This is a genomic window from Streptomyces sp. NPDC024555, from assembly GCF_055559335.1.
The window spans coordinates 123,306-180,355 of sequence record NZ_JBVHKV010000008.1; the positions used below are offsets into that span (position 1 = coordinate 123,306).

The 57,050-nt window shown below is 72.2% G+C and carries 46 protein-coding genes, 1 tRNA gene and 1 pseudogene (2 of these 48 cut by a window edge); 25 read left to right on the plus strand and 23 right to left on the minus strand.

The window, feature by feature from the left end:
* Positions 1-293: the 5' portion of a GntR family transcriptional regulator gene (locus ACZ4FH_RS15595; RefSeq protein WP_467305057.1), read on the minus strand. Its footprint begins 250 nt before the window's first position; the window shows 293 of its 543 coding nt (coding positions 1-293); it begins with the start codon at positions 291-293; the stop codon falls past the left edge of the window.
* A gap of 146 nt (positions 294-439) precedes the next feature.
* Between ACZ4FH_RS15595 and ACZ4FH_RS15600 the strand changes: the two genes are divergently transcribed.
* The gene (locus ACZ4FH_RS15600) at positions 440-820 is read left to right on the plus strand and encodes an ATP-binding protein (RefSeq protein WP_467305058.1); all 381 of its coding nucleotides are present in this window, start codon (positions 440-442) and stop codon (positions 818-820) included.
* Between the two features lie 4 nt (positions 821-824).
* Here the strand turns inward: ACZ4FH_RS15600 and ACZ4FH_RS15605 are convergent, their stop codons facing one another.
* Both ACZ4FH_RS15605 and ACZ4FH_RS15610 read right to left on the minus strand, forming a co-directional pair.
* Positions 825-2,141 (minus strand): MFS transporter, encoded by a 1,317-nt coding sequence (locus ACZ4FH_RS15605; protein ID WP_467305060.1) that lies wholly within the window; start codon positions 2,139-2,141, stop codon positions 825-827.
* Complete coding sequence (locus ACZ4FH_RS15610) at positions 2,138-2,893, minus strand: ArsR/SmtB family transcription factor (RefSeq protein ID WP_467305062.1); 756 nt, start codon at positions 2,891-2,893, stop codon at positions 2,138-2,140. Before ACZ4FH_RS15610 ends, ACZ4FH_RS15605 begins: the two co-directional genes overlap by 4 nt.
* A gap of 180 nt (positions 2,894-3,073) precedes the next feature.
* Here ACZ4FH_RS15610 and ACZ4FH_RS15615 point away from each other — a divergent pair, with 180 nt between their 5' ends.
* A complete protein-coding gene (locus tag ACZ4FH_RS15615; protein WP_467305063.1) occupies positions 3,074-4,252 on the plus strand; it encodes a GDSL-type esterase/lipase family protein in 1,179 nt (392 codons plus the stop codon).
* A gap of 52 nt (positions 4,253-4,304) precedes the next feature.
* On the opposite strand, the gene ACZ4FH_RS15620 is transcribed toward ACZ4FH_RS15615, so the two are convergent.
* Positions 4,305-5,549 (minus strand): PucR family transcriptional regulator, encoded by a 1,245-nt coding sequence (locus ACZ4FH_RS15620; RefSeq protein WP_467305064.1) that lies wholly within the window; start codon positions 5,547-5,549, stop codon positions 4,305-4,307.
* A gap of 171 nt (positions 5,550-5,720) precedes the next feature.
* On the opposite strand from ACZ4FH_RS15620, the gene ACZ4FH_RS15625 reads away from it, so the two are divergent.
* Positions 5,721-6,338 carry an AMP-binding protein gene (locus tag ACZ4FH_RS15625; protein ID WP_467305065.1) on the plus strand — a complete coding sequence of 206 codons (618 nt, stop codon included), beginning with the start codon at positions 5,721-5,723 and terminating at the stop codon, positions 6,336-6,338.
* A gap of 35 nt (positions 6,339-6,373) precedes the next feature.
* Here ACZ4FH_RS15625 and mfd read toward each other — a convergent pair whose 3' ends face one another.
* From mfd to ACZ4FH_RS15640, 3 genes are all read right to left on the minus strand, one after another.
* Complete coding sequence (gene mfd, locus ACZ4FH_RS15630; protein ID WP_467305066.1) at positions 6,374-9,904, minus strand: transcription-repair coupling factor; 3,531 nt, start codon at positions 9,902-9,904, stop codon at positions 6,374-6,376.
* Between the two features lie 284 nt (positions 9,905-10,188).
* Positions 10,189-12,768, minus strand: a complete 2,580-nt coding sequence (locus ACZ4FH_RS15635; RefSeq protein ID WP_467305067.1) for an ABC transporter permease — start codon at positions 12,766-12,768, stop codon at positions 10,189-10,191.
* The gene (locus ACZ4FH_RS15640; protein ID WP_383649112.1) at positions 12,765-13,553 is read right to left on the minus strand and encodes an ABC transporter ATP-binding protein; all 789 of its coding nucleotides are present in this window, start codon (positions 13,551-13,553) and stop codon (positions 12,765-12,767) included. Before ACZ4FH_RS15640 ends, ACZ4FH_RS15635 begins: the two co-directional genes overlap by 4 nt.
* Positions 13,554-13,932: 379 nt before the next feature.
* Here ACZ4FH_RS15640 and ACZ4FH_RS15645 point away from each other — a divergent pair, with 379 nt between their 5' ends.
* The 3 genes from ACZ4FH_RS15645 (at position 13,933) to ACZ4FH_RS15655 (ending at position 17,669) form a co-directional block, all read left to right on the plus strand.
* Positions 13,933-15,546, plus strand: coding sequence for an MDR family MFS transporter (locus tag ACZ4FH_RS15645; RefSeq protein ID WP_467305069.1), 1,614 nt, complete (start codon positions 13,933-13,935; stop codon positions 15,544-15,546).
* 126 nt (positions 15,547-15,672) lie between these two features.
* The gene (locus ACZ4FH_RS15650) at positions 15,673-16,062 is read left to right on the plus strand and encodes a DUF485 domain-containing protein (RefSeq protein ID WP_467305070.1); all 390 of its coding nucleotides are present in this window, start codon (positions 15,673-15,675) and stop codon (positions 16,060-16,062) included.
* Positions 16,059-17,669: a sodium/solute symporter gene (locus ACZ4FH_RS15655; RefSeq protein WP_467305072.1), complete on the plus strand. Its 1,611-nt coding sequence runs from the start codon at positions 16,059-16,061 to the stop codon at positions 17,667-17,669. The genes ACZ4FH_RS15650 and ACZ4FH_RS15655 overlap by 4 nt, the downstream gene beginning before the upstream one ends.
* 69 nt (positions 17,670-17,738) lie before the next feature.
* On the opposite strand, the gene ACZ4FH_RS15660 is transcribed toward ACZ4FH_RS15655, so the two are convergent.
* Positions 17,739-19,196, minus strand: coding sequence for an MFS transporter (locus ACZ4FH_RS15660; protein WP_467305074.1), 1,458 nt, complete (start codon positions 19,194-19,196; stop codon positions 17,739-17,741).
* Between the two features lie 142 nt (positions 19,197-19,338).
* Here ACZ4FH_RS15660 and ACZ4FH_RS15665 point away from each other — a divergent pair, with 142 nt between their 5' ends.
* Positions 19,339-19,791, plus strand: a complete 453-nt coding sequence (locus ACZ4FH_RS15665) for a MarR family winged helix-turn-helix transcriptional regulator (protein ID WP_467305076.1) — start codon at positions 19,339-19,341, stop codon at positions 19,789-19,791.
* Between the two features lie 41 nt (positions 19,792-19,832).
* Here ACZ4FH_RS15665 and ACZ4FH_RS15670 read toward each other — a convergent pair whose 3' ends face one another.
* The 3 genes from ACZ4FH_RS15670 to ACZ4FH_RS15680 form a co-directional block, all read right to left on the minus strand.
* Positions 19,833-20,726, minus strand: coding sequence for a cellulose-binding protein (locus ACZ4FH_RS15670; protein ID WP_467305078.1), 894 nt, complete (start codon positions 20,724-20,726; stop codon positions 19,833-19,835).
* Positions 20,727-20,953: 227 nt separating this feature from the next.
* Positions 20,954-23,473: an SUKH-4 family immunity protein gene (locus ACZ4FH_RS15675; RefSeq protein WP_467305080.1), complete on the minus strand. Its 2,520-nt coding sequence runs from the start codon at positions 23,471-23,473 to the stop codon at positions 20,954-20,956.
* A 5-nt stretch (positions 23,474-23,478) separates the two neighbouring features.
* Positions 23,479-24,456 (minus strand): SMI1/KNR4 family protein, encoded by a 978-nt coding sequence (locus ACZ4FH_RS15680; RefSeq protein WP_383649126.1) that lies wholly within the window; start codon positions 24,454-24,456, stop codon positions 23,479-23,481.
* A 302-nt stretch (positions 24,457-24,758) separates the two neighbouring features.
* On the opposite strand from ACZ4FH_RS15680, the gene ACZ4FH_RS15685 reads away from it, so the two are divergent.
* Positions 24,759-25,292, plus strand: a complete 534-nt coding sequence (locus ACZ4FH_RS15685; protein WP_383649128.1) for a YwqJ-related putative deaminase — start codon at positions 24,759-24,761, stop codon at positions 25,290-25,292.
* A 10-nt stretch (positions 25,293-25,302) separates the two neighbouring features.
* Positions 25,303-25,836 (plus strand): SUKH-3 domain-containing protein, encoded by a 534-nt coding sequence (locus tag ACZ4FH_RS15690; protein WP_467305084.1) that lies wholly within the window; start codon positions 25,303-25,305, stop codon positions 25,834-25,836.
* A 70-nt stretch (positions 25,837-25,906) separates the two neighbouring features.
* On the opposite strand, the gene ACZ4FH_RS15695 is transcribed toward ACZ4FH_RS15690, so the two are convergent.
* Positions 25,907-27,217 (minus strand): sensor histidine kinase, encoded by a 1,311-nt coding sequence (locus ACZ4FH_RS15695; RefSeq protein ID WP_467305085.1) that lies wholly within the window; start codon positions 27,215-27,217, stop codon positions 25,907-25,909.
* Positions 27,218-27,395: 178 nt separating this feature from the next.
* On the opposite strand from ACZ4FH_RS15695, the gene ACZ4FH_RS15700 reads away from it, so the two are divergent.
* The 6 genes from ACZ4FH_RS15700 (at position 27,396) to ACZ4FH_RS15725 (ending at position 32,171) form a co-directional block, all read left to right on the plus strand.
* Positions 27,396-27,466 (plus strand) — tRNA-Gln (locus tag ACZ4FH_RS15700).
* Positions 27,467-27,573: 107 nt separating this feature from the next.
* Positions 27,574-29,022, plus strand: coding sequence for a bifunctional UDP-N-acetylglucosamine diphosphorylase/glucosamine-1-phosphate N-acetyltransferase GlmU (glmU, locus tag ACZ4FH_RS15705; RefSeq protein ID WP_467305087.1), 1,449 nt, complete (start codon positions 27,574-27,576; stop codon positions 29,020-29,022).
* 120 nt (positions 29,023-29,142) lie between these two features.
* Complete coding sequence (locus ACZ4FH_RS15710; protein ID WP_467305089.1) at positions 29,143-30,117, plus strand: ribose-phosphate diphosphokinase; 975 nt, start codon at positions 29,143-29,145, stop codon at positions 30,115-30,117.
* Positions 30,118-30,317: 200 nt separating this feature from the next.
* Positions 30,318-30,902 carry a 50S ribosomal protein L25/general stress protein Ctc gene (locus tag ACZ4FH_RS15715; RefSeq protein WP_467305091.1) on the plus strand — a complete coding sequence of 195 codons (585 nt, stop codon included), beginning with the start codon at positions 30,318-30,320 and terminating at the stop codon, positions 30,900-30,902.
* 129 nt (positions 30,903-31,031) lie between these two features.
* Positions 31,032-31,625, plus strand: a complete 594-nt coding sequence (gene pth / locus ACZ4FH_RS15720) for an aminoacyl-tRNA hydrolase (RefSeq protein WP_383649141.1) — start codon at positions 31,032-31,034, stop codon at positions 31,623-31,625.
* Positions 31,626-31,700: 75 nt separating this feature from the next.
* The gene (locus ACZ4FH_RS15725; protein WP_467305092.1) at positions 31,701-32,171 is read left to right on the plus strand and encodes a hypothetical protein; all 471 of its coding nucleotides are present in this window, start codon (positions 31,701-31,703) and stop codon (positions 32,169-32,171) included.
* A gap of 76 nt (positions 32,172-32,247) precedes the next feature.
* On the opposite strand, the gene ppc is transcribed toward ACZ4FH_RS15725, so the two are convergent.
* On the minus strand, positions 32,248-34,977 hold the full coding sequence (ppc, locus tag ACZ4FH_RS15730) for a phosphoenolpyruvate carboxylase (RefSeq protein ID WP_467305094.1): 2,730 nt from the start codon (positions 34,975-34,977) through the stop codon (positions 32,248-32,250).
* 339 nt (positions 34,978-35,316) lie between these two features.
* On the opposite strand from ppc, the gene ACZ4FH_RS15735 reads away from it, so the two are divergent.
* The 4 genes from ACZ4FH_RS15735 to ACZ4FH_RS15750 all read left to right on the plus strand — a co-directional run bounded on the left by ACZ4FH_RS15735 (position 35,317) and on the right by ACZ4FH_RS15750 (position 40,789).
* Positions 35,317-36,297 carry an acyl-CoA desaturase gene (locus ACZ4FH_RS15735; RefSeq protein ID WP_467305096.1) on the plus strand — a complete coding sequence of 327 codons (981 nt, stop codon included), beginning with the start codon at positions 35,317-35,319 and terminating at the stop codon, positions 36,295-36,297.
* A complete protein-coding gene (locus ACZ4FH_RS15740; RefSeq protein WP_383649153.1) occupies positions 36,294-36,980 on the plus strand; it encodes a TetR/AcrR family transcriptional regulator in 687 nt (228 codons plus the stop codon). The genes ACZ4FH_RS15735 and ACZ4FH_RS15740 overlap by 4 nt, the downstream gene beginning before the upstream one ends.
* Positions 36,981-37,264: 284 nt before the next feature.
* Entirely contained in the window at positions 37,265-38,929 is a 1,665-nt protein-coding gene (locus ACZ4FH_RS15745) for an FG-GAP repeat domain-containing protein (protein WP_467305379.1), read from the plus strand.
* Between the two features lie 78 nt (positions 38,930-39,007).
* Entirely contained in the window at positions 39,008-40,789 is a 1,782-nt protein-coding gene (locus ACZ4FH_RS15750) for an FG-GAP repeat domain-containing protein (RefSeq protein WP_467305097.1), read from the plus strand.
* 37 nt (positions 40,790-40,826) lie between these two features.
* Here the strand turns inward: ACZ4FH_RS15750 and ACZ4FH_RS15755 are convergent, their stop codons facing one another.
* Both ACZ4FH_RS15755 and ACZ4FH_RS15760 read right to left on the minus strand, forming a co-directional pair.
* The gene (locus tag ACZ4FH_RS15755; protein WP_467305098.1) at positions 40,827-41,210 is read right to left on the minus strand and encodes a VOC family protein; all 384 of its coding nucleotides are present in this window, start codon (positions 41,208-41,210) and stop codon (positions 40,827-40,829) included.
* Positions 41,211-42,005 carry a trans-aconitate 2-methyltransferase gene (locus ACZ4FH_RS15760; protein ID WP_467305099.1) on the minus strand — a complete coding sequence of 265 codons (795 nt, stop codon included), beginning with the start codon at positions 42,003-42,005 and terminating at the stop codon, positions 41,211-41,213.
* Between the two features lie 147 nt (positions 42,006-42,152).
* Between ACZ4FH_RS15760 and ACZ4FH_RS15765 the strand changes: the two genes are divergently transcribed.
* Positions 42,153-42,650, plus strand: coding sequence for a MarR family winged helix-turn-helix transcriptional regulator (locus ACZ4FH_RS15765; protein ID WP_467305101.1), 498 nt, complete (start codon positions 42,153-42,155; stop codon positions 42,648-42,650).
* On the opposite strand, the gene ACZ4FH_RS15770 is transcribed toward ACZ4FH_RS15765, so the two are convergent.
* Entirely contained in the window at positions 42,609-43,400 is a 792-nt protein-coding gene (locus ACZ4FH_RS15770; RefSeq protein ID WP_467305380.1) for a LuxR C-terminal-related transcriptional regulator, read from the minus strand. The genes ACZ4FH_RS15765 and ACZ4FH_RS15770 overlap by 42 nt on opposite strands.
* 280 nt (positions 43,401-43,680) lie before the next feature.
* On the opposite strand from ACZ4FH_RS15770, the pseudogene ACZ4FH_RS15775 reads away from it, so the two are divergent.
* Positions 43,681-44,118 (plus strand): annotated as a pseudogene (locus tag ACZ4FH_RS15775) (GNAT family N-acetyltransferase); the annotation flags it as partial.
* 23 nt (positions 44,119-44,141) lie between these two features.
* Here the strand turns inward: ACZ4FH_RS15775 and galK are convergent.
* The 4 genes from galK to ACZ4FH_RS15795 all read right to left on the minus strand — a co-directional run bounded on the left by galK (position 44,142) and on the right by ACZ4FH_RS15795 (position 48,154).
* Positions 44,142-45,308, minus strand: a complete 1,167-nt coding sequence (gene galK, locus ACZ4FH_RS15780) for a galactokinase (protein WP_467305102.1) — start codon at positions 45,306-45,308, stop codon at positions 44,142-44,144.
* Positions 45,305-46,285 carry a UDP-glucose 4-epimerase GalE gene (gene galE / locus ACZ4FH_RS15785; protein WP_467305103.1) on the minus strand — a complete coding sequence of 327 codons (981 nt, stop codon included), beginning with the start codon at positions 46,283-46,285 and terminating at the stop codon, positions 45,305-45,307. Before galE ends, galK begins: the two co-directional genes overlap by 4 nt.
* Positions 46,282-47,325: a galactose-1-phosphate uridylyltransferase gene (gene galT, locus ACZ4FH_RS15790; RefSeq protein ID WP_467305104.1), complete on the minus strand. Its 1,044-nt coding sequence runs from the start codon at positions 47,323-47,325 to the stop codon at positions 46,282-46,284. Before galT ends, galE begins: the two co-directional genes overlap by 4 nt.
* A gap of 133 nt (positions 47,326-47,458) precedes the next feature.
* Positions 47,459-48,154 (minus strand): helix-turn-helix transcriptional regulator, encoded by a 696-nt coding sequence (locus tag ACZ4FH_RS15795; RefSeq protein WP_385111276.1) that lies wholly within the window; start codon positions 48,152-48,154, stop codon positions 47,459-47,461.
* 212 nt (positions 48,155-48,366) lie between these two features.
* On the opposite strand from ACZ4FH_RS15795, the gene ACZ4FH_RS15800 reads away from it, so the two are divergent.
* Entirely contained in the window at positions 48,367-48,813 is a 447-nt protein-coding gene (locus tag ACZ4FH_RS15800; protein WP_383646705.1) for a hypothetical protein, read from the plus strand.
* 71 nt (positions 48,814-48,884) lie between these two features.
* Here the strand turns inward: ACZ4FH_RS15800 and ACZ4FH_RS15805 are convergent, their stop codons facing one another.
* From ACZ4FH_RS15805 to ACZ4FH_RS15815, 3 genes are all read right to left on the minus strand, one after another.
* Complete coding sequence (locus ACZ4FH_RS15805) at positions 48,885-50,813, minus strand: outer membrane protein assembly factor BamB family protein (protein WP_467305107.1); 1,929 nt, start codon at positions 50,811-50,813, stop codon at positions 48,885-48,887.
* Positions 50,814-50,880: 67 nt separating this feature from the next.
* Positions 50,881-52,743 (minus strand): outer membrane protein assembly factor BamB family protein, encoded by a 1,863-nt coding sequence (locus tag ACZ4FH_RS15810; RefSeq protein WP_467305108.1) that lies wholly within the window; start codon positions 52,741-52,743, stop codon positions 50,881-50,883.
* Between the two features lie 278 nt (positions 52,744-53,021).
* Positions 53,022-53,687, minus strand: coding sequence for a TetR/AcrR family transcriptional regulator (locus ACZ4FH_RS15815; RefSeq protein WP_467305110.1), 666 nt, complete (start codon positions 53,685-53,687; stop codon positions 53,022-53,024).
* 264 nt (positions 53,688-53,951) lie between these two features.
* Here ACZ4FH_RS15815 and ACZ4FH_RS15820 point away from each other — a divergent pair, with 264 nt between their 5' ends.
* The 3 genes from ACZ4FH_RS15820 to ACZ4FH_RS15830 all read left to right on the plus strand — a co-directional run.
* On the plus strand, positions 53,952-54,893 hold the full coding sequence (locus ACZ4FH_RS15820; RefSeq protein ID WP_467305111.1) for a VOC family protein: 942 nt from the start codon (positions 53,952-53,954) through the stop codon (positions 54,891-54,893).
* The gene (locus ACZ4FH_RS15825) at positions 54,893-55,735 is read left to right on the plus strand and encodes an alpha/beta fold hydrolase (RefSeq protein WP_467305113.1); all 843 of its coding nucleotides are present in this window, start codon (positions 54,893-54,895) and stop codon (positions 55,733-55,735) included. Before ACZ4FH_RS15820 ends, ACZ4FH_RS15825 begins: the two co-directional genes overlap by 1 nt.
* A gap of 74 nt (positions 55,736-55,809) precedes the next feature.
* Positions 55,810-57,050, plus strand: the 5' portion of a protein-coding gene (locus ACZ4FH_RS15830) for an FAD-dependent oxidoreductase (protein ID WP_467305115.1). The gene runs 514 nt beyond the window's last position; only the first 1,241 of its 1,755 coding nucleotides appear in the window; it begins with the start codon at positions 55,810-55,812; its stop codon lies beyond the right edge, outside the window.

Consider the following 57,050-nt stretch of genomic DNA (forward strand, 5'->3'; position numbering starts at 1 on the left):
GTCCCGGCGAGACGGGTGCCGCGCGCGATGTCCACCGGGTAGTAGGTGTCCGTCAACTCGCACGGCTCACCGTCGAGATACATGATCCGGCACCGCGCGACGACCGCCTCCCCGACAGCCACACCCAGCAGTTCCGCCACCTCCTGCGGGGCGGCGACCTCGCCCGCCCGGACGATCCGCTGGCTCCCCTTCCGCCCCTCCGCCGCGGCCTCGGCCGCCCAGGCGTCACCCGCCACGCCGGAGGACGCGGCGAGATACGGCACCGAGGTGCTGGTCCATTCATTGCCACCCATGCCCGTCTCCTCCACAACCGACGCCCCTGCCGCCCCACACGGTAAGCGAGTCCCGCGCACCACCCCAGGGTAAACCTTGCCGCTTTTCGCGAATAGCAGTATGGTTCTGCCCACGCTACGATCCGCGAGCAAGGCGGTGAACCTCTGTGTCCCTGTCCCAACAGCAACGCTTCCCCCGCAGGCGCACTTCTGTCCGCGCCTCACGCCACTTCGTCACCGGCGCTCTCGCCGAATGGGAGCTCGACTCCCTGATCGAGGACATAGAGCTCTGCGTATCGGAACTCGCCACCAACGCCGTACTCCACGGCGTGCCGCCCGGCCGCGAGTTCAGCGTCACCCTCAGTCGCGCCCGGGACCTGGTGCGGCTGGAGGTCCGGGACAGCGGACCCGGACGGCCCGTGGTTCAGCGGCCGGACGACGCAGCCTGTTCGGAGCGCGGCTTACTCCTCGCGCGCGCACTGGCGGACGACTTCGGTGTGGACGACCACGTGGTCGGCAAGACCGTGTGGCTGGTGTTCAAGACCTGACCGCTCACGGCCGCACCCCCTCCCCCTCCCCCGCCACCGCGTCCGCGTCCGCGTCCGCGTCCGCCCGTTTCAGCGTCCGCAAGGACGGCACCGGGGACGGGAGGAGCCACAGGGCGGAGAGGGTGCCGCCCAGTGCTGCGGTGATCAGGGTGGGGCGGAGGCCGAAGGTGGTGGCGAGGGCGCCGCCGGTGAGGGCGCCGAGGGGGCGGATGCCGTAGTTGAGGGTGCTGTAGGCGCCGGCGACGCGGCTGCGCAGGGCGTCGGGGATGACGCTCGCCTGGAGCGAGTTGAGGTTGACGTCGAAGAGCATGACGCCGAAGCCGGAGAGGAACTCCGCCCCGGCCAGGGTGCCGGCGCGCAGCCAGAGGGGGCCGCCCGCCAGGGCGGCGAGGGCGAGCGGGGCGGGGAAGAGGACGGCGCCGACGACGATCGTGCGGCCCATGCCGATGCGGCGGGAGACGGCGGGCGCGCAGACCGCGCCGAGGAGGGCGCCGGTCGCCCCGACCCCCAGGGCGAGCCCGATCGTGCCGGGCGGGAGGGCGAGATCCCGGCGGGCGTACAGCACGATCAGGCCGGTCCCGGCCACGAACGTGAAGAAATTGACCGTGGCCGCGCAGCCCAGCGTGGCCCGCAGCACCGGATGCCGCACCACGAACGCCAGCCCCTCACGGGCCCGCCGCAGCAACGGCACCCCCGGCCCGTCCGGGGCGCCGCCCTTCGGCCCCTCGTCGACCGGGACCCGCCCGATCAGGAACGCCGACGCCACGAACGTCAGCGCGTCCACCACCACCGCCACCGGCGCGGTGAGCGCCTGCACGAGGACGCCGCCGAGCGCCGGGCCCGCCACCTGGGAGACCGAACGGCTCGCGGCGAGCCTGCTGTTGGCGTCCACGTACGCCTCGCGCGGCACCAGCCGTACGAAGAACGGCGGGTACGCCGTGTTGAACAGCACCCCCGCCGCACCCGCCAGCACCGCCACCGCGTACAGCTGGATCAGCGTCACCGCGTCCAGCAGCCATGCCAGCGGCAGGCTCAGCAGGAACGCCGCCCGCAGCACGTCCGCGACGATCATCAGGCGCCGTTTGTCCGGGCGTTGGTCCACCCAGGCGCCCAGGACGATCGCCAGCAGGTTCGGCGTCCAGATCAGCGCCGTCAGCCACGCGATCTGGCCGGCCGTGGCGTCCAGGGACTCGACCGCGATCAGCGGCAGCGCGAGTTCGGTGATCCGGTCGCCGAACTGGGAGACCGTGTGCCCCGCCCAGAAGCGCCGGAACCCCCGGTCCCGCCCGAGCCCCCGCGATATCTCCCCCGCCCCGGTCACGGCGTCCGCCCCGGTGCTCCCGGCTCGCCCGCCCCGGACGGCTCGTCCGCCCCGGACGGCTCGTCCGCCCCGGACGGCTCGTCCGCCCCGGACGGCTCGTCGACCCCGGACGGCGCGCCCGCCGCCTCCGGTCCCGCCGCCCCCGGTCCCTCCGCGCCCGCGCCCTCGCCCGGTCCCTCCGGCAGCACGTACCGCAGCAGTCGTACGCCCCTGCTGTCCGCCGGGCGGTCGGCCGGGGAGCGGGTGGCGTACGGGGCGAGGACGCGCTCGATCGCGTCCTGGATGCCGGCCAGCTCCCCGGCCGTCACCTCGATCCGGGTGTACGCCAGTCCGGCCGGGGCCCGCCAGGCCGGGTCGAGCGCGGGTTCGGTCTCCTCCGCCCAGCGGGCGGGGAGGTCCGCGTAGCGGCGGAACATCTGGCGGGACAGCTCGCGCGCCGCCGCCCGGCCCTCCACGTCCGCAGGGTCGTCCGGCTCCTCGAAGCGGAAGCCGCGCGCCACCGCCTCCCAGCGGCGGCTGCGGCGGTCGGGGCCCGGCTCACTGTCGCGGACGAGCCCGAAGGACGCCAGATGGCGCAGGTGCCAGCTGGTCACCGAGGGCGTCGCGCCCACGTGCGGGGCCAGTGCGGTCGCGGTCGACGGGCCCTCGCGGCGCAGCCGGTCGAGGATCGCGAGGCGCACGGGGTGCGCCAGGGCGCGCATCGCCTGCGGGTCGGTGATCTCGATGTCACCCATGCGGTTACTGGAGTCCATGACGTGAGAGGATCCTCTCATATTTTATGAGAGTCAACTCTCACGTTTTGTCGCGGGCGTGACCGGACCTGACCGCTTCTGACGCCCGGGGTCAACAACTCCCGCCCCCTGCTGGTCCATTCGACTGCAAACCCGGCACCGCGCTTCACCGCCCACCACCCGGCTGCCGACAACCACCGCATGATCATTTCTCTTTCACGGCGCTCGAAGGCGCTGGCCGCCGCGTCCGCCGCGGTGTGCGCGGTGACCGTGTCGGGCGCGCTCCCCGCCTCCGCGTCCGGCTCCGCCCCGGCCGCCGCCGCCGAGGCCCCGCTGCTGGTCTCCCTGGGCGACAGCTTCATCTCCGGCGAGGCCGGCCGCTGGGCCGGCAACAGCAACGACAGCGCGAACGGCTACTCCGGCACCGACCGGGCGTGGGACCCGGCGACCGGTGAGAGCGACCCGTACCGGGTCTACGGCTCGTCCTACGACAGCGGCTGCAACCGCTCCGACGTGGCCGAGGTCCAGTCCGTCACCCTCGACGTCAGCCGCCTCAACCTGGCCTGTTCGGGGGCCACGTCGAAGGCGGTGCTCCTGCCCGGGAGCGGCGGCGAGCCGTTCAAGGGGCAGCGCTCGCAGGCCGCGGAGCTGGAGGACGTGGCGGCGGGCCGGTCGCTGCGGGCCGTCGTCGTCTCGATCGGCGGCAACGACCTCGGCTTCTCCGACATCATCACCGGCTGCGCGAGCGCGTTCGTCAAGCCCTTCGGCGGCTCCCCGTGCGCCCCGGAGGCGGCCCAGCAGGTGGCCGAACGGCTGCCCGCCGTGCGGCAGGCGGCCGTGAACACCCTCGCCGACGTGCGGACCGCACTCGACCGGGCCGGCCATCCGGCCGGTTCGTACCGCCTCGTCCTCCAGTCGTACCCGTCCCCGCTCCCCGACGCCGGCCGCATCCGCTACCCCGGCGAGAAGTACGACCGGCTGACCTCCGGCGGCTGCCCCTTCTTCGACAAGGACCTCACCTGGGCCCACGACGAACTGGTCCCCGAGATCAGCTCCGTCCTGGCCGAGGCCGCCGACGAGGGCGGAGCGGAGTTCCTGGACCTGTCCCGGTCCTTCGACGGGCGCGAGGTCTGCTCCACCACCACCCGGCAGGCCGGCCCCTCCGATCCGCCCTCGGGCGCGACCAGCGAATGGGTCCGCTTCGTGACCTCCGGCGCCGGGCAGGGCCAGCTCCAGGAGTCCCTGCACCCCAACAGCTTCGGGCAGCAGGCACTCGGCAGCTGTCTGACCCTCCAGCTGGAACAGCCGGCCGGCGACCACCGCTGCACCAACACCGCGGGCGAGGGACCGGCCGGGATGCGGCTGCGCACCCTCGGCTGACGGCTCCCGGGGCCGGACCGGAACCGTCCGGTCCGGCCCCGGGCCGCCGGGCTCAGGCCCGCAGGTCGTGGAGGCGGGCCACCGCCGGCTGCGCCGAGTCCAGCAGCATCGGGAACGTGCCCACCGCGTCGAGCGCCATGGACAGTTCGGCGACGATCTTCGGGTCGTCCAGCGGTCCGCGCAGGAACTCCTCCAGCCGGTGCATGCGGTAGCGGACCGTGTTCTGGTGGCAGTACAGCCGCCGCCCCGCCTCCGCGGCCGAACCATGGGCCTCCAGCCAGGCGCGGGCGGTGGCCAGGAGCGTGGTGCGGTCGTCCTCGGAGAGCGACAGGACACCGCCCAGGATGCGCTGCACCGCGCGCTGGGTCGTCTCCAGGTTGTTCATCACCAGTTCGGTCAGCGGGGTGTCGTCGAGCTGGCGCACCCCCGTGCTGCCGGCCGCGAGGGACTCCTCGGCGACCTGCGCGTACCGCAGGGCCCGGCTGGTCTGGTCGAGGCGTTCGTACAGCGGGCTGACGCCCACCCGGCCGGTCGCGACCGCGCGCACCGCGTCCAGGATCTCCTCCACCGGCTGCCGGGGCGGGCAGGAGAGCACCCCGATCTCCGCACCCGGCTGCGCCCGCCAGGCGTGCCCGACGTCCAGGGCGCGCAGCCGCCGGTCCAGGCCGGGCAGCGGTGGTTCGCCGCCGACCCGGGCCTCCGCCGCCACCACGAGGAACCGCCCCTGGAACGGGAAGTCGAGCATGCGCGCGACCTCCCAGACGGTCTCGCTGCTCAGGGTGGGGCCGTCGATCAGCTCGGAGACCAGGGCGGAGCGCCGGCGGTCGGTCTCGACCATGCGTTCCGCGCAGGTCGAGCGGTAGGCGTCGGTGAGGGCCGAGGAGTAGATGTCCGCCAGCTCCCAGATGTGCGAGGCGCAGTCCAGCAGCGCGTCCGGGGCGTCGCCGCCCTTCTTCCGTGCCACGTCGAGGAGTTGCTCCCAGAAGTGCCGGAACCCGAGCCGGTAGGCGCGCAGTACCTCGGGCAGCGGGGCGTTCTGCAGGGCGCGTTTGCGTCCGGTCTCCATGGGACCGGCCAGGTCGACGCCGGTCGAGGTGTGGTCGGTCAGGTGCTCCAGGATCCGTCCGACGTTCAGCCGCATGGAGGCGTTCAGGTCCTCGGGTCCCACCACCATGGACCGGTAGAAGTCGATCTTCTCGTAGGTGAGTTGTGACATCGATGCCGCGATCGCGTCGAGGCGAGGCGTCAGTTCCCCGGCGAGTTCGGCCACGAGGAGACGTGGTTCCTTCTTGGACACGGAGTCAGCGTAGGCCAGTCACCGGCGCGCCCACGCCCAACGAGCGAATCCGCGTGGGGTGTTTGTCGTCGGCGACAGAGGTCTCTGTTGGCGTCGACAGCGTCCCCGGCGGCTCCCGGCTGTGAGGATCGGCGGGTAGCAACCGGCCCGTGCGCATGAAAGCGGAGTGACGTGACCAATCTCGCCAGTGTCCTGACCGATGCGGCCCGGCCGTACCCCGAGCGTCCGGCCCTGCGGACCGGCCGCTCGGTCCTGACACTGCTCGACCTCGACGAACTCAGCGCCCGCGTCGCCGGTGGTCTGCTCGCCCACGGGGTGCGCCCCGGCGACCGGGTGGAGCTGGCCGTGCCCGGTCTGCCCGCCCTGCCCGTCCTGTACTACGGGGCGCTGCGCGCCGGTGCGGTCGCCGTCGTCGCGAGGCCCCGGCCCCGGCTCCTCGTGGTCCGGCCCACCGGTGCGCGGCTGCGGTTCGCCACGGGCGAGGAGGCGCACGCGGCCTCCACGGTCCTGGTGGGCCCCGGCTTCCTCGGCCAGCTGGCGTTCTGGCCGCAGCGCCCCGGCGTCGTCCACCGGGACGACGAGGACCCCGCGGTCCTCGTCGAGGACGGCACCGGCCGGCATGCCGCGTACACCCACCGGGAGGCGCGCGAGGCGGTCGCGGCTTCCGGCGGCGGCCCGCTCGCCGCACCGGGGCTGCCCGCCCCCCGTCCCGGCGCGGGCGGCGCCCTCCTCCGGCGCGCCGCCCGTCCGTCCGCCCCGCTCATCTGCGCCTCCGGCCCCGCACGCTGACGCGACGACGGCCGACGGGACTTTCCGGACACGCCCTAGGAGCCCAGGATCGTCGTCAGGAACTCCCCGGTCCACGCCAGCAGTTCGCGGCCCACGACCGGCTTCCCGCCGATCTTCCCGGTGGTGGGGCGCGGCACCAGGATCTGGTGCACGGCCGGCTTGATCACCGTCTTCGGGTAGAGCCTCTTGAGCCGCAGCTCCTGCGATTCGCGCAGCTCCACCGGGGCGAAGCGGATGTTCGGCCCCTGGAGCACGATGTCGCCGACACCGCAGGCGCGGGCCAGCATCCGCAGACCGGCGACCAGCAGCAGGTTCTCCACGGGCTCGGGCAGCTTGCCGTAGCGGTCGGTCAGCTCCTCGCGCACGGCCTTGATGTCGTCCTCGGACGAGGCCGAGGCGATCGAGCGGTAGGCCTGGAGGCGCAGCCGCTCGCCGGGGGCGTAGTCGTGCGGGACGTGGGCGTCGACCGGCAGCTCGATCTTGACCTCCAGCGGCGGCTCCTCCTCCACCCCGCCCTCCAGGGAGGCCCGGTAGTCGGCGACGGCCTCGCCGACCATGCGGACGTACAGGTCGAAGCCGACGCCCGCGATGTGGCCGGACTGCTCGCCGCCCAGCAGATTGCCCGCGCCGCGGATCTCCAGGTCCTTCATCGCCACGTACATGCCCGCACCCATCTCGGTGTGCTGGGCGATCGTGGCCAGACGCTCGTGGGCGGTCTCGGTGAGCGGCTTCTCCGGCGGGTACAGGAAGTAGGCGTAGCCCCGGTCGCGGCCGCGGCCGACGCGGCCGCGCAGCTGGTGCAGCTGGGAGAGGCCGAAGTTGTCGCCGCGCTCGACGATCAGGGTGTTGGCGTTGGAGATGTCGATGCCGGACTCGACGATCGTCGTGGAGACCAGGACGTCGAACTTCTTCTCCCAGAAGTCCACCACGACCTGTTCCAGGGCCTGTTCGGACATCTGCCCGTGTGCCGTGGCGATCCGGGCCTCGGGGACGATCTCGCGCAGCCGGGCGGCGGCCCGGTCGATGGACTCCACCCGGTTGTGGATGTAGAACGCCTGGCCCTCGCGGAGCAGTTCGCGGCGGATCGCCGCCCCGATCTGCTTCTCCTCGTAGGGGCCGACGAAGGTGAGGACGGGGTGGCGCTCCTCGGGCGGGGTGGTGATCGTCGACATCTCGCGGATGCCGGTGACGGCCATTTCGAGCGTACGGGGGATGGGCGTCGCGGACATGGTGAGGACGTCCACGTTGGCGCGGAGCTTCTTCAGCTGCTCCTTGTGCTCGACGCCGAAGCGCTGCTCCTCGTCGACGATGACCAGGCCGAGGTCCTTGAACTTCGTCTCGGAGGAGAAGAGGCGGTGGGTGCCGATGACCAGGTCGACGGAGCCCTCGCGGAGCCCTTCGAGGGTCGCCTTGGACTCGGTCTCCGACTGGAAGCGGCTCAGCGCCCGTACGTTGACGGGGAACTGGGAGTAGCGCTCGGTGAAGGTGCCGTAGTGCTGCTGGACGAGGAGCGTGGTGGGGACGAGGACGGCGACCTGCTTGCCGTCCTGGACCGCCTTGAACGCCGCCCGGACCGCGATCTCCGTCTTGCCGTAGCCGACGTCGCCGCAGATCAGCCGGTCCATCGGGACGGACTTCTCCATGTCCTCCTTGACCTCGGCGATGGTGGTGAGCTGGTCGGGCGTCTCCGCGTACGGGAAGGCGTCCTCCAGCTCGCGCTGCCAGGGGGTGTCCGGGCCGAAGGTGTGGCCGGGGGCGGCCATGCGTGCCGAGTAGAGCTTGATCAGGTCGGCGGCGATCTCCTTGACGGCCTTCTTGGCGCGCGCCTTGGTCTTGGTCCAGTCGGCGCCGCCGAGCCGGTGCAGGGTGGGGGCCTCGCCGCCCACGTACTTGGTGACCTGCTCCAGCTGGTCGGTGGGGATGTACAGCCGGTCGCCGGGCTGGCCGCGCTTGGCGGGGGCGTACTCCACGAGCAGGTATTCGCGCGTGGCGCCCTGGACGGTGCGCTGCACCATCTCGATGTAGCGGCCGACGCCGTGCTGTTCGTGGACGATGTAGTCGCCGGTCTCCAGCGTCAGCGGGTCGATGGTCTTCCGGCGGCGGGCCGGCATCCGGCCCAGGTCCTTGGTGGCGGTGCGCTGGCCGGTGAGGTCGGTCTCGGTGAGCACGGCGAGCTTCAGCGCCGGGTCGACGAAGCCGTGGTCGAGGGCGCCGCAGGAGACGTGGACGACGGAGGGGGTGACCTCGGCCAGGTCCGGGTCGAGGCGGGCGGGGATGCCCTCGCCGCTCAGCACCTCGACGGTGCGGGAGGCGAGGCCCTGGCCCTCGGTGACGTAGACCGTGCGCCAGCCGTCGGCCAGCCAGCCCTTGGTGTCGGCCAGCGCGCGGGCGGTGTCGCCCCGGTACGTCTCCGGGGCGTGCATCCGGAGCTTCAGGGTGTCGTCGTCCAGGTCCTCGTCGGCGGCGAACGGGGAGAGCGACCACCACATCATGCCCAGCTCGCGGGCGCGGTCGCGGACGTCGGCGATCCCGCGCAGCGAGGCCGCGCCGACGTCGATGGGCGCCTCTCCCCCGCCGGCGGTGGCCGCCCACGAGGCCTGGAGGAACTCCTGGCTGGTGGCGACCAGGTCGGCGGCCCGGGTCCGGACCCGCTCGGGGTCGCAGACGACGGTCATGGCGCCCTCGGGCAGCACGTCCAGCAGCAGTTCCATGTCGTCGACGAGGACCGGGGCGAGCGATTCCATGCCCTCCACGGCGATGCCCTCGGCGATCTTGTCGAGCAGTTCGCCCAGCTCGGGATGGGCCTCGGCGAGGGCGGCGGCCCGCTCGCGGACCTCGTCGGTGAGCAGCAGCTCCCGGCAGGGCGGCGCCCACAGGCCGTGCTCGGCGACCTCCAGGGAGCGCTGGTCGGCGATCTTGAAGTAGCGGATCTCCTCGACGTCGTCGCCCCAGAACTCCACCCGGAGCGGGTGCTCCTCGGTCGGCGGGAAGACGTCCAGGATGCCGCCGCGCACCGCGAACTCACCGCGCTTCTCGACCAGTTCGACCCGGGAGTACGCGGCAGCGGCCAGTGCTTCGACGGTCGCGCCGAGGTCGGCGCTCTCTCCGGTGCGCAGCGCCACCGGTTCCAGGTCGCCGAGCCCCTTGACCTGCGGCTGGAGCACGGAGCGGATGGGGGCGACGACGACCTGGACCGGTCCGGTCTCCGGGTCGTCCGCGCGGGGGTGGGCCAGCCGGCGCAGCACGGCGAGCCGGCGTCCCACGGTGTCGGAGCGGGGCGAGAGGCGTTCGTGGGGCAGGGTCTCCCAGGACGGGAACTCCGCGATCGAGTCGGCCGGCAGCAGCGTGCGCAGGGCGGCGGCCAGGTCCTCGGCCTCGCGTCCGGTGGCGGTGACGGCGAGCACGGTGCGCCGGGCGTCGCGGGCGAGCGCGGCGACGGCGAAGGGCCGCGCGGCCGCCGGGCCGACCAGGTCGACGTGCATGCGGTGACCGTCACCGGCGGCCTTCACCGCTTCTTCGAGCGCCGGATCACGTACGACGACATCCAGCAGACCGTGCAGGCTCATGAAGGGCTTCCGTCCGGGTGGTGAGGGGTGGCCTGACGGCCGGCTGCCGCCAGAGGGCGCCGCCCTGGGGCAACGCGAAGGACCCGACACGTGCCGCGGGCGGTTCCACGCCCGGCGGGGGTCCGGGAACCGCCCCGGAGGGGCCGGGGTTCCCAGCCTACGACTCCGCACCGACAGCCGCCCCGCCGACGGGCGGGACGGCCGGACCCCGCGCACGATTCCGGCCCCGGGCGTTTGGAGGAACGTCCGGGGCCGGTCGGGTCAGTCTATGCGGAGGGGCTGCCTCAGCCGTCGGTGGCGATGGCGTTGAGGACGTTCATCCGGCCGGCCCGGAAGGCCGGGACCAGGGCGGCGAAGAGTCCCACGAAGGCGGAGCCGACGAAGACCGCGATGATGGTCGGCCAGGGGATCTCCAGGACCTGCAGTCCCTCCAGGGACAGCAGCTTCTGGGCCGAGGTCCCCCAGCTCATGCCCAGGCCGAGCCCGAGCAGGGCGCCGAAGAGGGCGATGACCACGGATTCCAGGCGGATCATCCGGCGCAGCTGGCGGCGGGAGAGGCCGATGGCGCGCATCAGGCCGATCTCACGGGTCCGCTCGACGACCGAGAGGGCGAGGGTGTTCACGACACCCAGGACCGCGACGATGATCGCCAGGGCGAGCAGTCCGTACACGATGTTCAGGAGCTGGCCGACCTGGTCCTTCAGGTCCTGCTTGAAGTCGGCCTGGTTCTGCACCTTGTACTGGGGATAGGCGTCGAGCGAGGTCTTGAGGGCGGCGTACGCCTCCTTCTCCTTGCCGTCCTCGGCCATGGCGAACAGCAGCATGTCCGAGGGCATGCTGCCCTGCGCGATGTGGCGCTGGGCGGTCGCGGTGCTCAGGTACATCGCGCCCTGGTCGACGTTGGTGTCGTCGGAGGTGATCGCCGCGACCTTCAGCTTCGCGGTGTCGCCGGCCTTGAAGTCGACGGTGATCGTGTCGCCGACCTTGATGCCGTGCTTGTCGGCGTAGTCCGAGCCGACCGACATGGCGTTCTCGCCGTAGGCGGCGGCCAGGTCGCCGGCGACGGTCTCGCGCCGCAGGTCCTGGGGGTAGGTGGGGTCGGCGGCGGTGACGTGGGTGTCGTCGGTCGAGCCGTCGGGGTTGGTGAGGTCCGCCTTGAGGACCCGGTAGTGGGTGACGTGATCGATGCCGGGGGTCTTCTCGACGGCCTCGGCGGCCTGCGGCACGACAAGCTGTCCGCTGCCCGACTGCACGATGAAGTCGGTGCCCACGGACTTGTCGAGTTCGTCGGTGGCCGAGGCGACCATCGAGGAGCCGACGACCGAGAGGCAGGCCACCAGGGCCAGGCCGATCATCAGGGCCGCGCCGGTGGCGCCGGTGCGGCGGGGGTTGCGCAGGGCGTTGCGCTCGGCGAGCCGGCCGACCGGGCCGAAGAGGCGCAGGACGACGACGCTGAGCGCCCGGACGACGATCCCGGCCAGCAGCGGGCCGATCACGATGAAGCCGATGAGCGTGAGCACGACGCCGGCCCCGAGGTACAGGGAGCCGTCGCCGGCCTTGTCGACCTGGGTGGTCGCCCACAGGGCCGCGGCGCCGCCGCCGGTGAGGACCAGGCCGATGCCGGCGCGGATCCAGCCCGAGCGGGCGTCGGCGGGCGTCCCGGAGTCGCGCAGGGCGGCCATCGGGGAGACCTTGCCGGCCCGGCGGGCCGGGATGTACGCGGCGAGGACGGTGACGATGATGCCGAGCGCGAGGCCGACCACGGGGGTCGTCCAGGCGATGGTGAGGTCCTCGGTGGACAGCTCCATGCCGATGGCGCCCATGACCTTCATCAGGCCGACGGCCAGTCCGACACCGGCGCCGACGCCGAGGACGGAGCCGACGATGCCGAGCAGGACCGCCTCGATCAGCACGGACCGGTTGACCTGCTTGCGGCTGGAGCCGATGGCCCGCATCAGGCCGATCTCGCGGGTGCGCTGGGCGACCAGCATGGAGAAGGTGTTGACGATCAGGAAGATGCCGACGAGGAAGGCGATTCCGGCGAAGCCGAGCATCGCGTACTTCATCACGTCGAGGAAGGACCCCATGGAGTCCTTGTTGTCCGCCGCGGCCTCCTTCTGGGTGCGGACCTTGTACGCGCCGGAGCCGTCGAGCGCCTTGGTGACGTTCTGCTTCAGTACGGCGTCGCTGACGCCGGACGCGGCGGTGACGGAGATCTGGGTGAAGGCGTCGGGGCGGCCGAGGAGCCGCTGCTGGGCGGTGGCGGTGTCGAGGTAGACGACGGCCGCGCCCGGGTTGGTGACCTTGAAGGTGGCGATGCCGGTGATCTTCGCCCGGATGTCGCCGGTGACGGTGATGGTGCGCAGCTCGTCACCGAGCTTCAGACCGTGCTTGTCGGCGGTGTCGGCGTCGACCATGACCTCGGTCGGGCCGCGCGGGGCGTGGCCGGAGGTGATCTCCATGGACCGCAGGTCGTTGGAGGTCCAGTTGCCCGCGAGGGTGGGGGCGCCGGTGTCGGAGCCCATGTTCTTGTTGTGGCTGTCGACGACGGTGACCGAGCCGCTGGAGACGGCGCCCTCGGCCTTGGCGACGCCCTCGGCCTTCGCGACCCGGGCGACGAGGGAGGCGGGCAGCGACTCCGGCTTGCCGTTCTCCGGCATGTCGGTGACCTTGGCCGACTTGGGGCTGACCGTGACATCGGCCGACGTCGCCGCGAACAGCTTGTCGAAGGTGGTGTTCATGGTGTCGGTGAAGACGAGCGTGCCGCACACGAACGCCACCGAGAGCAGGACGGCGACGGCGGAGAGCGCCATGCGTCCCTTGTGCGCGAAGAAGTTGCGCATCGAGGTCTTCCACACGGTCATGAGGTCCGCCCGCGCGCGTCGAAGTCCTTCATGCGGTCCAGCACCTGTTCGGCGGTGGGGTTGAGCATCTCGTCCACGATGCGGCCGTCCGCGAGGTAGAGGACGCGGTCGGCGTAGGAGGCGGCGACCGGGTCGTGGGTGACCATGACGATGGTCTGGCCCAGCTCGTCGACGGACTTGCGCAGGAAGGTCAGCACCTCGGCGCCGGCCCGCGAGTCCAGGTTGCCGGTGGGCTCGTCGCCGAAGATGATCTCGGGCTGGGCGGCGAGCGCGCGGGCCACGGCGACGCGCTGCTGCTGGCCGCCGGAGAGTTCGGTCGGGCGGTGCTTGAGCCGGCCGGCGAGGCCCACGGTCTCCACGACCTGGTGGAGCCAGGCGGCGTCGGGCTTGCGGCCCGCGATGTCCATGGGCAGCGTGATGTTCTCCAGGGCGTTGAGCGTCGGCAGCAGGTTGAACGCCTGGAAGATGAAGCCGATGCGGTCGCGGCGCAGCTGGGTGAGCTTCTTGTCCTTGAGGCCGGTGATCTCGGTCTCGGCCAGGTGGATCTGACCGGAGGTCACGGTGTCCAGTCCGGCGAGGCAGTGCATGAGCGTCGACTTGCCGGAGCCCGACGGGCCCATGATGGCCGTGAACTGGCCGCGGGTGATGTCCACGTCGACATGGTCGAGCGCGACGACCCGGGTCTCCCCGGTGCCGTACGCCTTGACGACCTGCCGCGCCCGCGCAGCCACGGCCGTACGCCCTCCAGTGCCCCCGTGCCTGGGAATGCTGACAGCCGTTGTCACGGTTTTCTCCTCGGTCGGTCGGCGACGCGGTGTCGCCGTCTGGTGTGAAGTCTGGTCGTCGGAGGGGGTCGTGCGCGCTGGTGCGCAGCGCAGTCTTCGGGTGGGGTTTTCCCCACCCCGTCCCTTCCGGTCCCCCGCACTCGCGGTCTGTCGACAACGCTACGGAGCGGCGGGAGCGGGCACGTCCTCCGGCGGGAGGAACGGTCCCTGGGCGGATGTAAGGAGCTCCCCCTAGGGGTCTGGTCCCCTGGGCCGATGCCGGTCTCGGGGACTGCACCCCCGGGTCCACACCCCTGGGTGGAGACGCCCCGCCGTCCGGCCGGTCCTCCGTGCCCCCTGCCCACCGGGAGCCGCAGGTGAGACAGTGTCCGGCGGATACATGCATAGGGAAGGAATCCTGGTGGGCTCCACGGACGGCGGCACAGAGGCGATATCGGGGTCCGGAACCGGACCCGCCCCTTCCCCTGCGTCCCGGGGGCGCGGCCCCGTGGTCGCCGCGCTGATGCTGTGCATGGCGCTGGCGGCCATCGACGGCACGATCGTGTCGACCGCCGTCCCGCAGATCGTCGGCGATCTCGGCGGGCTCTCCGTCTTCTCGTGGCTCTTCTCCGGCTATCTGCTCGCGGTGACGGTGACACTGCCGGTGTACGGGAAGCTCTCCGACACCTTCGGGCGCAAGCCGGTCCTGATCGCGGGCGTGGTGTTCTTCCTGATCGGTTCGGTGCTGTGCGCGGCGGCGTGGAACATGGCGGCGCTGATCGCGTTCCGGGTGGTCCAGGGCATCGGCGGCGGCGCGCTCCAGGGCACGGTGCAGACGATCGCGGCGGACCTCTACCCGCTGAAGGAGCGGCCGAGGATCCAGGCCCGGCTCTCCACGGTCTGGGCCACCTCCGCGGTCGCGGGGCCGGTGATCGGCGGGCTGTTCGCGGTGTACGCGGACTGGCGGTGGATCTTTCTGGTCAATCTGCCGGTGGGGGCGCTGGCGCTGCTGCTGGTCGTCCGCCACCTCCATGAGCCCGCCCGGCCGCGCCGGGCGGCCGGTGCGCCCCGGCCCCGGATCGACTGGGCGGGCTCGCTCGCCGTGTTCGCGACCGGGGCCCTGCTGCTGACCGCGCTGGTCCAGGGCGGCGTCGCCTGGCCGTGGCTGTCGGCGCCCTCGTTCGGACTGCTGGGCGGGGCGGCCGTGCTCGCCGCGGTGACGGTCGTGATCGAGCGGCGGGCCGCCGAACCGGTCATCCCGGGCTGGGTGTGGCGACGGCGCACCATCGTCTCGGTCAATCTGGCGCTGGGCGCGATGGGGCTGCTGATGGTCGCGCCGACGGTGTTCCTGCCGACGTACGCCCAGTCGGTGCTGGGACTCGGGCCGATCGCGGCCGGGTTCGTGCTCTCCGTGATGACGCTGAGCTGGCCGGTCTCGGCGGCGTTCTCGGACCGGGTCTACCACCGCATCGGTTTCCGCCGGACCGCGATCACCGGGATGAGCGGGGCCCTGCTGGTGCTGCTGGCCTTCCCGCTGCTGCCGTATCCGGGCGAGGCCTGGCAGCCCGCGCTGATCATGCTGCTGCTCGGGGCGGCGCTGGGGCTGTTCCAGCTGCCGCTGATCGTGGGGGTGCAGTCGACGGTGGGCTGGGCGGAGCGCGGGACGACGACGGCGTCGGTGCTCTTCTGCCGGCAGCTCGGCCAGAGCATCGGCGCCGCGGTCTTCGGCGCCCTCGCCAACGCGGTGCTGGCGGCCCGGCTGGCGGCGTCCGGGGTGCCGGGGCTGCCCCGCGACGTGGACGCGGTCTCGCATGCGCTGACGGATCCGGGCGCGCTGTCGGAGGCGGCCCGGGACCAGGTGCGGCGGGCCGTCGACGCCGCGGTCGACCGGGTCTACCTCGGGGCGGCCGGGGCCGCGGTGGTGGCGCTGCTGGTGCTCGTCGTGGTGGCGCCGAGGCGCTTCCCGGTCCTCCCGGACGAGCCCGCGGAGCGGGCGGCGAAGGCGGCGGACTGAGGGGCGAATTACAGCCAACTCCCGTACGGAACAAGGGCAGTTCGCCGGAACCCCTCCCCAGTCGCGCATACCGGCGAGTAACGTTCGCCTCCCGCACCGCACGAGCATGCGAGGAGCGGCACCACCATGTCGTACGACCCCCCGCACCCCGCCCGGCGCATCTCCGCACGACAGTCCGCGCTCGGGACCGCACCACCGGCCGCCCCCTCCGCCCCGGCGCTCACCCCCGCGCCCGGGAACCACGGGGACCTCCGCCGGCTGCGCGCCGCCTACCGGCTGCTGCGGCGCACCGCGACCTTCACGGCGCTCGGCTACTTCACGCTGTTCCTGGTCCTGTCGGGCTTCGCCCCGTCCTTCATGGGCCGGCCCGTGGGCGGCGGTCTCACCGTCGGTCTGGCCCTCGGGCTGTGCCAACTGCCCGTCACCCTGCTGGCGATCGCCCTGTACGAGCGGATCGCGCGGCGGACCGTGGACCCGCGCGCCGCGGGGCTGCGCAGAACGGCGGCCCGGCGGTGAACGGCTTCGACGAGTCCGCCCAGTCCATGTCCCTGGCCGCCTTCGTCGCGGTGGCCACGATCACGCTGCTGCTCTGCGTGCTGACCGGGCCCGACCGCGACGACCTGGACGAGTTCTACACCGGCTACCGCTCGCTCTCCCCGCTCCGGGGCGGGCTCGCCATCGCCGGTGACTACATCTCGGCCGCCACCGTCCTCGGCACCACCGGCATCATCGCCCTCACCGGCTACGACGGCCTCGTGCTCACCCTGAGCACCGCGCTCTCGCTGATGCTGCTGATGTTCCTGCTGGCCGAACCCCTGCGCAACGCGGGCCGGTTCACCATGGGCGACATGCTCACCCGCCGGGCCCCGGGCCGGGCGGTGCGGATCACCGCGTGCGCGGCCACCCTGGCCGCGCTCCTGCCGATGATGGTCTTCCAGCTCGCGAGCAGCGGTGAACTCCTCGCCTTCATCCTGGGGTTCGACGGTTCCGACTTCCGCACCGGATGCGTCGTCGTCCTCGGGACCGTGATCATCGGCTATGCGGCGATCGGCGGGATGAAGGGCACCGCGCTCGTCCACATCGTCAAGATCGTGGTGCTGTTCACCGCCTGCCTCACCGTCTCCGTACTGATCCTGAACCGCTTCCACTGGGACACCGGCGCGCTGTTCGCCGCCGCCAAGGAGGGCAGCGGGGCGGGCGGGGCGTATCTGCGCTCCGGGCTCCAGTTCGGCGGCAACGCGGCCGACATGATCAGCTCGGAGCTGACCGTCGTGCTCGGCACCGCCTGTCTGCCGCACATCACCATGCGGATGTCCAGCGCGCTCACCGCCCCGGCCATCCGCCGCTCGATGTCCTGGGCGGTCACCGTGGTCGTCGCGCTGTGCCCGCTGCTCTTCCTGATCGGCGTCGGCGCCGCCGCGCTCGTCGGCCACGACGCCATCACCGCCGCCGCGCCCCAGGGCAACAGCGCGATCCTCCAGGTCAGCGGGGTGGTCGCGGCGGGCGGCCGGGGCGGGGCGCTGGCCGTCACGGCGATGACCACCGCGATCTTCCTGACCCTGCTGGCCTCCGTCGCCGGAATGATCCTGGCCTGCGCCAACTCCCTGGCCCACGATCTGTTCGCACACGGGGTGCGCGGTCCGGAGCGGCGGCCGGTGGACGGTCCGACCGAGATGGCCACGGCGCAGGGCGCGGCGGTGGCCGTGGGTCTGGTGACCATCGCGCTGGCGGTCCCGGCCCGGCACTGGAACCTCCAGGCCCTGGCCACCCTGTCGTTCTGCGTGGGGGCCTCGGCGCTGGCCCCGGCGCTGGTCTACAGCATGTTCTGGCGGCGCTTCACCCGTACCGGACTGCTGTGCACGCTCATCGGCGGCACGCTGAGCGTGTTCGTCCTGATCACCGGCACCAATCTGGTCTCGGGCGCGCCGGACTCGGTCTTCCCGGACCGGGACTTCAACTGGTTCCCGTACACGACCACCGGTCTGGTCTCCATTCCGGTCGGTTTCGTCGCGGGCTGGCTGGGCACGGTGCTGGGCCGGCGCACGGCGGCGGAGGAGCGGCGGCTGTACGAGCGGCAGGAGCCGTGGATCCTGGCGGGCGCGCCGCCGTCGGGGCGGCCCTGAACCCCGGACGGCCCGGCCACGCCCCCGCGAGGGGAGCGCGGCCGGGCCGCCGGCTGTGGGGGGTACGGGTCAGCCCTTGGCGGTGACCGCCTCCGGGGCGGCGGTCGCGTCGGCCTTGGCGCCGGGGGCACCGGCGCCGCGGACGGCCGGGATGAACACGGAGATCAGCGCGGCGACGAGGGCGACGCCGCAGCCGAACATCAGCCCGGTGCGGAAGCCCGCCTCGGAGGTGAAGGTGAAGCCGCCGGCCTCGGTGGTCATCTGCGCGAGGACCGCGCCGATGACGGCGGCGCCGATCGAGGTGCCCAGCGCGCGCATCAGGGTGTTGAAGCCGTTGGCGGCAGCGGTCTCGGAGGCCGGGACCGAGCTCATGATCAGGGCGGGCATCGCCCCGTAGGCGAGGCCGACACCGCTGCTGCTGACCATGAGGAACAGCATCAGGCCCCAGGCGGAGCCCATGAGCAGGATGCCGATGCCGTAGGCGGCGGCGATCACCAGAACGCCGCTGATCAGGGTGAACTTCGGGCCGCGGGCGTCGGTGAGCTTTCCGCCGAAGGGCGAGATGAGCATCATCATGACGCCGCCGGGGGCCATCCAGAGACCGGCCTGGAGCATCGACTGGCCCAGGCCGTAGCCGGTGGCCTCGGGGAACTGGAGCAGCTGCGGCGCGATGAGCATGCCGGCGTACATGCCGAAGCCGACGAAGAGCGAGGCGATGTTGGTGATCAGCACCCGGGGGCGGGCGGTGGTGCGCAGGTCGACCAGCGGGTCGGTGGTGCGCAGTTCCCAGTAGCCCCAGGCGAGGAGCACCACGACGGAGGCCGCGAACAGGCCGATCGTGGTGCCGGAGGCCCAGCCCCACTCGGCGCCCTTGGAGACGGCGAGCAGCAGGCAGACCAGGCCGACGGCGAGGCCGACGGCGCCGACCGCGTCGAAGCGCTGACCCTTGGCACCGGCCGGGACGTCCGGGACGAGGAACCAGATCAGGGCGAAGATGACGAGCGCCAGGGCGGCGGAGCCCCAGAACAGCACGCGCCAGTTGGCGTACTGGGCGACGGCCGAGGCGATCGGCAGGCCGAGCGCGCCGCCGATCCCGAGCGAGGCGCTGACCAGCGCGATGGAGGAGCTGAGCTTCTCCTTCGGCACCACGTCGCGCAGCAGGGCGATGCCGAGCGGCACCATGCCCATGCCCATGCCCTGGAGGCCGCGGCCGATGATCATGGGGACGACGGTGGACGAGAGCGCGCACACCACCGAGCCGATGACCAGCGGCACCGCGCAGACGAGCAGCATCCGCCGCTTGCCGAGCAGGTCGCCGAGGCGGCCGGAGACCGGTACGCACACGGCCGAGACGAGCAGGGTGACGGTGATCACCCAGGCGGCGTTGGACGACGAGGTGTCGAGGATCTTCGGCAGCTCCGCGATGAGCGGGGTCACCAGGGTCTGCATGATCGCCGCCACGGTGCCGGCGAAGGCGAGTGTGGCGATCACACCGCCGGATCGGACGGTCGGCTGTGGGGCATCCATGAAAGGGAACTCCTTGGGGGTCGCGGTCCCGCCCACCGGGACAAGACGTGCATCATACATGCGGAATGCGTCATACACATTTCATGGTGCATGCACATCGCATGAGACCATGGACCGACGCACCGAAGGAGGACCCGGGAACATGGCCAGACCCACGGACGAAGTGGAGTACGAGCAGATGCTGCTCGGGCGGCACGACCTCGCGCACCGGGGCAGGCGCCACAGGTTCGGACGCCTGGAGCGCAGCGCCTACATCCTGCTCAGCCGCATCCGCGTCCAGGGCCCCATGTCCAACGGCGAACTGAGCGACGCCTTCGGCCTCGACGCCTCCACCCTCAACCGCCAGACCGCCGCCGCCACCCGCGCCGGCCTGGTCGAGCGCATCCCCGACCCCGAGGGCGGCATGGCCCGCAAGTTCCGCATCACCGAACGGGGCGCGGCCCTGCTCGACCAGGAACGCGAACACGTCGTCGACGCACTCGACAAGGTCATGGCCGACTGGCCCGACGAGGACATCGCCGCCTTCGCCGGCTACCTCAAGCGGTTCAACACCAGCATCGAACGCCTCTCCCAGCGCCCCTGGCCCCGCCCCTGAGCCCCGGCCATCGCCCCCGGGGGCACCGCCCGGTGCCCCCGTCAGTCCTTCGCCGGAACCGCACGCCCCGTCAGACCGGCCAGCGACGCCCGCACATGGGCCATGTGCGCCTGCACGTCCTCACGGCGCTCCTCGTGCTCGCGCAGGATCCGCTCGGTCTCCCGCACCACCCGCTCCTCACGCATCCGGGCCTCGGCCAGCAGCTCACGACGCCGCGCGTCGGCGTCCTCCCCGCGGTGCCGCGCGGCCTCCTGCGCCTGGGACCGCGCCCGCCGCGCCGCCTCCAGACCGGCCTCGGCCCGCTCGGTCAGCTCCGCCTCCCGGGCCGCCCACGCCGCCTCCGCGTCCGCCAGCTCCCGCGCGGCCGCCGCCCCGCGCTCACCGTGCTCCTGCTCCTGGTGCGCCAGCACGCTCGCCGTACGCGAACGGGTCGCCTCCATCGCGGCCTCGGCCTCCTCGCGCGCCTGCCCCGCGTCCTGCCGGGCCGCTGCGAGGGCCTCGTCCGCCCGTGCCCCGGCCGCGTCCAGCACCTCACCGGCCGCCCGCTCCGCCGCCGTCCGCACCCCGGCCGCGTCCTCGCGGGCCGACTCGCGGACCGCGCGCGCCGCGGCGTCCGCCGCGTCCCGCACCGCCTGCGCCTCCTCCCGGGCCGCGGTCAGCACCGCCCGCGCCTCCCCCTCGGCCAGCGCCAGGATCTCCTGCGCCCGCTCCCCCAGCGACGCGTAGTCCTGCGGCTCCAGACCCGCGACCACCTCGTCCAGCCGGGCCGACTCCGCCACCAGGCTCTCGGCCAGCTCCGCCAGCCGGGCCAGCCGCTCCCGCGCCCCGTCGCGCTCCGCCGTCAGCGCGGCCGTCACCCGCTCCACCTGCTCCGGACGGTAGCCACGCCCCCGCACCCCGACGAAGCCGTACGCGGACACCGGTGCAGAACTCATCCTGGACGCCTCTTTCCGACTCTCCGACCATCAAGCAATACGTCAAGGATGCGGCAATTGACACGGAAGTCGGAATCGACTCGATGGATTCCGGACGGAAGCGACAGGCATCACAGCCCGCACCCGCCCCACCCGTCACACCACCCCCACCACGCGAAAAGAGCGCGGCGCCCCTCCCCCGAAGGAGAGGAGCGCCGCGCCCCCGCCGGACCGCCCCGACCGTACGGTCAGATCAGCCCGTCCCACATCTGCTCCAGCAGCACCGACCACCAGCTCTCCGGCGACGCCAGCGCCGCCGGGTCCAGCGCCGCCAGCTGCGCCTGGAAGTCGACCGTCCAGCGGCCCGCCTGCTCCGGGTTGAGCCCGTACCGCAGCCGCCACATCCGGCCCAGCAGCGCCAGCGAGCGGGTGAACTCGGGCAGCCCCGTGTTCACGAACTGCGGCGCCACCGCCTGCCCGTCCGCACCCGCCTCCACCGGCACGGCCACGATGTGCGCCGTGCCGTACTGCACACAGATCGCCCGGCCGAAGTCGGACCCCATCACCAGGTACGACCCCGCGTCCGGAGCCGGCTGCACCTGCCGCTGCGCGGCCAGCTCCGCCAGCGTCGGCACCACCGGCTGCCCCGGCTGCGCCCAGAAGAACGGCCCGAAGTCGGCGGGCAGCCCCGCCCACACGAGCGTCCGCGCCACCAGCTCCGGCACCCCCTGCCGGGAGACCGCCCGCTGGTCGAACCGGAGCACGCCCTGCGGACCGAAGCTCTGCAACAGCTCCTCGGCCACGGCCTCCGGCGGCACCGGCGGAGCGGGCTGCACCGGCGGCAGCGGCGCCCGCACCGGGGCCGGCCGCGCCGGACCGTCCGCGACCTGGTGCAGCTCGCCCTGGTGCGTCAGCAGATGCTGCATGCCCTGCTGCCGGCTCGCGTGGTCGGTGCCGTACGGGGCGACGCTGGTGATCCGCACCTGCGGCCAGGTCTCCCGGATCATCCGGGCGCAGTACCCGCCCGGCAGCTCGCACGACTCCAGCTCCGTGTGCAGCTCGATGACCTGCTGCGGCGGCACGTTCATCGCCCGCAGCTCGTGCAGCATCTGCCACTCGGGGTGCGGGGTGCCCGGCGCCGAACGGCGGATCAGCTGCTGTTCGCTGCCGTCGGGCGCGCGGAAGCGCAGCACGGCCTGGTAGCCGGGGCCGACCGTCGGCTGACCGGCCGGCGGCTGCGGGAAACCGGGCTGCGGTACGGGGCCGGGGGCCCCGCCCAGCGATCCCCCGTGCCCCATCGGGGCACCGGGCGGCCCCGGAGGACCGGGCGGACCGGGCGGCTGCGGCGCCGACGGACCCATCTGGGACGGGTCGGCCAGCATCGTCGCGGCCTGGTGCACCCCTCCGCCGGGCGGCGGCGTCGCACCGGGCGGCGCCGGAGGCTGCGGCGCACCGGGAGCACCCGGCGGACCGGGCGGACCGGGCGGCTGCGGCGCGCCGGGCATCCCGGGCGGGCCGGGAGGCTGCGGCGCACCCGGAACTCCGGGCGGCCCCGGCGGCTGCGGCGCCGACGGACCCATCTGCGACGGGTCGGCCAGCATCGTGGCCGCGTGGTGCACCTGACCGCCGCCGGGCGGCGGCGTCGAACCGGGCGGCGGGGGCGGACCGGGGGGACCGGGCGGCTGCGGGGCGCCGGGCACCCCAGGAGGCTGCGGAGCACCGGGAGCACCGGGCGGGCCGAGCTGGGAGACCATCTGCGTCGGGACGTACCCGCCCGCCGGGGCCCCGGGCGCACCCGGACCCGACGGCGGCGGCACCGGATCACCCGGCCGCGCCCCCGGCGTACCCGGCGCACCGGGCGGCGGCGGGGTCGTCGGACCCCCGCCCCGCGCACCGCGCGGCGTCATCGGAGCCTTGCTCGTCGCCTCGTCCGCGATGTCGCCCGGACCACCGCGGCCCGGCGGCGGCCCCTGCGGACCGCCCGGACCCTGCGGACCACCGGGACCGTGCGGCGGAAGCCCCGGCACGATCGCCGTCGCCGGAAGCTGACTGCCCCCGGACATCAGCGCGGTCGGCGCGTCGGCCGGCACCACCCGGGGCGGCAGCTCCTCGTCGTCGGCACCCACGAGCGGCGGCGCGAACACCGTCGCCGGCAGCTCCACCTCGCCCTCGTCGGAACCCGCGTTCGTGTCCGTACCCGCCCACGGCGTCGCCCCGACCGGCGGCTGCGGCGCCGACGGCGCGGGAGCGGACGGCATCACGGGGGCGGGCGGGGGCGGCGGAGCCATCGACGGCGGGGCCATCGGCGACGGGGCCGGCGCAACGGGCGCGGGAGCCGGGGCCGGGGCGGGCGCCGGCGGAGGCGTCTGCCCCGACGCACCGGCACGGTGGTCCGGAATACCCAGCTTGTCCGCGGCCTCCTGCAACCACTCCGGAGGACTCAGCAGGAACGAGGTCTGGTTCAGATCGATCCGCGCCGGAGGCTCCGGAGCCACCGGCTCGGCCGCCGCGGCCCCGTACTCCTCCTCGTACCGCCGTATCACCTCACCCACCGGCAGCCCCGGCCACAGCGTCGCCTCACCACTGTCCCGGGCGATCACCAGCCGCTGACGGCCGCCGTCCGACACCGGTCCCTCGGCACGGTCCTCGGCCCACACCACGAAACCCAGTTCGAACTCACGGACCCGGACCTCCCGGTGCTGATACGCCGGAACATCACCGTTGACCCACTCGTCCGCGCGCTCCTGCGCCTGCGCAAAGGTCACCACCGCGCTCACCCCTCCACCGGGACGGCCCGCGCGAAGCCACCGTCCACCATCAGGTTCGCCACCGTCTCCAGCTCCGGCGGATTGCCCGCCAGCCGCTGGAGGAACGCGTCGAAGTCCGCACCGCACGGCAGCAGCAGCCGGTCCACCCGCTCCTGCACCGTCCAGCCGTCCCGGTCGCGCGCGTCGTCGTACAGGCAGAACCACACGGAACCCAGCGCCTCACCGCGCACCTTCACCGCGAGGATCCCGCCCTGGACGAAACCGACGCCCAGATAGTCCTTCGTCAGATGGTCCCGCAGACACTTGTTGACGTACACCAGATCGTTCACCGACGCCTGCTCGCGCACCGTGAAGAACGGCTGGTCCACCAGCAGCCCCAGCTCCGCGTCCAGCGCCGCGCCCACCGGAGCCGACCCGCCGGCCGCCTTCAGGAACGAGCGGTACGCACCCGGCAGCCGGTACCCCAGGTCCTCCTCGACCCCCAGGACCTGCTGCTCCGTCACCGCCACCGCGCCCTTCGGCAGCCGGAAGTGCGCGGGCCGGGTCTCCTGGAGCGGACGCGTACCCCGCTTGTTCTGGTCCACCGCGGTCGTCGCCAGACCCCCGTGGTGCCGCAGCAGCGCCTTCACCTCCACCGGCACCAGCTCCATCCGCCGGCCGCCCGGCACGTGGTGCCAGGTCCAGCCGTGCGGCGTCGCCACCGCGGGAATCGTGTCCCACAGCTCGTGCCCGCTCGCCGCCAGCGCCGCGTTCGCCGACACGTAGTCCGTGAGCCGCAGCTCGTCCACGCCGAAACCCTGCGGAGGCTCGGCGATCTCCGCGGCGGCGCGCGCGTACGGCGCGAAGTCGGGGCAGCCGTTCGCATCCATCCGCACCCCTCTGGGGTGACGCGACGCCCGGACCGGATCCGGGAAGTGCACGAGCTGCCCGGCGTAGGCCGCGTTCGGTGGCGCGGCCTGCTGCCCGAGCCGACCTGTCGTCATGGCGGTTGCCCCCTGTGCTTCTGGCTGATGAGGACCGACCTGCCCACGGGGGCGGTCCAGGCACAGCCTATGCGCTGCCCCCGGAACGGGTCCCGCCCCGTCGCCCCATGGCCCTCTCCGTCACCAACCGTCACAACCGGGTGACGGAAGAGCGACGTCCCCGTCCCGTCCGCGCGACACGCAGACACGTTTCGCCGACCCAGCTTTCACACGACCCGACACATTTGGCAGGCTGTCACCCGCACTACACGGGGGCGTGCACATTCGGCAGCGGCCGCTGCGGGCACGGGAGGGACAGCACCATGCACACCGCACACTCAGCACAGACCGTTACCACCGGAGACCCACGACTCAGCTGGAGCAGCGACGAAACCGACCGCGTCCCCCGGCTGACCCAGCGCCGCGACGGCATCCTGCCCGCCGTCGCCGCCGCCCTCTCCGTACGCGGCGAAACCCTCACCTGCACCGCCGGCAAGGGCGACCAGCCCCCCGTCCTGCACCACCTCGTCCAGGACTTCCTCGACACCCTCCCCACGGCGCAGCGCGAACGCTTCACCGGCCGCTGCCCCGAGGCCATACTGCTCTCCCGCCACCTCACCGCCACCGAGACCGGCCGCTCCAAACGAGCCCAGCGCAAGCCCCTCACCAACGGCGAGGCCCGCCGCGCCCTCAAGCACGCCCGCCTCACCGCCCGCCGCATCCGCGAGGACGGCGACCCGCTGCACGGCAGCTACGCGGCACCCTGCCGCTCCTGCTCCGTGATGCTCGCCCACTTCGGCGTCCGCCCCGTCGACCTCACCACCGCAGCGACGGCCACCACCGCCGAGAAGGGCTGACGCCGCACCCATGCAGGAACGCACCGACCTCCCCGCCCAGGCCGGTCCCGGCCGCCGCGACCCCCACAACTCCACCCGCTTCGCCGTCCCCGTCGACGACGCCCTGCGCGCCGCCGGCTGGCAGCCCGGCCGCTGGGACATCCGCCGGGCCGAGGAGTGGGCCGACGCCCTGCGCTCCCACGCCTCCCCCGCGGGCCACCGCCACGCCGTCTTCCCCGCGGCCGTCGAGGCCTGGGCCGAATTCGGCGGACTCCGCATCACCGCGACCTCCCCCGGCCGCCAGATCGCACCCCCGCCCGTCCGCATCGACCCCCTGGGCGGACTCCATCTCGCCCGCACCCTCGGCGACCTCGGCCGGGCACTGGAGACCGAAGTGGCCCCCCTCGGCGAGGAGGGCGACGGCCAGGCCGTCCTCGCCATCGACACCGAGGGCCGCGTCTACAGCATCGACCACACCGGCGACTGGTTCCTCGGCGCCGACATCGACGCCGCCCTCACCACCCTCATCACGGGCATCCTGCCCGAACGCCTGATTTCGGGCTGACGCCCGATCCGGGGCCGAGGACACCACTCCACTCCGCCCCGGAACCAGCACACAGCACCCCGCCCCGGGCTCAGACCCCCGGGGCACCCGCCGCATCCGGCAGAACCGCCGAGACCCGGAAACCCCCCGCGTCCGTCGGCCCCGACACGAAGACCCCGCCCAGCCCCAGCACCCGCTCCCGCATCCCCACGAGCCCGTTGCCCCCGCTGGGCAGCCCCGCATCCGCCGTACCCGCGTCCGACGGACCGTTCTCCACCTGCATCGCGACCTCGGCACCCCGGTGCGCCAGCCGCACCCACGTCCGCGCCCCCGCCGCGTGCTTGTGCACGTTGGTCAACGCCTCCTGCACCACCCGGTACGCCGTCTGCTCGACCTCCGGGGCATACGGCCGGACCTCACCCTCCACCGACAGCTCCACCGTCATCCCCGCCGCACGGGACTCCCCCACCAGCACCTCCACCGCGTCCAGCCGCGGCCCGTCCTCCGCCACCACCGACACCGGACGCCCCACCGAAGCCAACGGCACCTCCGTCACCCGCGATGCCACCGGATCCCCCGACCGCAGCACCCCGAGCATCTCCCGCAGCTCCGTCAGCGCCTGCCGCCCCATGTCCCCCACCAGCGCCGCGTTGCGCACCGCCTTCGCCGGATCCTTCGGCGCCACCGCCTGCAACGCCGCCGCGTGCACGACCATCAGACTCACCCGGTGCGCCACCACGTCGTGCATCTCCCGCGCGATCCGGGTCCGCTCCTCCGTACGCGCCCACTCCGCACGCTCCTCCGCCCGGTCCGCCAGCAACGACAGCTCCCGCTCCAGCGAGTCCGCCCGCTCCCGCAGACTCTCCATCAGCCGGCGCCGCGCCCCTATGTACAGGCCGAAGAGCACCGGCGGGGCGGTCAGCCCGAGCGCCACGAGCAGGGAGAGAAGGGGAACGATCCAGTCACCGGGCCCGAAGTCCGCGTCCGCGTCGACGCCCTGCTTCAGCCGCACGTACGTCACGATGAACGTCCCCACCAGGGTCATGCTCATCAGCACCGCGGTGATCCGCCGCGGCACCTCGGACGCCGCCAGCGTGTACAGACCGACCAGGCCCATCAGATAGCCCATGTCGGCCGGCGTCGTCGCTATCGACACCAGCACCACCGCGATCGGCCACTGCCGCCGCACCAGCAGCACCGAGCCGGCCAGCAGCCCGAACACCACCCCGAACCACACCGGCAGCCCGGTGTCCCCCGCGAACGCCACCCCCTCCAGCGCACACTCCAGCGCCGAAACCAGCGCCAGCCCCACATCCAGCGCGACACTCCGTCGCCGCTCCCACCACCAGTAGCCGCGGGTGGTCGGCCCCGCCGCTTCCCGGTCTGCCCCCGTTGCGGTCATGGCATCCAGCGTACGGGCGGCCGCATCCCATTTTCGGGAGACCTGGACAGCACGTCGAGCCGTCGAACGGGCCCGGAACGCCTCCTTGCCGAACCGTCGCACCGAGCCTGCGCGGTACGGCATAGTAGGTGCTGCCGAAACGAGCCGATCAAGAGAATCGGACATAAGGCGCGATCTATCCCGGGTCGTCTAAAGGCAGGACAAATGGTTTTGGTCCATTGAATGAGGGTTCGATTCCTTCCCCGGGAGCCCTGCCGCGGGCCCCGACCACCGAGGTCGGGGCCCGCACTCATGTCCGGTCCCGCGCCCCCCGGTATCCTGCGGATGTCCACCACCCGAAGCCGAAGGGCCTATTCGTGAGCTCCGTACGCCCGGCAGCCGTCGTCGTCCTCGCAGCGGGTGAGGGCACCCGCATGAAGTCGAAGACTCCCAAGGTTCTGCACGAGATCTCCGGGCGTTCGCTCGTCGGACATGTCGTCGCAGCCGCCCGTGAGCTGGAACCGCAGCACCTCGTCGTGGTCGTGGGCCACGCGAGCGAGCAGGTGACCGCTCATCTCACCGAGGCGGACGCGCAGGTGCGCACCGCCTACCAGGCCGAGCAGAAGGGCACCGGGAACGCGGTGCGGGTCGCGCTCGACGAGCTGGGCGGGTCCGTCGAGGGGACCGTGATCGTCGTGTGCGGCGACACCCCGCTGCTGTCGGGCGAGACGCTGGCCGCGCTCGCCGCCACGCACGGGGCCGACGCCAACGCCGTCACCGTGCTGAGCGCCGAGGTGCCGGACTCCACCGGCTACGGCCGGATCGTCCGGGACGCGGCGACGGGCGCGGTCACCGAGATCGTCGAGCACAAGGACGCCACCGACGCGCAGCGCGCGATCCGGGAGATCAACTCCGGGGTGTTCGCGTTCGACGGGCAGCTGCTCGCGGACGCGCTGGGCAAGGTGCGGACGGACAACAGCCAGGGCGAGGAGTACCTCACCGATGTGCTGTCGATCCTGCGCGAGGCCGGGCACCGGGTCGGTGCCTCGGTGGCGGCCGATCACCGGGAGATCCTGGGGATCAACAACCGGGTGCAGCTCGCGGAGGCCCGCGGGCTGCTGAACCGGCGGCTGCTGGAGCGGGCGATGACGGCGGGCGTGACCGTGGTGGACCCGGCGTCCACGGTGATCGACGTGACGGTGACGTACGAGCGGGACGCGGTCGTGCACCCGGGGACGCAGCTGCTGGGGGCCACGCATCTGGCGGAGGACGCCGAGGTCGGCCCGAACACCCGGCTGACGGACACCGTGGTGGGCGCGGGCGCCCGGGTGGACAACACGGTGGCGGACCGCGCCGAGGTGGGCGCGGGGGCGTCGGTGGGTCCGTTCGCCTATCTGCGGCCCGGGACGAAGCTCGGCCCGAAGGCGAAGGCCGGGACGTACGTGGAGATGAAGAACGCGACGATCGGCGAGGGGACGAAGGTTCCGCACCTGTCGTACGTGGGGGACGCCACCATCGGGGACCACACGAACATCGGCGCGGCGAGCGTCTTCGTGAACTACGACGGTGTGAACAAGCACCACACGACGATCGGCTCCCACTGCCGTACCGGTTCGGACAATATGTTTGTGGCTCCTGTCACGGTCGGGGACGGGGTCTACACCGCGGCGGGCTCCGTGATCACGAAGGACGTGCCGGCGGGTTCGCTGGCCGTGGCCCGGGGCCAGCAAAGGAATATCGAGGGTTGGGTGGCGCGCAAGCGTCCGGGAAGTGCCGCCGCGCAGGCGGCTCAGGCGGCGGCGGAGAACCCGGCCGGCGAAAGCTGACCGGAAACAGGTGCGCCGCGCACGGCGTACCGTGATAGATGCTCACCCCATTTCGGCTGGCTCGTTGCACTTCGGGACCTCTGTGTGCGGCGCCAGGAACACGTCTGAGGAGACTGTGCTGTGACCGGGATCAAGACGACCGGCGAGAAGAAACTGATGCTCTTCTCCGGCCGCGCCCACCCCGAGCTGGCCGAGGAGGTCGCGCACCAGCTGGGTGTGGGCCTCGTGCCGACGAAGGCCTTCGATTTCGCCAACGGTGAGATCTACGTCCGCTTCCAGGAGTCGGCGCGTGGCGCGGACTGCTTCCTGATCCAGAGCCACACGGCTCCGATCAACAAGTGGATCATGGAGCAGCTGATCATGCTGGACGCGCTGAAGCGCGCGTCGGCCCGCTCCATCACGGTGATCGTGCCGTTCTACGGCTACGCCCGTCAGGACAAGAAGCACAAGGGCCGTGAGCCGATCTCGGCGCGGCTGATCGCGGATCTGATGAAGACCGCGGGTGCGGACCGGATTCTCACCGTGGATCTGCACACGGACCAGATCCAGGGCTTCTTCGACGGTCCGGTGGACCACCTGTTCGCGCTGCCGATCCTGGCGGACTACGTGGGCGCCAAGGTCGACCGTGCGAAGCTGACGATCGTGTCGCCGGACGCGGGCCGGGTCCGGGTCGCGGACCGCTGGTGCGACCGGCTGGACGCGCCGCTGGCGATCGTGCACAAGCGCCGTGACAAGGACGTGCCGAACCAGGTGAGCGTCCACGAGGTCGTGGGCAATGTCGAGGGCCGGGTGTGTGTGCTGGTCGACGACATGATCGACACGGGTGGCACGATCTGTGCGGCGGCGGACGCCCTGTTCGCGCACGGTGCGGCCGATGTCATAGTGACGGCGACGCACGGGGTGCTGTCGGGTCCGGCGGCGGACCGGCTGAAGAACTCGAAGGTGAGCGAGTTCGTGTTCACGGACACGCTGCCGACGCCGGGTGAGCTGGAGCTGGACAAGATCACGGTGCTGTCGATCGCCCCGACGATCGCGCGCGCGGTGCGTGAGGTGTTCGAGGACGGTTCGGTGACGAGCCTCTTCGAGGAGCAGTAGGAGGATCGTTTCCGGGCGTGCGGCGTCCGGGAAGATCCACTTTGGGGTGCGGCCTCCCCGCCGGGTAGACTCAGCGAGTTGCTCGGCGAGGGAGGCCGTACTCATGTACGGGTGCTCCGTTATCGACGCGCTCTTCGTAGCAGGCCTGTCGTGGGCCGGGTGACCATCCGTAGTTCTGTCACCTGACGAGGAGTGCAGTCATGGCCGAGATCAAGCTCGCCGCCCAGCCCCGTAACGAGTTCGGCAAGGGTGCGGCCCGCCGCGCGCGCCGTGCCAGCCAGGTTCCCGCGGTCGTCTACGGCCACGGTGCCGAGCCGGTCCACGTGACGCTGCCGGCCCACGAGCTGCAGCTGGCGCTGCGTACCGCCAACGTGCTGATCGGCCTGGAGCTGGACGGCAAGGACGCCCTGGTGATCCCGAAGGCCGTGCAGCGCAACCCGCTGAAGGGCGACATCGAGCACGTCGACCTGCTGACCGTGAAGCGCGGCGAGAAGGTCCAGGTCGAGATCGCGGTGCAGGCCGAGGGCGACCTGGCCCCGGGCAGCAACCTGCTGGAGTACGTGATGAACACGCTGCTCGTCGAGGCCGAGGCCACCCACATCCCCGAGTCCGTCACGGTCTCCGTGCAGGGCCTGGACGCCGGTGCGTCGGTTCTGGCGAAGGACATCGAGCTGCCGAAGGGCTCCGTGCTGGCCGGTGACGAGGACGCCATCGTGCTCCAGGTCGTCGCCGCGCAGGCCGAGGAGCCGTCGGCGGACGCCGAGGCCGAGGGCGACGAGGCCTGAGCCTCGCCCCACCTGCTTGACTGACGGGGTGGCGGTCCCTTTCCGGGGTTCCGCCGCCCCGTTTCCGTGTGTCCGCCCGCGGTCACCGGTTGTCCCGTCTTTCGTTCCGTACGCGAGGAGACCTGCGCGATGTCCGACGCCACCGACCCGTGGCTGATCGTGGGCCTGGGCAATCCCGGCCCCGAGTACGCGGCCCACCGGCACAATGTCGGTTTCATGGTCGCCGATCTGCTCGCGGAGCGGATCGGCGGGAAGTTCAAGCGGGCGCCGAAGGCGCAGGCGCAGGTGGTGGAGGGGCGGATCGGTCCGCCGGGTCCGCTGAGCCGCCGGGTGGTGGTGGCGAAGCCGATGTCGTTCATGAATCTGTCGGGTGGGCCGGTCGCGGGGCTGCGGGACTTCTACAAGGTGCCGCTGGACCATGTGGTGGCGGTCCATGACGAGCTGGACATCGATTACGGGACGCTGCGGCTGAAGCTGGGCGGCGGGGACAACGGGCACAACGGGCTGAAGTCGATGACGAAGGCGGTCGGTGGGGAGTACCACCGGGTGCGGTTCGGGATCGGGCGTCCGCCGGGGCGGATGCAGGTGGCGGATTTCGTGCTGAAGGACTTCTCGTCGGTGGAGCGCAAGGAGCTGGCGTTTCTGGTGGACCGGGCGGCGGACGCGGTGGAGTGTCTGCTCGCGGAGGGTCTGGAGCGGGCGCAGAGCGCGTACAACTCCTGATATGTCCTTCGGTAGTGGGGCTGTTTTCGGCCGTGGCTTGACCGTGTGGCGGGGGCTGGCCAAGGATCGGCGTCCATGAAGCGCAGCTCCTCCCTCCGTGTCCTGTCGTACGCCCGTGGTGCGGCGGTCCTCTGTGTTGTGGCGTTGTTGCTGGTGGCGGGGGTGTGGTCGTCGTGGGACTCGGCGCATCACATCGTGCTGTCGAAGGGGCGCGAGCACGGGACGATGACGGTGACGGGGTGCGGGGAGGAGGTCTGTACGGGGCCGTTCGCTCCGTCGGAGGGGGCCGCGGCGCGGTCCCGGGTGACGATCGACCAGTCCGTGGCGGCCCGTAAGGGTGATCGTTTCTCCGTGGTGGTGCGGCCGGGTACGGACGAGGTGGTGCGGACCGGGACGGCCGGTTTTCTGCATGCCTGGGTGCCGTTGGGCGGGGCACTGGTGCTGGCGGCGCTGGTGATCGGCGGGGGGCTGCGGTGGACCCGGGTGGCCTGGGGTGCGGGGGCCGCGGGCGGGGCGCTGCTGCTGGCGTCGTTCATCGCCTTGTGAGGAAGGCGGTCGTCGTACGGGAAGGGGCCCGTCGTCCGGTGCGGACGGCGGGCCCCTTCGTGCGGTGCGGGTGGGGTCAGCCGGTGTTGCGCAGTCCGGCGGCGACTCCGTTGACGGTGAGCAGCAGGGCGCGGGAGAGGAGCGGGTCGGCTTCCTCGCCGGCTTCCGCGGCGCGGCGCTGGCGGGCGAGCAGGGAGACCTGGAGGTAGGAGATCGGGTCCAGGTAGGCGTCGCGGATGGCGAAGGTCTGCTGGAGGACCGGGCTGGTGTCGAGCAGTTCGGTGGAGCCGGTGACCTTGAGGACTTCGCTGACGGTCAGGGCGTGCTCGGCCTCGATGGCGTCGAAGACGTGCTTGAGCTCGTCGGGGACGAGGGTGTCGACGTAGTGCCGGGCGATGCGCAGGTCGGTCTTGGCGAGGGTCATCTCCACGTTGGAGAGGAAGTTCCGGAAGAAGTGCCAGTGCTCGTGCATTTCTTCGAGGACGCTGTCGAGGCCGGCTTCGCGCAGGGCCTTGAGGCCGGAGCCGACGCCGTACCAGCCGGGGACGATCTGGCGGGACTGGGTCCAGCCGAAGACCCACGGGATGGCGCGGAGTCCGTCGAGGGAGACGCCGGAGCCGGGGCGGCGGGAGGGCCGGGAGCCCAGGTGCAGGTCGGCGAGCTGGTCGACGGGGGTGGAGGCGAGGAAGTAGGACGGCAGGTCCGGGTCCTCGACGAGGGTGCGGTAGGCGGCGTGGGCGGCGTCGGAGACGGTGTCCATGGCCGCGTCCCAGCGGGCCAGGGCCTCGTCGGACTGGCGGGGCGCGGTGTGCAGGGCGGAGGCCTGGAGGGTGGCCGCGACGGTCAGTTCCAGGTTCTCGCGGGCGAGCGCGGGGATGAGGTACTTGTCGGAGATGACCTCGCCCTGCTCGGTGACCTTGATCTCGCCCTCCAGGGTGCCCCAGGGCTGGGCGAGGATGGCGTCGTGGGAGGGGCCGCCGCCGCGGCCGACGGTGCCGCCGCGGCCGTGGAAGAGGCGCAGGCGTACGCCGTAGCGGTGGGCGACGTCGCGGAGCCGGCGCTGGGCGCGGTGGATCTCCCACTGGGAGGTGGTGATGCCGCCGAACTTGGAGGAGTCGGAGTAGCCGAGCATGACCTCCTGGACGTCGCCGCGCAGGGAGACGAGGCGCCGGTAGGAGGGGTCGGCGAGCATCTCGTCGAGGATGGTGTCGGCGGCGCGCAGTTCGTCGGTGGTCTCCAGGAGCGGCACGATGCCGATCTTGGCCCAGCCGGCGTGGAGGTCGAGGAGGCCGGCCTCGCGGGCGAGGACGGCGGCGGCGAAGACGTCGTCGGCGCCCTGGCACATCGAGATGATGTAGGACTCGATGACTTCGGGGCCGAAGCGCTCGAAGGCTTCGCGGATGGTGTGGAAGACGCCGAGGGTCTTCTCGCCGGCGGCGTCGAGGGGGGCCGGGGTGGGGGCGAGGGGGCGGCGGGAGCGGAGTTCCTTGGCGAGGAGCTTCTGCCGGTAGTCGCGGGGCATGTCGGCGTAGCGCCAGGACTCCTCGCCGAGGCGGTCGAAGAGCTGGCCGAGCGTGTGGTGGTGGGCGTCGGCGTGTTCGCGGACGTCCATGGTGGCGAGCTGGAGGCCGAAGGCGGTGAGGGTGCGGATGGTGCGGTCCATCCGGCCGTCGGCGACGATGCCGGCCTTGTGGGCGCGCAGCGAGGTCTGGATGAGGGCCAGGTCGGTGATCAGCTCGGCGGTGCCGAGGTAGTCGCAGCCGGGGCGGTGGGGGGTGCCGGCGGCGAGGCGTTCGCGGGTGTTGACGAGCTTCTGGCGGATGCAGGTGGCCTTGAGGCGGTAGGGCTCCTCGGCGTTCAGCCGCTTGTAGCGGGGGCTGATCTCGGGGAGGGCGTCCAGGTCCGCGCGGAGCGAGGCGAGGAGTTCGTCGGTGGCGCCGGTGTAGCGGATGGAGTTGGAGAGGAGTCCGCGCAGCTGGTCGACGAGTTCGAGGGCGTCGGTGATGCCGTGCTCGTGCTGGAGGATCAGGACGTCCCAGGTGACGGCGGGGGTGACGTTGGGGTTGCCGTCGCGGTCGCCGCCGATCCAGGTGCCGAAGGTGAGCGGGCGGGTGCCCGCGGGCAGCTCGACGCCGACGCGTTCCAGTTCGGCGGCGAGGTCCTCCAGGACGTCGCCGACGGCGTTGGCGTGGAGTTCGTCGAGGTAGTAGATGGCGTTGCGGGCTTCGTCGGCCGGCTCGGGGCGGACGACGCGCAGTTCGTCGGTCTGCCAGATGAGGTCGATGTTCTCGGCGAGGCGGACGTCCTGGCGGCGGCGGTCGGCCTCGATGACCGGGGTGTCCAGGAGTTCGGCGATGCGGCGGAGCTTGTTGAGCACGGAGCGCCGGGCGGCCTCGGTGGGGTGTGCGGTGAAGACGGGCCGCACGTTGAGGTTCCGGACCGTCTCGCGCAGGTGCTCGGGGTCGGCGTCCTTGAGCCGGTCGGCGGTGCGGGCGAGGAGGCCGCCCTCGGCGGAGCGGCGGTCGCGCATCTCGTGGGCGCGGTGGACCTGCTCGGTGACGTTGGCGAGGTGGAAGTAGGTGGAGAAGGCGCGCACGAGGCGGGCGGCGGTCTCCAGGTCGGTGTCGCCGAGGAGTTCGGCGGCGGCCTCGCCGTCGGTGCGGGTCAGGGCGCGGACGCGCTCGACGAGGTCGAGGAGTTCCGGTCCCTCCTGGCGCACCAGGGTCTCGCCCAGCAGGTCGCCGAGGCGGCGGATGTCGGCGCGCAGCTCGGGGCTGGCGGCGGGGGTCTGGTCGGCACTGCTCACAGTGTGCGGCTCCTTGCAGTGGTTGAGCACGGGGTCCGGGGCCCTCGGCGGCTGCGGTGCCGACGCGACCCCGGAGAAGCAGGGTGCGGACCGCGCTGTCCGACCTCTCCAGGATAGGTGTCCGTGCTGTCGGTGCTGTTCGCGCCCCGAACGGCCGCTTCCGGGGGATCGGCCGAACGCAGGTGCGCGGGTGTCCCCTACCCCGAACGGGGCGCGTCCGTGCCCCCGCCTCGTCCTCTCGTGTGGCGGGCGTTCGCGCTGCCATACTTACGACGCCGTAGGTTACGGAACCGTAGCCTCGGTGTCCGCTCGCATTCCTACCCTCAGGGGACTCCCCAAATGAATCCCAGCCCCGAAGTGATCGAGGCCGCCCCCGCGGCCGGCGGTCAGGCTCCTCCCCCCGCCACGCTCGGCGGGGACAACAAGCGGTCGATCGAGCAGATCGCGCTCCTGCTGTTCATCGTCGTGCCGTTCGTGGCGCTGGTCGCGGCGGTGCCGCTGGCCTGGGGCCGCGGGGTGAGCTGGCTCGATCTGGGCCTGATGGTGGTGATGTACTTCATCGGCTGCCACGGGATCACGATCGGTTTCCACCGGTACTTCACCCATGGCTCGTTCAAGGCGAAGCGTCCGCTGCGGATCGCCCTGGCCGTGATGGGGTCGATGGCGGTGGAGGGCCCGCTGGTGCGGTGGGTGGCCGATCACCGCAAGCACCACCGGTTCTCGGACGCGGAGGGCGATCCGCATTCGCCGTGGCGGTTCGGTGAGACGCTGCCGGCGCTGATGAAGGGCCTGTGGTGGGCCCACATCGCATGGATGTTCGACGAGGAGCAGACGCCGCAGCAGAAGTACGCCCCCGATCTGGTGCGCGATCCGGTGATCCGGGGGATCTCGCGGCACTTCGTGTCGTTCACGGTCCTGTCGCTGGCGATCCCGCCGCTGGTGGGCGGTCTGGTGACGATGTCCTGGTGGGGCGCGGCCACGGCGTTCTTCTGGGGGTCGCTGGTGCGCGTGGCGCTGCTGCACCATGTGACCTGGTCGATCAATTCCATCTGCCACGCGGTCGGCAAGCGTCCCTTCAAGTCCCGTGACCGCTCCGGGAACGTGTGGTGGCTGGCGGTGCTGTCGTGCGGCGAGTCCTGGCACAACCTGCACCACGCCGATCCGACGTGTGCCCGGCACGGGGTGATGCGCGGTCAGATCGATTCGAGTGCCCGTTTCATCCGCTGGTTCGAGCAGCTGGGCTGGGCGCACGACGTGCGCTGGCCGGACGCCGCCCGGATCGAGTCCCGGCGCCACCCCGCGCGGGCCGACGCGGCATGATTGACGACGTGGCGACCGAATCGAGTGCAGGCAGCGAGAACACCCGTTCCCCTTCGACCCGGCGGGCCCGCCGGGTGCGGATGACCGGGAAGGAACGCCGCGAGCAGTTGCTCGACATCGGTCGCACGCTCTTCGCCGACAAGGGCTTCGAGGGCACGTCGGTGGAGGAGATCGCCTCCCGCGCGGGGGTGTCCAAGCCGGTGGTGTACGAGCACTTCGGCGGCAAGGAGGGGCTGTACGCGGTCGTGGTCGACCGGGAGATGCGCCAGCTCCTGGACATGGTGACGGGGGCACTGACCGCCGGGCACCCGCGCGAGCTGCTGGAGCAGGCCGCGTTCGCGCTGCTGGACTACATCGAGACGTACACGGACGGGTTCCGGATCCTGGTGCGCGATTCGCCGGTCGCCCAGTCGACCGGCACCTTCGCCTCGCTGATCAGCGATATCGCCACCCAGGTCGAGGACATCCTGGGTCTGGAGTTCAAGGCCCGGGGCTTCGATCCGAAGCTGGCCCCGCTCTACGCGCAGGCGCTCGTGGGCATGGTGGCGCTGACCGGCCAGTGGTGGGTGAACGCCCGCAAGCCGAAGAAGTCGGAGGTCGCCGCCCATCTGGTGAACCTGGCCTGGCACGGGCTGGAGAACCTGGAGTCCAAGCCCCGGCTGATCGGGCACCGCAAGAGCTGAGCGGCGGGGCCGGGAAGCGGTTCGCCGCGGGATTCCCGGCCCGCCGTACATCGTTTACTCCTAAAGCACTTCTTTCCCTGTGTGCACAGTTGTAGAGTCTGTGAACATCCCGGGAATGCCTCAGTGCGCATGTCACGCATGAGTCCAGGCATTTCTCCCGGTTCCACCACGTAACCCCTGGGGGGGCTTTGACTTCTGTGGAACCCGGCCGTCTCGTCGTGCCCGCGCGCCGGAAGCGCGCGGGCCGGATCGCGGCCTGCACCGCCCTCGTTCTCTCGGCCGGCATGCTGCTGGCCGCCCCGGCCTCGGCCGATGACACCCGGTCGCCGCGCACCGCGGTCGACCAGCCCGCGCCCGTGCTCGGGCAGCTGCCGTCCCTGACGCTCCCGAAGCACCCCGCGGCACGCTCCTCGCGCGCCTCCGGCGTCGCGGGCGCCGACGCCGCCGCCGTCCCGGCCAAGCCGCGGCTCGACGTGGACGACGACGGCTACAGCGACACCATGTACCGCGGCATCGACGGCAATCTGTACGTCGAGCCGTCGACCGGCGCCGAGGGTCACCCGTACACGATCAACGGCGACTACGAGGAGCTGTACAAGGACATCGTCGCCCCCGGCGACCTGGACGGGGGCGGGCGCCCCGAGTTCCTGACCCTGTCCGCGACCGGCACCCTCTCGCTCTTCCAGAGCTGGGGCGCCGACTCCACCGGCTACGCCACCTGGTCCGGCAAGGGCTGGAACATCTACAACAAGCTGGTCGGCCCCGGCGACGTGAACGGCGACGGACGCGGCGACCTGCTGGCCCGTACGCCGGCCGGCGAGCTGTACCTGTACATCAGCAACGGCGCCGTCGAGAGCAACCCCTTCAAGTCCCGTGTCCTGGTGGGCAAGGGCTGGGGCGCCTACGACCAGTTGGTCGGCGCGAACGACGTGACCGGGGACGGCATCGCCGACCTCTTCGCCCGCACGCCCGCCGGTGAGCTGTACTTCTACGCCGGTACCGGCGACGTCTCCAAGCCCTTCGCCAAGGCCGCCAAGGTCGGCAAGGGCTGGAACATGTACAACCAGATCATCGGCATCGACGACGCCAACGGGGACGGGCTCGGCGACGTCATCGCCCGTACGCCGGCCGGCGCGATGTACTACTACGAGTCGACGGGCGTGGGCAGCTTCCTCACCCGTACGGGCGGCGGCAGCGGCTGGAACGGCGCCTCGCTGTTCGTCGGCGCCGGCGGCAACCCGGACTTCGGCAAGAACGAGATGCTGGGCCTGGACACCAAGGGCAGGCTGTTCTGGTACTACCCGTTGAACAACGGGCTGCTCTCCGCCCGCCAGCAGGTCGGCGACAAATTCGGCGGGGCCAACCTCACCTTCGCGTCCTCGTTCGACAAGGACGGCGCCGCCGAGCTGATGGAGCTCTACGCGGGCACCCTCTACAACGGCAACAACATCATCGGCAAGGGCTGGGGCGTCTACAACGCGCTGGTCGGCCCCGGCGACCTCAGCGGCGACGGCAAGGGCGACCTGCTGGCCCGCGACCGCTCCGGCTACCTCTACCTGTACAAGGGCAACGGCGCGGGCACCGCCTTCGCCTCCCGGATCAAGGTGGGCGGCGGCTGGGGCGCGTACAACAAGCTGGTCGGCGCCGGTGACTACACCGGGGACGGCCGCACCGACCTGCTGGCCCGCACCCCGGGCGGCACGCTGTACCTCTACCCCGGCACCGGGGTGGCGACCAAGCCGTTCGGCTCGCGGATCACCGTGGGCAACGGCTGGGGCACCTACAAGAAGCTCGCCGCGCCCGGCGACATCAACGGCGACGGCAAGGCCGACCTCCTCGGCGCCGACGCCAAGGGCGACCTCTACCGCTACACCTCCACCGGCACCGGGAAGTTCACGGCGCGGGCGCGGGTCGGCGGCGGCTGGAACACGTACGTCAACCTGTACTGATCCACAATCGGCCCGTGGGGCCCCGCCGCGCACCCGGTGCGCGGCGGGGCCCCACGGGTCCGTATCCCAGGGGGGACTTTGACTTCTACGACTTCCACGGGCAGCACCCGTCGTCCGGCGCGCTCCCGGCGCGCGGGCCGGATCGCGGCCTGCACCGCTCTCGTTCTCTCGGCCGGCATGCTGCTGGCCGCCCCGGCCTCGGCCGACGGACCGTCGTCGCGGCACGCGGTGACGGAACGTTCCGCCGCCTCGGCCCCGCGACCGGTGCTGAACCTGCCCGAGCCCACCGCCGCCGGCCGCAAGGCCGCCGCCGAGGAGGGAGCCGGCGCCGCCGCCGCGGTGAAGCCGCGGGCGGACTTCGACGGCGACGGCCGCTCCGACCTGATCTACCGGGACTACGCCTCCGACCTGCTCGTCTCGCCGAGCGGCGCCGGCGGGGAGCGGGCCTTCGACATCCCCGGCAAGGTGCCCTCGGCGTTCAAGGACATCATCCCGGTCGGCGACCAGAACGGGGACGGGGTCGCGGACCTGCTGACCCTGTCGCCGTACGGCTCGCTGACCTTCCGCGCGGGCACCTCGATCGCCGGCACCGGCGCCGCCGGCTGGACCGGCAAGGGCTGGCAGATCTACAACAAGGTCCTCTCCCCCGGTGACCTCACCGGCGACGGCCGCGCCGACCTGCTGGCCCGCACCCCCGAGGGCGAGCTGTACCTCTACCCGGCGACCGGCAACACCGCCACCTCGCCGTTCGCCTCCCGGATCCTCATCGGCAAGGGCTGGGACAGATACGACCAGCTCATCGGGGCGAACGACGTCAACGGGGACGGTATCGCCGACCTCTACGGGCGGACCGTCTCGGGCGATCTGTACTTCTACACGGGCACGGGCTCGACGCAGCGGGTGTTCGACGCTGTGGAGGGGCGGGTCGGCCACGGCTGGAAGATCTACAACCAGGTCATCGGCACCGACGACCTGGACGGCGACGGCCGGGGCGATCTGGTCGGGCGCGCGGTCAACGGCGACGTCTACGTCTACCTGTCCACGGCCAACGGCGAGCTGAAGGCCCGGACGGCCGGCGGGACCGGGCTGAACTCGGCCTCGCACCTCGCCGGGGCGGGCGGCAACCCGGACTTCGGCAAGAACGACCTGCTCGGCCTCGACACCAAGGGCACGCTCTGGGCGTACTGGTCGCTGAACAACGGCAAGCTGAGCGCCCGCGACCAGCTGAGCGACACCGGCGGCTGGAAGGGCGCCAAGCCCTTCAACGCCTCCTCGCTCAACGAGAACGCCCTGGTCGACCTGATGGAGCTCCACGACGGCGGCATCTACAACTACAGCTACGCGCCGGGCACCCCGCCCCGGATCAGCACCGGCTGGACCGGCTTCACGGCCGTGTTCGGCCCCGGCGACCTCACCGGCGACGGCAAGGGCGACCTGCTGGGCCGCGACAAGAGCGGGGTGCTCTACCTCTACCCGGGCAACGGCACCGGCAGCGGTTTCTCGTCCCGGATCCGGGTCGGCGGCGGCTGGAACGCGTACACGGTCGTGATCGGCGCCGGTGACTTCACCGGGGACGGCCGCACCGACGTGCTGGCCCGCGACAAGGGCGGCGTGCTCCGGATGTACCGGGGCACGGGCGACAAGTACCGCCCCTTCCTCTCGCCGTTCCCGGTGGGCGGCGGCTGGAACACGTACACCAAGCTGGCCGCGCCCGGTGACCTCACCGGCGACGGCAAGGCCGACCTGGTGGGCGTCGACCGCAACGGAAGCCTCTGGCTCTACATCTCGAACGGCCAGGGGCAGTTCACCAAGCCGGTCCGGCTCGGCGGCGGCTGGAACACGTACTCGATCCTGAACTGATCGATCCTTCCGCACACGTCGGTCCCCCGGGGCCCCGTCACCGGTCCTCCGGTGCCGGGGCCCCGTCCGGTTCCAGGAACTCCAGGCGGTTGCCGGCCGGGTCGTGGCTGTAGAAGCGGCGGTGTCCGGGCAGGTTCCCGTCCCAGACCACCTCGGCCCCGCGTTCGGCCAGCCGCGCCGCGTACGCCTCGATGCCCGTGACGCGCAGGCCGGGGTGGGCCTTGCGGGCCGGGCGGAAGTCCGCCTCGACGCCCAGGTGCAGCTGGACCGGTCCGGCGGCGAACCAGCAGCCGCCCCGGGCCGCCAGGACCGGCGGCTTGGGGATCTCCGTCATGCCGAGGACCCCCGTGTAGTAGGCGCGCAGCGCCTCCTCGGAGCCTTCGGGGGCGGCCAGCTGGACATGGTCGAGTGCGGTGATCATCTACTTCTCCCGGTGGCAGACGGCGAAGATCCGGCGGAACGGGAAGACCGTGCCGTGCGGGCCCGCCGGGTAGGCGGTGCGCAGCAGCTCACGGTAGTCGGCGAGGAAGGCGTCCCGGGCCTCCTCGTCGTCGGCCAGGGCGGTGAGGACCGGGCGCAGTCCGGTGCCCCTGACCCAGTCGAGGACCGGGTCGGGGCCGGTCAGCAGGTGGAGGTAGGTGGTCTCCCAGACGTCGGCGGTGCGGCCGGGGCCGGTGAGCCGGCCGAGGTAGCCGGCCGGTTCGAGGACGGCGTCGGCGTGGCGGAGCACTCCGCCGAGGCGGGAGCGCCAGCGCGGGGAGCCGGCGAGGTCGCGCATCAGGGCGTGCGAGGGCTGGTCGAAGTTGCCGGGGACCTGGAGGGCGAAGGTGCCGCCGGGGGTGAGCGCGTCCAGCCAGTCGGGGAAGCGGGCGGCGTGGCCGGGGACCCACTGGAGCAGGGCGTTGGAGACGATCAGGTCGTGCGGCTCGTCGGGGGTCCATGTCGCGGCGTCGGCCTCGGCGAAGTCGAGCCGGGCGGTGGCGTGGGCGCGGGCCCGCTCCAGCATCTGCGGGGAGGTGTCGTAGCCGGTGATCCGGGCGGTGGGCCAGCGGGCGGCGAGCAGGGCGGTGACGTTGCCCGCGCCGCAGCCGAGGTCGGCGATGCGGGGAGGGTCCCCGGGGAGCGGGGGGATCCGGGCGAGCAGATCGTGGAAGGGGCGGGTGCGGTGGTCCGCGTGGCGCAGGTACTGCTGCGGATCCCAGAGGGGTGCGGTCATGGGTCCAGGGTCGGCCGCATGTATCTCGATGTCAAGAGACTCGCCATCAAGACACTCATGCTCAAGGAATTCAGTATTGAGAAACTTCTGGTCAAGAGACTTGGATTCAAGAGACTTCATGTCGACAGACCAACTACACTGATCCACATGGAGGACGAGGTCGACCGACTGGTCGCTGCATGGCGCCGTGAGCGCCCCGACCTCGACGTGGAACCACTCGAGGTCCTCAGCCGCGTCTCCCGCCTGGCCCGCCATCTCGACCGGGCCCGCCGCATCGCCTTCGCCGAGCACCAGCTCGAACCGTGGGAGTTCGACGTCCTCACGTCGCTGCGCCGCGCCGGCGCCCCGTACCAGCTCTCCCCCGGTCAGCTGCTCACCCAGACCCTGGTCACCTCGGGCACGATGACCAACCGTATCGACCGGCTGACCAAGAAGAACCTGGTCGAGCGGCTCCCCGACCCCAACGACCGCCGGGGCGTCCTGGTCCGGCTGACCGCCGAGGGCCGCGACAAGGCCGATCAGTCGCTGGCCGGGCTGCTCGCCCAGGAGCGGGCCATCCTCGGCGAGCTGTCCCGTCGGCAGCGTGGCGAACTGGCCGGTCTGCTACGCCAGTTGACCGCCCCGTTCGACAACATCCCCGGCTAGCGGGGCCTGCTCCAGATCGACCGGGCCGACCCCGGCCCGCCGGGCCAGCGCCACCGCGGCCAGCGTGGAGTGCACTCCCAGCTTCCCCAGCACGTTCTGCATGTGCGTACGCACCGTGTGCGGGGAGAGGAAGAGCCGCTCCGCCACCGCCTTGCGGCCCAGCCCCGCCACCATGCAGCGCAGCACCTCGCGCTCGCGCGGGGTCAGCGACTCGACCAGCTCCTCGCTCTCGGTGCGGTGCTTGCGGTCCGCCATCAGCTCCCGCAGCACCCCGGTGAGCAGGGCGGGCGGCAGATGCGTCTCGTCGCGCAGCACCCCGCGGATCACCGCGAGCAGCCGTTGCAGCGAACTGTCCTTGGCGACCCAGCCGCAGGCACCGGCCTGGAGGGCGAGCGCCGCCCGGCGCGGGTCGTCCTTCTCGGCGAGCACCACCGTGCGCACCGAGGGCCGCAGCGAGCGGACCCCGGCCACCAGGGAGAGGCCGTCGACCAGCCCGTTCTCCCCGCTGTCGGGGGCGGGCACCGGGACCGGGCCGGTGGCCCCGGGCGGGTTCAGGATGCCCAGTTCGGCGTCGACGAGGAGGACGTCGTAGCAGCGCCCCTCGGCGGCGGCCCGGTCCAGACAGCGCAGGGCGGCCGGACCGCTGCCGGCCGCGGCCACGTCGACGTCGGGCTCGGCGGCGAGTGCCGCGGCGAGCGACTCGGCGAAAATGCGGTGGTCGTCGACCACGAGAACCCGGATACGGACCACAGGCACCCCCATGCTGTGCGCTCTGGGGTGCCGACGCGGCCCACCCCCCGGCGGGGCCGGACCGGCACGGATACGACGCCCGGAGCGGGGAGCTGGTCCGCGGTCCACGGCCGCCGCCGTGTGGTGTGACCGCCCTCCGCCCGGACGCCGTATCCGGCTGTCTCGTACCCCTGAATCAGCACCGGCCCCCACCGGTGCTGAGCATCAGGGTACGGGTGGGGGCGTGCGGCGGAAGGGAATTCACAGAACTGACCGGCTGGACGCCCCTAGGGTGGGGTTCATGTTCCGTCTTGAGACAGAAGTGGACAAAGAACGACGTCGGCTGCTGCACAGCCGGCTGCGCGACGACAACACCGCGCGCTCGCCCCGGATCCGCGCGCTGCGTGACACCCCCGCCGCGCACGAGGTCCCGCTGGAGATCTGGGCGCTGGACGGGCAGGGGCGGATCGCCGCCGGGCTGGCCGGTCATGTCTGGGCGCACTGGCTCCATGTCGACCTGCTCTGGGTCGACGCCCGGCACCGCTCGGCCGGTCTGGGCTCCCGGCTGCTCGACGAGGCGGAGCGGCGGGCGCGCGAGGAGCACGACTGCGGCCGCTCGCGGGTGGAGACCTGGGACTTCCAGGCCCCGGACTTCTACCGGGCCCGGGGCTACGAGGTGGCCGGGCGGGTGGTGGACTACCCGCCCGGCATCACCGAGTTCACGCTGGTCAAGGAGCTGGCCGGACCGGCTCCCCGGACGGCTCAGACGAGCCGGCGGGCACCCGCGGACGGCACGGCCGGGAAGATGCCGGGGGCCGCGTAGCCCGCGGCGGCGAAGGCCTCCCGGACGGACTTCTCGACGGTGTCGGCCCGGTCCTCCTCCACCAGCACGACCGCCGAGCCGCCGAAGCCGCCGCCGGTCATCCGGGCGCCGAGCGCACCGGCCGCGTTCGCCGTTTCGACCACCAGGTCCAGTTCCGCGCAGGAGACCCGGAGGTCGTCGCGGAGCGAGAGGTGTCCGGCGGTGAGGACCGGTCCGGCCGCGCGCACGTCACCGGCGTCCAGCAGGGCGATGACCTGCTCCACCCGCTGGTTGTCGCCGACCACATGGCGGACGTAGCGCACCACGGACTCGTCCGTGCCCGCTTCGGCGAGCCGTCCGAGCGCCGCGTCCAGGTCCTCGTACGGGAGGTCGCGCAGCGCGGGTATGCCCAGCAGGCGGGCGCCCTCCTCGCAGCCGGCCCGCCGCTCGGCGTAGGCGCCGTCGCCGAGCGCGTGCTGGACGCGGGTGTCGACGACCAGGAGGCTCAGCCCCCGGGCGGCCAGGTCGAAGGGGACCTGGCGGCGGCCGAGGTCGCGGGTGTCCAGGTGCAGTGCGTGGCCCTCGGTGCAGCAGGCGGACGCCATCTGGTCCATGACCCCGCAGGGGACGCCGACGAAGGCGTTCTCCGCGCGCTGGGCCAGGACCGCCAGTTCGGCGTGGTCCAGACCGAGGCCGAAGAGGTCGTTCAGGGCCAGCGCGGTCACCACTTCGAGGGCGGCGGACGAGGAGAGCCCGGCACCGGTGGGGACGGTGGAGGAGAGCTGGATGTCGGCGCCGGTGACCGTGTGCCCGGCCTCGCGCAGCGCCCAGACGACCCCGGCCGGGTAGGAGGCCCAGCCGTGGCCCTGGCCGGGGGCCAGCGCGTCGACGCGCAGGCTCACCACGCCGCCCGGCACATCGGTGGAGTGCAGCCGCAGCTCGCCGTCGGTGCGGCGGGCGACGGCGGCGCGCGCGGTGTGCGGGAGGGCGAGCGGCATCACGAAGCCGTCGTTGAAGTCGGTGTACTCGCCGATCAGGTTGACCCGGCCGGGTGCGGCCCAGATCCCCTCGGGCGCGCTCCCGTACAGCTCGGTGAAGGAGGCGGTCAGCTCAGCGTGGTCGGTCATGGTGCGGTGGGCTCCTCTCGGCGGGCGAACGTCCAGGCGTCGGAGACGATTCCGGCCAGGTCGGCGCGGGACGGCCGCCAGCCGAGCCGCTCCCTGGCGGTGGCGGCGGAGGCGACGAGGACGGCCGGGTCGCCGCCGCGGCGCGGGGCCGCGGTCTCGGGGACGGGGTGGCCGGTGACCTCGCGGACCGTCTCGATGACCTCGCGGACCGAGAAGCCGTTGCCGTTGCCGAGGTTGCAGATCAGGTGCTCGCCGGGGGTGGCGGCGTCGAGGGCCAGCAGATGGGCCTCGGCGAGGTCGGCGACGTGGATGTAGTCGCGGACGCAGGTGCCGTCCGGGGTCGGGTAGTCGTCGCCGTAGACGGAGATGGACTCCCGCTGCCCGAGGGCGACCTGGAGCACCAGCGGGATGAGGTGGGACTCGGGGCTGTGCCGCTCGCCGCAGTCGCCGTAGGCCCCGGCCACGTTGAAGTAGCGCAGGGAGACGGCGGCCAGGCCGTGGGCGGCGGCCTCTCCGCCGATCATGTGGTCGACGGCGAGCTTGGTGGCGCCGTAGGGGCTGGTGGGGGCGGTGGGGTCGGTCTCGGTGAGGAGGCTGGAGACCGGTTCGCCGTAGGTGGCGGCGGTGGAGGAGAAGACCAGGGTGCGCACCCCGGCGTCGCGCATGGCGGCGAGCAGGGCGGTGGAGCCGCCGACGTTGTTGACCCAGTACTTCTCCGGGTCGGTGACGGACTCGCCGACCTGGGAGTACGCGGCGAAGTGCAGCACCCCGTCGTAGGAGGAGTCGAGCCACTTCGCGGCGTCCTGGATGCGGCCCTCGATGAAGTCGGCGCCGGCCGGGACGCCCTCGCGGAAGCCGGTGGAGAGGTCGTCGAGGACGGTGACGGTGTGGCCGGCCTCCAGCAGGTGCTGGGCGACCACACTGCCCACATAACCCGCACCACCGGTCACCAGGTACTTCTTCGGGCTCTTGCTCACTGGCTCGCTACCTCTCGCAGTCGCTGGGCCGCGGTCTCCGGCGGCACGTCGTTGATGAACACGCTCATGCCGGATTCGGAACCCGCGAGGAACTTCAGCTTGCCGGAGGTGCGTCGGATGGTGAAAAGCTCCAGATGGAGTCCGAAGTCATCCCGTCCCTCGACCCCGAACGGTGCCTGGTGCCAGGCGGAGATGTACGGGGTGGGCGGCTCGCCGGGGCCGAAGATCCGGTCGAATCGCCTCAAGAGTTCCAGATAGACCTGTGGGAACTCCGTGCGGGCCGCCTCGTCGAGGAACCGCAGGTCGGGGACGCGGCGGCGGGGGTAGAGGTGGACCTCGTACGGCCAGTGGGCCGCGTACGGGACGAAGGCCACCCAGTGTTCGGCGGCGAGCACGATCCGCGAGCCGTCGGCCTCCTCGCGGGCGAGCACGTCGTCGAAGAGGTTGCCGCCTGTCTCGGCGCGGTGGGCGGCGGCCGAGTGGAGCATCAGCCTTGTGCGCGGGGTGACGAAGGGGTAGCCGTAGATCTGGCCGTGCGGGTGGCCGAGGGTGACGCCGATCTCGGCGCCCCGGTTCTCGAAGCAGAACACCTGGGTGACCTGCGAGAGCCCGGCGAACTCGGCGGTGCGGTCGGTCCAGGCCTCCAGGACCAGCCCGGCCTGCTCCTCGGTGAGGTCGGCGAAGGACGCGCTGTGGTCCGAGGTGAAGCAGACGACCTCGCAGCGGCCGGAGTCACCGGCCAGCGAGGGGAAGCGGTTCTCGAAGACGGCGACGTCGTAGCCGGTGTCCGGGATCTCGCTGAGGCGGTCCCCGGACGAGGGGCAGAGCGGGCACTCGTCGGCCGGCGGGTGGTAGGTGCGTCCCTGGCGGTGCGAGGCGATGGCGACGCTGTCGCCGAGCAGCGGATCGCGGCGGACCTCGGAGGAGGTCGAGACGGCGTCGAGCGGACGCCGGTCGACGGCGTCGCGGACGGTGTCGTCGCGGCTGTCGTAGTAGATCAGCTCCCGGCCGTCGGCGAGCGTCGTAACCGTCTTCTTCACCGGACTCCTCCCAAACAGAACCGAACACAATGAACCACAAAGCAACAGACCAGTCAATGCGGCGGCGCATGCGTCGGAGGCGTACGGCACGGCCGTACGCCTGGAGTGGAGGATCAGCGGGTCGGGGCCCCGGTCAGGCCGTGGGGTCCGGGCCCCTCGGGGCCTCCCGCACCGCCCGGTCGAGCAGTCCGGTGCGCGCGGCCAGCGCGGCCGCCTCCAGCCGGGAGCCGACCCCCAGCTTCATCAGCACCCGCTGCACATGGGTGCGGGCGGTGCTCGGCGCGATCCGCATCCCGGCCGCGATCAGCCGGGTGTCCTCGCCCTCGGCGACCCGGACCAGGACCTCGACCTCGCGCGGGGTGAGCATCCCGAGCAGCCGGCGGCCCTCGTCGTCGGGCTGCGCCGCCGGGTTGAGCAGTTCGGCGAAGGCGCCCTGGAGGAGCTGGGGCGCGATCGCGGCCTCACCGGCGCGGGCCTTGACCATGGCGCGTTCGACGCCCTCGATGCGCTCGTCGTGGCGGACGTATCCGGCGGCGCCCGCGGCGAAGGCGGCGGCGATGCCGCGCGGGCTGGGCACCGGGCCGAGGACCACCACGGCGATCTGCGGCCGTGCCTGCCGGATCCGGGCGACCGGATCGAAGGTGCCGGGCTCGGCCGGGGCCGCCGTACCGAAGAGACAGACCTCGGGCGACCTGCTGATCACCAGCTCGGCCGCGCCCGAGGCGGGCGCGGCGGCGGCGAGCACCCGGTGCCCGCGCAGTTTCAGCGCCGAGGCCAGCGCCTCCGCGAGCAGTCGGTGGTCGTCGACCACCATCAGCCGCACGCCCATCGGGCACTCCCCCTCACGCCGTCAGACCCCCCGGCCCGCCACAGACCCGGCAAGTTACACGCTTGTTCGAGGCCGCGGGCCGGTTCGCCGGGAGAACGACCGAGACAGGCGACTTCCTGTGCGTTCAGGGCGAGTTGATGTCCCCGTATGGCCGAATACCCGCTGTTGTACCCTGCACGCTGACTGAATTCCGACCACCTTCCAGGAGAATCGTGCGTCTGAAGAAGACTCTGCTCACCGCCGCCGCCGCGTGCCTCGCGCTGGCCGGTCCCGCGTTCACCGGATCCGCCTCCGCCGCCGTGCAGTTCACCGAGGCGTCCGTGTCGACCACCTGGGGCTACGCGGAGGTGAAGGCCGACTGGCGGCTCAACCCGTACCAGCTCAACCCGCTGTACCTGTACGTGAAGGACACCAAGGCCGACGGCCACGGCGTGGGCGTGCGGCTGGTGACGCGGGGCGACGCCGGGACGCACTACTTCCCGATCCACCGGGTCTCCACCGGGGCCGGCACCGCGTGGTCGGACACGACCTACGCCAACCCGGGCGGCTGGATCTCCTCCGCGTACATCCAGCTCTGCCAGATGGAGGGGACGACGATCCTGGGCTGCACCAACTCCAAGATCATGTACCCGCCGTTCGACGACAGCAGCGCGAGCTGACGGCCCGCGGCCGCGGACATGCGTGAGGGGGTGGAGCCGGCCGGCTCCACCCCCTCACGCGTGCGCGCCGGTCAGCTCGTGCCGAACGCGACGACCAGGTACTCCTTGTCGCCCAGCGAGCTCTCCCGGGGCTTGCTGATCATCGTCTCCGAGATGTACAGCCGCCCGTTGGTGTAGCGGTACTCGGCGTAGTCCGTGGAGAAGCTGGTCTCCGCGTCCCGGACGGACTCGTCGCTCGGGTTCTCCATCAGCACGGTCTGCTTGAACGTGGCGCCGTCGATGGAGACGACCTGCCCGCCCTTGTCGTAGGGGGGCACCTTGTACGCGATGATGTTGCCGCCGTCCATGCGCAGCGGGAACATCGTGTACCGCTCGCCCGCGTCGGCCCGGTCACTGGTCGGCTTGCCGGTGGTCAGGTCGAACGAGACGATCTCGTTGGTGTTGCCGTACTCGCCCGTGCCCTCGTGCTCCTCGGTGGGCAGGTAGAGCCGGTTGTTGCCGACGGCCAGCTGCTGGCAGGTCTCGACCTCCGTCGAGCCGCAGCGCGCCGCGTACTTCTCGCCGTCCGCCGCGATCCGGGTGAGCAGCTTGCCGGTGCTCGCGTCGATGGAGAAGAAGTCCGAGATCCCGCTGCCGTCACCGGCGGTGTCGCCGACGTCGGCGGCGACGACCAGCGGCTTGGTGGAGACGATGCTCGCGTACTCGACGCCGGGGGGCATCTTGTACGAGGACAGCGGCGCCCCGGTCGTCGGGTTCAGGGCCTGGATGACGAGCTGCGGATCGTCGTACGAACCGCACTTGCGGACCACGGCCAGGGCCTCGCCGCCGCCGTAGCCCTTGTCGTAGCAGCCGTCCGTGCTGACCTTCGGCTTCCAGCGCTCGGCGCCGGTGGCCAGGTCGAAGGCCGCGCCGCCGTCGGTGCCGCCGGCCGCGACGGTGGAGCCGCTGAGGGTGACCTCGTCGAAGCGGACCGGGCGGTCACCGGTGTTGGACGAGGTGACGCTCTTGCTCCACATGAGCTTGCCGGTGTTGAGGTCGATCGCGCCGACCTGGGTGCAGCTCTGGTACTTCTTCGCGGCGGTCCGCTTGCCCTCCTCGAAGGCGATGGCCGTCTTGAAGTCCTTGCTCATGTGCCGGGAGGCGGCGCAGAGCTGGCCGTCCAGCGGGATCGACCAGAGCTTGGTGCCCTTGGCGAGGTCGTAGCCGACGACCTCGTTGACGCCCGTCTTCACGTACGCCTTGTCGGTGATCCAGGAGCCGTCGACGGTGGTGACCTCGGTGACCTTGGGCTGCGGGAGCTGGAAGGCGACCGAGGACTTGGTGTTGGCCGGGGCCTTCTCCTTGCCGCCGCCCCCGATGCCGCCGCTCTCACCGCCCTTGTTCTCGCCGCCGGTGGTGCCGGCGGAGGTCTTGGCCTCGTCCTTCTTGTCATCGTCACCGCCGCTGGAGGCGAACCAGAGGCCGCCGCCGACGATCAGCACCACCGCGACCGCGGCGGCCACGATGATCTGCGCCTGGGTGGAGAACTTCTTGGGCCCGTTGGAGCCGGGCTGCGGCTGCTGCGGCTGCTGCATCGGCGTCGTCGGGTAGCCGTAGCCCTGCTGGGGCTGGGAGGGCGGGAAGCCGTAGCCGGGCTGCGGGGCCTGGCCCTGCTGCGGGTAGCCGTAGCCGGACCCGGGCTGCTGCGGCGGATAGCCGTAGCCGGGCTGCTGCTGCGGGGCGCCGTAACCGCCGGGGACGGTGGGCGGCGGGGTGCCGTAGCCGCCGGGGGCGGTGGGCGGGGGCGGGGTGCCGTAGCCGGGCTGCGGCTGCGGCGGGCCCGCCGGCGGCGGGGTGGCGGGCTGCTTGCCGAACGGGTCGGCGGGCGGCGGCGTCGGTGCGCCGAAGCCTCCGGGCGGCGGGTCCTGCGGGGCGCCGAAACCACCGGGCGGGGGGTCCTGCGGCGCGCCGAACCCGCCCGGGGACGGCTCGTTGGGCGGCGGCTGGGGCGGTTGCGTCATGGCGTGTGCGTACCTCGGGAGAAGCGGGAGGGAATCGGTCGGGGGCCGAACCGGTCGGCGGGAGGGGCTACTTGCCGAAGGCCATCATGGTCTTCGTCTCCAGCTCTTCCTTGTCGTTGCTCGCGCTGACCCGGCCGCTGGCGATGAACGAGCGGCCGTCCGCGTAGAGCACCTTCTCGTCCCAGAACGAACTCTCGATCGAGGACGTCGACTCCGGGTGCTGGAGCAGCATCTTCGGGCTGCCGCCGGTGGGTGCCAGGGTGGCGATGCCGCCGCCCTTGCCGTAGCCGGCGTCCACGTAGAGGAGCACGTCGGCGCCCTCCATCCGCAGCGGCTTCATGGTCTGGCCGGCCGGGGCCTTCGCCTTCCACTTCGACTTGCCGGTGTTGAGGTTGAAGGCGACGACCTGGTTGGTGCGGCCGGAGCCGCTGGTGTCGTCCTGGGTGGCCATGTAGAAGGTGTTGGCGTCGGCGGCGACGCCGGTGCAGCCGTCGAGGCGCTGACCGAAGATGGTGAAGGCGCCACCGCAGTCGGGGGCGAACTTGTCGCCCTTGTCGCCGATCAGCTGCGAGCGGAGCGTGCCGTTCTCGCGCAGGGCGACGATGCTCCACTTCTTGCTGTCGCCGCTGCCCTTGGTCAGCGACACGATGAGCGGGCTGTTCGAGTAGACCTTGTCGACCTCCCAGCCGCGGGCGGGCTTGTACGTCCACAGCGGCTTGCCGGTGGCGGGGTCGACGCGCTCGATCGCGTGCTGCGGGTTGTCGGCGTCGTCGGTGCGGCAGCTGGTCGCGGCGATCAGCCGGGCGCCGCCCGCGAAGGCGAAGGGCTGGCAGGTGCCGCTGCGCTTGCCGAACAGCTCCTTGCCGTCGCTGATCCGGTAGGCGTTGGAGGCGCCGGTGCGGCCGGCCGTCACGGTGTCGCCGGTGATGGCCATCGAGAGGTCCGACATCATGTCGAACAGGCCGCTCTTCTTGACCTCCTTCTTCCACCCCGTCTTCCCGGTGGTGAGGTCGATCTGCTGGAGCGTCGAGCAGTCGGCCTTGGAGGTGGTGCCGTTCTTGATCGCGATGACGATCGTGCCGGCGGTGGTGGTCTGCTGGGGCGCGGAGCAGATGTCGGCCGGCAGCTTGAGCTTCCACTTCTCCTTGCCGTCGGAGACCGCATAGCCGGAGACCGTGCGGTACATGCCCTTGACGACGGTGTCGCCGACGATCCACGGGCCGTACACGTCCGCGCCGTTGCGCGGCAGGTCGACGTCGTTCTTCTGGAGCCAGAGGACCTTCGCCTCACCGGACTTGCGTCCGGCGTTCAGGTCGTCGTCGCCGTCGCGGCCGGTGCCGTCGCCGTCGCCCTCGTCCACGCTCGGCGAGGCGGAGGGTCCGGCGGGCTGGCTGCTGCCCCCGGCGACGGGCTTCTTGTCGTCGCTGTCGTCGCCGCCGGTCAGCAGGAACACCCCGCCGCCGATCACCAGGAGCGCGGCGACCGCCGCGCCGATGATCACCGCGGGCTTGCCCTTGAAGGGGCCGCGTCCGCCGGGGACCTCGGGGACCGGGGCCGTGGGGTACTGCTGCTGCGGGTAGCCGTAGCCGCCCTGCGGCTGGCCGTACGGACCGGGCTGCTGGGGCTGGCCGTAGGGGCCGGGCTGCTGCGCGTACGGACCGGGCTGCTGGGGCTGGCCGTAGGGTCCCGGCTGCTGCGGCTGGCCGTACGGGCCGGGCTGCTGCGCGTACGGTCCCGGCTGCTGCGGCTGGCCGTAGAGGCCGGGCTGCTGGGGGTAGCCGTAACCGGGCCGGTCGGCCGGAGCCTGCGGCGGCGGGGCCGGCGGCGGCGTCTGCGGCGGGCCCTGGGGCGGCTGGGGGACCCCCTGCGGCGGCTCCTGCGGAGCGCCGAAGCCTCCCTGCGGCGGTTGCTGGCTGGGCGGCTGGGTCATCAGCGCGTCCCCCTTCGTGCGGTCCGGTGCCCGGTCCGGACTCCCCCGCGATCCCACCGCGGTCCCGGGGGCCGGCCAAGACCCCCTGAATCACTGGCGAAATGGAGCGAATCGGGCATGGATCCCGCAGTGTCACGACAGTCGAGCGGGGCTTCTTTCTACCACCCGCCCGACCACGCGTTCCGGCTCGGTCCACCCCTGTTCCCAAGGGAGAACCGGGCCGTGATGCCCTCGTTACGCCTAAATCTCCGTCAGGCCGACGCGGTGGGGCGCCTCGCTCAGGACGCCGGGGCCGCCGCCCGGTGCCGGGCCACGGCCGCTTCGCCCAGCGCGACCATCGCGTCGGTGAGGCGGTCCATCTGGGAGGCGACGGTGTACTCCGCCTCGGCCATGGCGGAGACGAAGGAGCCGTCGAAGGCCGCGATCGCGAAGACGGACAGCTCCTCGCCGACCGCGTGCGCGATCTCGGGACCCTCGTCCGCGAAGGCCGACGCGACCATCTCGCTCATATAGGCGCGGCCCTCGGCGCGCACGCTGCGGTTCATCGCCAGGACCTCCTCGTCGGCGGCCTCGTCGCTCATGACGAGCCGGACGTGGAGCCTGAGGAAGTCCGGCTTGGCGGTGAAGACCTCCGCCGTCCGGTCCATGAACCACGCCATCCGCTCGTGGTGGGTGCCGCCCTCGGGCGGCTCCGCGTGGGCCTCGCGCATCGCGCCGAAGTAGTCGCGGGCGCCCCGTTCCATCACGGCGGCGAGCAGTCCGCCCTTCGAGTGGAAGTGGTGGTAGATCGCGCTGCGCGGCATGCCGGTCTCGGCCGTGATCGCCGTGATCGTGGCCGCCGCGTATCCCCGTACGGCCATGACCCGGGCCGCCGCGTCGAGGATCTCCTCCTTGGAGCGTCGCCCGCGCTCGTTGCCGTTGGGGGCCTTCGATCCACGTCTCACCCGCCGATCATACGGGCCGCACTCCGGCCGGTCACACAGAGCGAAGAGTTGGCCGAACCCTTGACGCGCCCCCTTCCGCATGTGAACGTACGGATTATTGGACTGAACGATCGGTTCAATAATGCTCCTCCGGTCGCCTCCCGTGCGGTCCGGAGCCTCTTCCTCCCTGCCCCGGGGCCGGTACCGCCCCGGGCGCCCCACTCCCCCGCCTCTGTTCGTCCGAGGGGTGACCCCCACCCTCTCGGCCTCGGAAGGAGACCACTCATGACCGCAGTGAAAGAGCTGGCCTACGTCGTGTACGAGGTCAGCGACCTCGCCGACTGGGAGCACTTCGGCGTGACGCTGCTCGGCATGCAGCTGGGCCAGAAGACCGACGACGGCTTCACCCTGCGCACCGACGAGAAGGCGCACCGCTGGATCATCACCGAGGGACCCGCCGACGACCTGGCGGTCAGCGGCTACGAGGTCGAGTCACCGGAAGCGCTCGACCGGCTCGTCGCCGAGCTGACGGCCGCCGGCACCGAGGTCACCGAGGGCGGCGCCGAACTGGCCGCCGCGCGCCGCGTCGACCGCCTGGTCCAGGTCACCGACCCCATGGGCAACCGCATCGAGCTGGTCACCGGCCTCGCCGACGCGAAGACCCCGTTCCACTCCGACACCCTGCTGGGCACCTTCGTCACCGGCAGCGGCGGCGCCGGGCACCACGTGCTGCTCTCCAAGGGGGTGCCGCGCGAGGAGTACATGGCCTTCTACGAGGGCCTGCTCGGCTTCCGGATCAGCGACATCATCATCGAGGAGCTGGCCCCGGGCGTCTTCGCGGACCTGATCTTCCTGCACTGCAACCCGCGCCACCACAGCGTCGCCTTCGGCGACATGCCGCACGCCAAGAAGACCCACCACTTCATGCTCGAAGTCACGGACATCCGCGACGTGGGCATGGCCTACGACCGCTGCATGGACGCCGAGCAGCCCTTCGAGATGACGCTCGGCATGCACCCCAACGACCACATGTTCAGCTTCTACGTCCGTACGCCGTCCGGTTTCAGCATCGAGTACGGCTGGGGCGGTCTCCTCATCGACGACGCGACCTGGCAGGTGCGGACCCTCGACCGGCTGCACAGCTGGGGACACCGCTCGCCCGAGGCCGTGCACGAACTGCTCGGCCGCGCCCCGTTCACCAACCACGCTCCCGAAGGCGGCCACTGATGTCCCTGAACCCCGACGCGATCTCGCGCTACGTCCGGACCAAGGACTGGCGGATCCACTACAACGAGGCCGGCGAGGGCCACCCCGTCGTCCTGCTGCACGGCGGCGGCCCCGGCGCCACCGGCTGGAGCAACTACTCGCCCAACATCGAGGCCCTGTCGAAGCACTTCCGGGTCATCGCCCCCGACATGCCCGGCTGGGGCGACTCGGACGCGGTGGACTTCAGCACCCTGGACCACGTGGAGGCGGCCTGCCAGCTGCTCGACGCCCTGGGCATCGAGAAGGCCGCGTTCGTCGGCAACTCGATGGGCGGCCACACCTCGCTGCGGCTCGCCCTCGAACGGCCCGAGCGCGTCTCCCACCTCGTCACCATGGGCGCCCCGCTCCAGATGAAGCCGTTCCTCTTCGGCGCCGGCGGCGGCCCCACCGAGGGCCTGAAGATCATGTACGACACGTACACGAACGCGACCCCCGAGGGCATGCGCCGCCTCGTCGAGATCATGGTCTACGACACGGCCCGCTTCGCCACCCCCGAGCTGTGCGAGCAGCGTTCGCAGGCCGCGCTCAAGCGCCCCGAGCACCTGGCGAACATCGCCGCGGTGGCGCCGAAGGCCCCGATCCCGATCTGGATCGACCCGAGCCGCGTCTCCGGGATCACCGCGCCGTCGCTCCTGGTCCACGGTCGCGACGACCGGGTCGTCTCCTTCGAGTCGACGCTCTTCCTCGCGGCGAACATCCCCGACTCGCGTGCGCACCTGATCAACCGCTGCGGCCACTGGGCCCAGTTGGAGCATGCCGACGAGTTCAACCGCCTGGTGACGGACTTCGTCACCCACCACTGACCCCTCCCGCCGCCGGGTTCCCCCCGGCCCCGGCGGCGGTCCCCCGCATGTCCCTTGCCCCAGGAGTCTCAACGATGAGCACTGCCACGACGGTCGAGACCGACGTCCTCATCTCCGGTGCCGGTCCGGCCGGAGCCGCGGCCGGAGCCCTCCTCGCCACGTACGGTGTCCGCGCGATCGTGCTGAACAAGTACGGTTCGGTCGCCAACACCCCCCGCGCCCACATCACCAACCAGCGCACCATGGAGGTGCTGCGCGACCTCGGCGTCGAGGACGAGGCCAAGCGCGTCTCCACGCCCCAGCACCTGATGGGCGAACACGTGTGGGCCACCACCCTCACCGGCCCGGAACTGGGGCGGCTGCGGACCTGGTACACCCATCCGCTGTTCAAGGCCGAGCACGACCTGGCCAGCCCGACCACCGTGTGCGACCTGCCGCAGGACCGCATGGAGCCGCTGCTCCTCAACGCCGCCACGCACCGCGGCACGACCCACCGGGTCAACACCGAACTGCTCTCCTTCACCCAGGACGACGACGGCGTCACCTCGACCGTGCGCGACCGGGTGACCGGCGAGGAGTACGCGATCCGCTCCCGGTACCTGATCGGCGCCGACGGCGGGAACTCCCGGATCATGTCCCAGCTCGGCATCCCGCTGGAGGGCGAGATGGGGCTCGGCGGCTCCATCAACATCGTCTTCGAGGCGGACCTGTCGCACCTGGTCGCGCACCGGCCCGGCGACATGTACTGGTTCATCCAGCCCGGCATCGGCCACGACGGCAACGGCATCGGCGTGCTGCGCGTGGTGCGCCCCTGGAACAAGTGGATCGCCGTCTGGGGCTACGACGTGGAGCAGGGCGCCCCCGAGCTGACCCACGAGTTCGGCGAGGCCATCGCCCACCAGCTCATCGGCGACGACACCGTCCCCGTGAAGGTCGAGTCGGTCTCCACCTGGGCGGTCAACCACGTCTACGCCACCGACAACCAGGAGGGCCGGGTCTTCTGCGTCGGCGACGCCGTCCACCGGCACTCCCCGATGAACGGCCTGGGGTCCAACACCTCCATCCAGGACTCCTTCAACCTGTGCTGGAAGCTCGCCCTGGTCCTGCGCGGCCAGGCCGGCCCCGGCCTGCTGGAGACCTACCGCGACGAACGGCTGCCCGTGGCCCGGCAGATCGTGGAGCGGGCCACCGCCAGCAACGCCCTGATGCCGCCGCTGTTCCAGGCCCTGCACCTGCCGCCCGCCGCCGGCAAGGAGCAGCTGGACGCCGCGCTCGACACCCTGCGGGCACCCACCGCCGAGGGCGCCGGACGCCG

Coding starts and splice junctions, on each gene's coding strand:
- mfd (WP_467305066.1), bottom strand. CDS start 9,904: ATGAGCCTGCACGGTCTGCTGGATGTCGTCGTACGTGATCCGGCGCTC.
- ACZ4FH_RS15820 (WP_467305111.1), top strand. CDS start 53,952: ATGACCGCAGTGAAAGAGCTGGCCTACGTCGTGTACGAGGTCAGCGAC.
- ACZ4FH_RS15695 (WP_467305085.1), bottom strand. CDS start 27,217: ATGACCGCAACGGGGGCAGACCGGGAAGCGGCGGGGCCGACCACCCGC.
- ACZ4FH_RS15735 (WP_467305096.1), top strand. CDS start 35,317: ATGAATCCCAGCCCCGAAGTGATCGAGGCCGCCCCCGCGGCCGGCGGT.
- ACZ4FH_RS15825 (WP_467305113.1), top strand. CDS start 54,893: ATGTCCCTGAACCCCGACGCGATCTCGCGCTACGTCCGGACCAAGGAC.
- ACZ4FH_RS15685 (WP_383649128.1), top strand. CDS start 24,759: ATGCACACCGCACACTCAGCACAGACCGTTACCACCGGAGACCCACGA.
- ACZ4FH_RS15765 (WP_467305101.1), top strand. CDS start 42,153: ATGGAGGACGAGGTCGACCGACTGGTCGCTGCATGGCGCCGTGAGCGC.
- ACZ4FH_RS15690 (WP_467305084.1), top strand. CDS start 25,303: ATGCAGGAACGCACCGACCTCCCCGCCCAGGCCGGTCCCGGCCGCCGC.
- ACZ4FH_RS15810 (WP_467305108.1), bottom strand. CDS start 52,743: ATGACCCAGCCGCCCAGCCAGCAACCGCCGCAGGGAGGCTTCGGCGCT.
- galK (WP_467305102.1), bottom strand. CDS start 45,308: ATGACCGACCACGCTGAGCTGACCGCCTCCTTCACCGAGCTGTACGGG.
- ACZ4FH_RS15650 (WP_467305070.1), top strand. CDS start 15,673: ATGTCGTACGACCCCCCGCACCCCGCCCGGCGCATCTCCGCACGACAG.
- ACZ4FH_RS15635 (WP_467305067.1), bottom strand. CDS start 12,768: ATGACCGTGTGGAAGACCTCGATGCGCAACTTCTTCGCGCACAAGGGA.
- ACZ4FH_RS15755 (WP_467305098.1), bottom strand. CDS start 41,210: ATGATCACCGCACTCGACCATGTCCAGCTGGCCGCCCCCGAAGGCTCC.
- ACZ4FH_RS15610 (WP_467305062.1), bottom strand. CDS start 2,893: ATGGACTCCAGTAACCGCATGGGTGACATCGAGATCACCGACCCGCAG.
- ACZ4FH_RS15805 (WP_467305107.1), bottom strand. CDS start 50,813: ATGACGCAACCGCCCCAGCCGCCGCCCAACGAGCCGTCCCCGGGCGGG.
- ACZ4FH_RS15725 (WP_467305092.1), top strand. CDS start 31,701: ATGAAGCGCAGCTCCTCCCTCCGTGTCCTGTCGTACGCCCGTGGTGCG.
- pth (WP_383649141.1), top strand. CDS start 31,032: ATGTCCGACGCCACCGACCCGTGGCTGATCGTGGGCCTGGGCAATCCC.
- ACZ4FH_RS15615 (WP_467305063.1), top strand. CDS start 3,074: ATGATCATTTCTCTTTCACGGCGCTCGAAGGCGCTGGCCGCCGCGTCC.
- ACZ4FH_RS15670 (WP_467305078.1), bottom strand. CDS start 20,726: ATGAGTTCTGCACCGGTGTCCGCGTACGGCTTCGTCGGGGTGCGGGGG.
- ACZ4FH_RS15740 (WP_383649153.1), top strand. CDS start 36,294: ATGATTGACGACGTGGCGACCGAATCGAGTGCAGGCAGCGAGAACACC.
- ACZ4FH_RS15645 (WP_467305069.1), top strand. CDS start 13,933: ATGCATAGGGAAGGAATCCTGGTGGGCTCCACGGACGGCGGCACAGAG.
- ACZ4FH_RS15680 (WP_383649126.1), bottom strand. CDS start 24,456: ATGACGACAGGTCGGCTCGGGCAGCAGGCCGCGCCACCGAACGCGGCC.
- ACZ4FH_RS15745 (WP_467305379.1), top strand. CDS start 37,265: ATGCTGCTGGCCGCCCCGGCCTCGGCCGATGACACCCGGTCGCCGCGC.
- ACZ4FH_RS15665 (WP_467305076.1), top strand. CDS start 19,339: ATGGCCAGACCCACGGACGAAGTGGAGTACGAGCAGATGCTGCTCGGG.
- ACZ4FH_RS15795 (WP_385111276.1), bottom strand. CDS start 48,154: ATGGGCGTGCGGCTGATGGTGGTCGACGACCACCGACTGCTCGCGGAG.
- ACZ4FH_RS15715 (WP_467305091.1), top strand. CDS start 30,318: ATGGCCGAGATCAAGCTCGCCGCCCAGCCCCGTAACGAGTTCGGCAAG.
- ACZ4FH_RS15660 (WP_467305074.1), bottom strand. CDS start 19,196: ATGGATGCCCCACAGCCGACCGTCCGATCCGGCGGTGTGATCGCCACA.
- ACZ4FH_RS15760 (WP_467305099.1), bottom strand. CDS start 42,005: ATGACCGCACCCCTCTGGGATCCGCAGCAGTACCTGCGCCACGCGGAC.